51 protein-coding genes and 1 pseudogene (2 of these 52 cut by a window edge) are annotated in these 56,047 nt (G+C 67.1%); 22 read left to right on the top strand and 30 right to left on the bottom strand.

All coding sequences use genetic code 11. From position 1 onward, the window contains the following. Both ACFTSA_RS05550 and ACFTSA_RS05545 read right to left on the bottom strand, forming a co-directional pair. Nucleotides 1-185, bottom strand: partial view of a hypothetical protein gene (locus tag ACFTSA_RS05550; RefSeq protein WP_377950208.1) — the 5' portion only. It extends 64 nt beyond the left edge of the window; 185 of the gene's 249 nt are visible here — the first part of the coding sequence; its start codon is at nucleotides 183-185; its stop codon lies off the left edge, out of view. 57 nt (nucleotides 186-242) lie between these two features. Then, nucleotides 243-1,679 (bottom strand): flotillin family protein, encoded by a 1,437-nt coding sequence (locus ACFTSA_RS05545; protein ID WP_377950207.1) that lies wholly within the window; start codon nucleotides 1,677-1,679, stop codon nucleotides 243-245. Nucleotides 1,680-1,855: 176 nt separating this feature from the next. Between ACFTSA_RS05545 and ACFTSA_RS05540 the strand changes: the two are divergent. After that, nucleotides 1,856-1,958, top strand: a pseudogene (locus tag ACFTSA_RS05540) (DUF2945 domain-containing protein); the annotation flags it as partial. Nucleotides 1,959-2,053: 95 nt separating this feature from the next. Here the strand turns inward: ACFTSA_RS05540 and ACFTSA_RS05535 are convergent. From ACFTSA_RS05535 to ACFTSA_RS05525, 3 genes are read right to left on the bottom strand one after another with little or no spacing between them, the layout of a single operon-like run. Beyond that, the gene (locus ACFTSA_RS05535; protein ID WP_377948707.1) at nucleotides 2,054-2,695 is read right to left on the bottom strand and encodes a DUF3618 domain-containing protein; all 642 of its coding nucleotides are present in this window, start codon (nucleotides 2,693-2,695) and stop codon (nucleotides 2,054-2,056) included. After that, a complete protein-coding gene (locus ACFTSA_RS05530; protein ID WP_377950205.1) occupies nucleotides 2,692-3,123 on the bottom strand; it encodes a phage holin family protein in 432 nt (143 codons plus the stop codon). The genes ACFTSA_RS05535 and ACFTSA_RS05530 overlap by 4 nt, the downstream gene beginning before the upstream one ends. Continuing rightward, nucleotides 3,120-4,193, bottom strand: coding sequence for a hypothetical protein (locus ACFTSA_RS05525; RefSeq protein WP_377950204.1), 1,074 nt, complete (start codon nucleotides 4,191-4,193; stop codon nucleotides 3,120-3,122). Before ACFTSA_RS05525 ends, ACFTSA_RS05530 begins: the two co-directional genes overlap by 4 nt. Nucleotides 4,194-4,613: 420 nt before the next feature. On the opposite strand from ACFTSA_RS05525, the gene ACFTSA_RS05520 reads away from it, so the two are divergent. Beyond that, nucleotides 4,614-5,486, top strand: a complete 873-nt coding sequence (locus ACFTSA_RS05520) for a PRC and DUF2382 domain-containing protein (RefSeq protein ID WP_377950203.1) — start codon at nucleotides 4,614-4,616, stop codon at nucleotides 5,484-5,486. Between the two features lie 102 nt (nucleotides 5,487-5,588). Continuing rightward, nucleotides 5,589-6,359 (top strand): MarR family winged helix-turn-helix transcriptional regulator, encoded by a 771-nt coding sequence (locus ACFTSA_RS05515; protein WP_377950202.1) that lies wholly within the window; start codon nucleotides 5,589-5,591, stop codon nucleotides 6,357-6,359. 142 nt (nucleotides 6,360-6,501) lie between these two features. On the opposite strand, the gene ACFTSA_RS05510 is transcribed toward ACFTSA_RS05515, so the two are convergent. Beyond that, the gene (locus tag ACFTSA_RS05510; RefSeq protein WP_377950200.1) at nucleotides 6,502-6,678 is read right to left on the bottom strand and encodes a hypothetical protein; all 177 of its coding nucleotides are present in this window, start codon (nucleotides 6,676-6,678) and stop codon (nucleotides 6,502-6,504) included. A gap of 88 nt (nucleotides 6,679-6,766) precedes the next feature. Further along, the gene (locus tag ACFTSA_RS05505) at nucleotides 6,767-7,882 is read right to left on the bottom strand and encodes a hypothetical protein (RefSeq protein WP_377950199.1); all 1,116 of its coding nucleotides are present in this window, start codon (nucleotides 7,880-7,882) and stop codon (nucleotides 6,767-6,769) included. A gap of 141 nt (nucleotides 7,883-8,023) precedes the next feature. On the opposite strand from ACFTSA_RS05505, the gene ACFTSA_RS05500 reads away from it, so the two are divergent. Next, nucleotides 8,024-8,215, top strand: coding sequence for a hypothetical protein (locus ACFTSA_RS05500; protein ID WP_377950198.1), 192 nt, complete (start codon nucleotides 8,024-8,026; stop codon nucleotides 8,213-8,215). A gap of 158 nt (nucleotides 8,216-8,373) precedes the next feature. Here the strand turns inward: ACFTSA_RS05500 and ACFTSA_RS05495 are convergent, their stop codons facing one another. Next, a complete protein-coding gene (locus tag ACFTSA_RS05495) occupies nucleotides 8,374-8,835 on the bottom strand; it encodes a DUF4383 domain-containing protein (RefSeq protein ID WP_377950197.1) in 462 nt (153 codons plus the stop codon). A 175-nt stretch (nucleotides 8,836-9,010) separates the two neighbouring features. On the opposite strand from ACFTSA_RS05495, the gene ACFTSA_RS05490 reads away from it, so the two are divergent. Continuing rightward, nucleotides 9,011-10,330, top strand: a complete 1,320-nt coding sequence (locus ACFTSA_RS05490) for a DUF6350 family protein (protein WP_377950240.1) — start codon at nucleotides 9,011-9,013, stop codon at nucleotides 10,328-10,330. Nucleotides 10,331-10,352: 22 nt separating this feature from the next. Here the strand turns inward: ACFTSA_RS05490 and ACFTSA_RS05485 are convergent, their stop codons facing one another. Next, a complete protein-coding gene (locus ACFTSA_RS05485; RefSeq protein ID WP_377950196.1) occupies nucleotides 10,353-10,796 on the bottom strand; it encodes a hypothetical protein in 444 nt (147 codons plus the stop codon). Nucleotides 10,797-10,835: 39 nt separating this feature from the next. Between ACFTSA_RS05485 and purN the strand changes: the two genes are divergently transcribed. Beyond that, nucleotides 10,836-11,423, top strand: coding sequence for a phosphoribosylglycinamide formyltransferase (purN, locus tag ACFTSA_RS05480; RefSeq protein WP_377950195.1), 588 nt, complete (start codon nucleotides 10,836-10,838; stop codon nucleotides 11,421-11,423). A gap of 25 nt (nucleotides 11,424-11,448) precedes the next feature. Here the strand turns inward: purN and ACFTSA_RS05475 are convergent, their stop codons facing one another. After that, the gene (locus ACFTSA_RS05475) at nucleotides 11,449-12,801 is read right to left on the bottom strand and encodes an MFS transporter (protein WP_377950194.1); all 1,353 of its coding nucleotides are present in this window, start codon (nucleotides 12,799-12,801) and stop codon (nucleotides 11,449-11,451) included. A gap of 180 nt (nucleotides 12,802-12,981) precedes the next feature. Between ACFTSA_RS05475 and purH the strand changes: the two genes are divergently transcribed. Then, on the top strand, nucleotides 12,982-14,652 hold the full coding sequence (gene purH / locus ACFTSA_RS05470) for a bifunctional phosphoribosylaminoimidazolecarboxamide formyltransferase/IMP cyclohydrolase (RefSeq protein WP_377950192.1): 1,671 nt from the start codon (nucleotides 12,982-12,984) through the stop codon (nucleotides 14,650-14,652). A 76-nt stretch (nucleotides 14,653-14,728) separates the two neighbouring features. Here the strand turns inward: purH and ACFTSA_RS05465 are convergent, their stop codons facing one another. Next, on the bottom strand, nucleotides 14,729-14,911 hold the full coding sequence (locus ACFTSA_RS05465) for a hypothetical protein (protein WP_377950191.1): 183 nt from the start codon (nucleotides 14,909-14,911) through the stop codon (nucleotides 14,729-14,731). Further along, on the bottom strand, nucleotides 14,895-15,896 hold the full coding sequence (locus tag ACFTSA_RS05460) for a trypsin-like serine peptidase (protein ID WP_377950190.1): 1,002 nt from the start codon (nucleotides 15,894-15,896) through the stop codon (nucleotides 14,895-14,897). The genes ACFTSA_RS05465 and ACFTSA_RS05460 overlap by 17 nt, the downstream gene beginning before the upstream one ends. A gap of 377 nt (nucleotides 15,897-16,273) precedes the next feature. On the opposite strand from ACFTSA_RS05460, the gene ACFTSA_RS05455 reads away from it, so the two are divergent. Next, the gene (locus ACFTSA_RS05455) at nucleotides 16,274-18,493 is read left to right on the top strand and encodes an NADP-dependent isocitrate dehydrogenase (RefSeq protein WP_377950188.1); all 2,220 of its coding nucleotides are present in this window, start codon (nucleotides 16,274-16,276) and stop codon (nucleotides 18,491-18,493) included. A 183-nt stretch (nucleotides 18,494-18,676) separates the two neighbouring features. Here ACFTSA_RS05455 and ACFTSA_RS05450 read toward each other — a convergent pair whose 3' ends face one another. Beyond that, nucleotides 18,677-19,534, bottom strand: coding sequence for an SRPBCC family protein (locus tag ACFTSA_RS05450; protein WP_377950187.1), 858 nt, complete (start codon nucleotides 19,532-19,534; stop codon nucleotides 18,677-18,679). Between the two features lie 271 nt (nucleotides 19,535-19,805). Between ACFTSA_RS05450 and ACFTSA_RS05445 the strand changes: the two genes are divergently transcribed. Beyond that, a complete protein-coding gene (locus tag ACFTSA_RS05445) occupies nucleotides 19,806-22,022 on the top strand; it encodes a catalase (RefSeq protein WP_377950186.1) in 2,217 nt (738 codons plus the stop codon). 64 nt (nucleotides 22,023-22,086) lie between these two features. Here ACFTSA_RS05445 and ACFTSA_RS05440 read toward each other — a convergent pair whose 3' ends face one another. From ACFTSA_RS05440 to ACFTSA_RS05430, 3 genes are all read right to left on the bottom strand, one after another. Then, complete coding sequence (locus ACFTSA_RS05440) at nucleotides 22,087-22,605, bottom strand: mucin-associated surface protein (RefSeq protein WP_377950185.1); 519 nt, start codon at nucleotides 22,603-22,605, stop codon at nucleotides 22,087-22,089. Next, a complete protein-coding gene (locus ACFTSA_RS05435; protein WP_377950184.1) occupies nucleotides 22,602-23,837 on the bottom strand; it encodes a protein kinase in 1,236 nt (411 codons plus the stop codon). Before ACFTSA_RS05435 ends, ACFTSA_RS05440 begins: the two co-directional genes overlap by 4 nt. 252 nt (nucleotides 23,838-24,089) lie before the next feature. Further along, entirely contained in the window at nucleotides 24,090-25,535 is a 1,446-nt protein-coding gene (locus ACFTSA_RS05430) for a hypothetical protein (RefSeq protein ID WP_377950183.1), read from the bottom strand. Nucleotides 25,536-26,123: 588 nt separating this feature from the next. Between ACFTSA_RS05430 and ACFTSA_RS05425 the strand changes: the two genes are divergently transcribed. Then, a complete protein-coding gene (locus ACFTSA_RS05425; protein WP_377950181.1) occupies nucleotides 26,124-26,357 on the top strand; it encodes a hypothetical protein in 234 nt (77 codons plus the stop codon). 578 nt (nucleotides 26,358-26,935) lie between these two features. Here the strand turns inward: ACFTSA_RS05425 and ACFTSA_RS05420 are convergent. From ACFTSA_RS05420 to ACFTSA_RS05390, 7 genes are all read right to left on the bottom strand, one after another. Next, nucleotides 26,936-28,006 carry a Gfo/Idh/MocA family protein gene (locus ACFTSA_RS05420; RefSeq protein ID WP_377950180.1) on the bottom strand — a complete coding sequence of 357 codons (1,071 nt, stop codon included), beginning with the start codon at nucleotides 28,004-28,006 and terminating at the stop codon, nucleotides 26,936-26,938. A 174-nt stretch (nucleotides 28,007-28,180) separates the two neighbouring features. Further along, entirely contained in the window at nucleotides 28,181-28,903 is a 723-nt protein-coding gene (locus tag ACFTSA_RS05415) for an ABC transporter ATP-binding protein (RefSeq protein WP_377950179.1), read from the bottom strand. A 2-nt stretch (nucleotides 28,904-28,905) separates the two neighbouring features. Then, nucleotides 28,906-30,369 (bottom strand): ABC transporter permease, encoded by a 1,464-nt coding sequence (locus ACFTSA_RS05410; protein ID WP_377950178.1) that lies wholly within the window; start codon nucleotides 30,367-30,369, stop codon nucleotides 28,906-28,908. 280 nt (nucleotides 30,370-30,649) lie between these two features. Continuing rightward, on the bottom strand, nucleotides 30,650-31,750 hold the full coding sequence (locus ACFTSA_RS05405) for a sugar-binding protein (RefSeq protein WP_331571565.1): 1,101 nt from the start codon (nucleotides 31,748-31,750) through the stop codon (nucleotides 30,650-30,652). Between the two features lie 54 nt (nucleotides 31,751-31,804). Next, a complete protein-coding gene (gene mmsB / locus ACFTSA_RS05400) occupies nucleotides 31,805-33,082 on the bottom strand; it encodes a multiple monosaccharide ABC transporter permease (protein WP_377950176.1) in 1,278 nt (425 codons plus the stop codon). Continuing rightward, the gene (gene mmsA, locus ACFTSA_RS05395; RefSeq protein ID WP_377950175.1) at nucleotides 33,079-34,683 is read right to left on the bottom strand and encodes a multiple monosaccharide ABC transporter ATP-binding protein; all 1,605 of its coding nucleotides are present in this window, start codon (nucleotides 34,681-34,683) and stop codon (nucleotides 33,079-33,081) included. The genes mmsB and mmsA overlap by 4 nt, the downstream gene beginning before the upstream one ends. A 130-nt stretch (nucleotides 34,684-34,813) precedes the next feature. Continuing rightward, a complete protein-coding gene (locus ACFTSA_RS05390) occupies nucleotides 34,814-36,004 on the bottom strand; it encodes an ROK family transcriptional regulator (RefSeq protein ID WP_354262019.1) in 1,191 nt (396 codons plus the stop codon). Between the two features lie 224 nt (nucleotides 36,005-36,228). Here ACFTSA_RS05390 and ACFTSA_RS05385 point away from each other — a divergent pair, with 224 nt between their 5' ends. Beyond that, entirely contained in the window at nucleotides 36,229-37,020 is a 792-nt protein-coding gene (locus ACFTSA_RS05385) for a nitrilase-related carbon-nitrogen hydrolase (protein ID WP_377950238.1), read from the top strand. Here the strand turns inward: ACFTSA_RS05385 and ACFTSA_RS05380 are convergent. Next, nucleotides 37,017-38,636 carry a helix-turn-helix domain-containing protein gene (locus ACFTSA_RS05380; RefSeq protein ID WP_377950174.1) on the bottom strand — a complete coding sequence of 540 codons (1,620 nt, stop codon included), beginning with the start codon at nucleotides 38,634-38,636 and terminating at the stop codon, nucleotides 37,017-37,019. The two genes, ACFTSA_RS05385 and ACFTSA_RS05380, sit on opposite strands and share 4 nt — an antisense overlap. Nucleotides 38,637-38,674: 38 nt before the next feature. After that, on the bottom strand, nucleotides 38,675-39,859 hold the full coding sequence (alr, locus tag ACFTSA_RS05375) for an alanine racemase (protein WP_377950173.1): 1,185 nt from the start codon (nucleotides 39,857-39,859) through the stop codon (nucleotides 38,675-38,677). Nucleotides 39,860-39,961: 102 nt separating this feature from the next. On the opposite strand from alr, the gene ACFTSA_RS05370 reads away from it, so the two are divergent. Beyond that, nucleotides 39,962-41,500: an amino acid permease gene (locus tag ACFTSA_RS05370; protein ID WP_377950172.1), complete on the top strand. Its 1,539-nt coding sequence runs from the start codon at nucleotides 39,962-39,964 to the stop codon at nucleotides 41,498-41,500. 33 nt (nucleotides 41,501-41,533) lie between these two features. Next, complete coding sequence (locus ACFTSA_RS05365) at nucleotides 41,534-43,267, top strand: flavin monoamine oxidase family protein (RefSeq protein ID WP_377950170.1); 1,734 nt, start codon at nucleotides 41,534-41,536, stop codon at nucleotides 43,265-43,267. Nucleotides 43,268-43,384: 117 nt separating this feature from the next. Here the strand turns inward: ACFTSA_RS05365 and ACFTSA_RS05360 are convergent, their stop codons facing one another. From ACFTSA_RS05360 to ACFTSA_RS05350, 3 genes are all read right to left on the bottom strand, one after another. After that, nucleotides 43,385-43,912 carry a gamma carbonic anhydrase family protein gene (locus ACFTSA_RS05360; protein ID WP_377950169.1) on the bottom strand — a complete coding sequence of 176 codons (528 nt, stop codon included), beginning with the start codon at nucleotides 43,910-43,912 and terminating at the stop codon, nucleotides 43,385-43,387. A 145-nt stretch (nucleotides 43,913-44,057) separates the two neighbouring features. Beyond that, nucleotides 44,058-44,396 carry a DMT family transporter gene (locus ACFTSA_RS05355; RefSeq protein ID WP_377950168.1) on the bottom strand — a complete coding sequence of 113 codons (339 nt, stop codon included), beginning with the start codon at nucleotides 44,394-44,396 and terminating at the stop codon, nucleotides 44,058-44,060. A 149-nt stretch (nucleotides 44,397-44,545) separates the two neighbouring features. After that, on the bottom strand, nucleotides 44,546-45,958 hold the full coding sequence (locus ACFTSA_RS05350) for a PLP-dependent aminotransferase family protein (protein WP_377950167.1): 1,413 nt from the start codon (nucleotides 45,956-45,958) through the stop codon (nucleotides 44,546-44,548). Between ACFTSA_RS05350 and ACFTSA_RS05345 the strand changes: the two genes are divergently transcribed. After that, nucleotides 45,957-46,919: a DMT family transporter gene (locus ACFTSA_RS05345; RefSeq protein WP_377950166.1), complete on the top strand. Its 963-nt coding sequence runs from the start codon at nucleotides 45,957-45,959 to the stop codon at nucleotides 46,917-46,919. The two genes, ACFTSA_RS05350 and ACFTSA_RS05345, sit on opposite strands and share 2 nt — an antisense overlap. 24 nt (nucleotides 46,920-46,943) lie before the next feature. Here ACFTSA_RS05345 and ACFTSA_RS05340 read toward each other — a convergent pair whose 3' ends face one another. Both ACFTSA_RS05340 and purU read right to left on the bottom strand, forming a co-directional pair. Then, nucleotides 46,944-47,303, bottom strand: a complete 360-nt coding sequence (locus ACFTSA_RS05340; protein WP_377950165.1) for a class I SAM-dependent methyltransferase — start codon at nucleotides 47,301-47,303, stop codon at nucleotides 46,944-46,946. Between the two features lie 121 nt (nucleotides 47,304-47,424). Beyond that, the gene (gene purU / locus ACFTSA_RS05335) at nucleotides 47,425-48,285 is read right to left on the bottom strand and encodes a formyltetrahydrofolate deformylase (protein ID WP_377950163.1); all 861 of its coding nucleotides are present in this window, start codon (nucleotides 48,283-48,285) and stop codon (nucleotides 47,425-47,427) included. A gap of 302 nt (nucleotides 48,286-48,587) precedes the next feature. Between purU and glyA the strand changes: the two genes are divergently transcribed. From glyA to ACFTSA_RS05295, 8 genes are all read left to right on the top strand, one after another. Then, the gene (glyA, locus tag ACFTSA_RS05330; protein WP_377950162.1) at nucleotides 48,588-49,892 is read left to right on the top strand and encodes a serine hydroxymethyltransferase; all 1,305 of its coding nucleotides are present in this window, start codon (nucleotides 48,588-48,590) and stop codon (nucleotides 49,890-49,892) included. 3 nt (nucleotides 49,893-49,895) lie between these two features. Beyond that, nucleotides 49,896-50,795: a bifunctional methylenetetrahydrofolate dehydrogenase/methenyltetrahydrofolate cyclohydrolase gene (locus ACFTSA_RS05325; protein WP_377950160.1), complete on the top strand. Its 900-nt coding sequence runs from the start codon at nucleotides 49,896-49,898 to the stop codon at nucleotides 50,793-50,795. Between the two features lie 96 nt (nucleotides 50,796-50,891). Further along, nucleotides 50,892-52,073, top strand: a complete 1,182-nt coding sequence (locus tag ACFTSA_RS05320; protein ID WP_377950158.1) for a sensor histidine kinase — start codon at nucleotides 50,892-50,894, stop codon at nucleotides 52,071-52,073. Continuing rightward, on the top strand, nucleotides 52,070-52,735 hold the full coding sequence (locus ACFTSA_RS05315; protein ID WP_377950157.1) for a response regulator: 666 nt from the start codon (nucleotides 52,070-52,072) through the stop codon (nucleotides 52,733-52,735). The genes ACFTSA_RS05320 and ACFTSA_RS05315 overlap by 4 nt, the downstream gene beginning before the upstream one ends. A gap of 639 nt (nucleotides 52,736-53,374) precedes the next feature. Beyond that, the gene (locus tag ACFTSA_RS05310) at nucleotides 53,375-53,683 is read left to right on the top strand and encodes an SHOCT domain-containing protein (protein WP_377950155.1); all 309 of its coding nucleotides are present in this window, start codon (nucleotides 53,375-53,377) and stop codon (nucleotides 53,681-53,683) included. A gap of 188 nt (nucleotides 53,684-53,871) precedes the next feature. Beyond that, nucleotides 53,872-54,825 (top strand): ABC transporter ATP-binding protein, encoded by a 954-nt coding sequence (locus ACFTSA_RS05305; RefSeq protein ID WP_377950237.1) that lies wholly within the window; start codon nucleotides 53,872-53,874, stop codon nucleotides 54,823-54,825. Nucleotides 54,826-54,925: 100 nt separating this feature from the next. Further along, nucleotides 54,926-55,744, top strand: a complete 819-nt coding sequence (locus ACFTSA_RS05300; RefSeq protein WP_377950235.1) for an ABC transporter permease — start codon at nucleotides 54,926-54,928, stop codon at nucleotides 55,742-55,744. After that, nucleotides 55,741-56,047 carry the start of an ABC transporter permease gene (locus tag ACFTSA_RS05295; protein WP_377950154.1) on the top strand. It continues 527 nt past the right edge of the window, so 307 of the gene's 834 nt are visible here — the first part of the coding sequence; its start codon is at nucleotides 55,741-55,743; its stop codon lies off the right edge, out of view. Before ACFTSA_RS05300 ends, ACFTSA_RS05295 begins: the two co-directional genes overlap by 4 nt.

The raw sequence follows: 56,047 nt of genomic DNA, 5'->3' as shown, positions 1-56,047 counted from the left end.
AAATAGATGACCAGCACCTCCTCACCCACAGGAAAGACACTGACTTTGTCGAACGGGTAGGCGTGGAAGGCGCTGGTGCCGCCGCGGTACGCAAGCATTACCTCGCCCACGGTTCCGGGCCCAATCTTCCCGCTCACCCTGCCGATCTTCCCGGTCAGGCTCCGGTCAACGTTCCTGTGTGCCATGTCCCTAGGCTTCCCCCGGGCTTCCCTTGGTTCCTCGGCTTCCTTGGGGCACCGTTCCTAGGCGCTGGGCTGCTTGGGTGGCTGCTTTGCGTGGTTTTGCCCGTTTTTCAGTGCTGTTGACAGACGGGGCAGGAACGAGCCGGCCTGGGTGATGATCCCGCCCACCATGCTGTTGAGGCCGTCGGCGCCGTTCAGGACGGTGAGCTGGTCCACGTGGCCGAACGGTTCGGCCGCCGCTGCCACGATGGACGGCATGTTCTCCGCCAGTTGCTGGGCGATGACGGCGTCCTGGTTGCTTTCGAGTGCCTCGCCGCGGGCCTTGATGCCTTCCGCCTCGGCCAGCGCCTTCGCTTTGATGGCGGACGCCGCGGCATCGCCGCGCGCCTTCGTGGCTGCCGCTTCGGCTTCGCCCGTCACGCGGGTGGCGCCGGCAATTGCTGCCGCCGCGCTGGCGTTGGCCTGCGCCTCAACTTCCACCCGGCGGGCATTGGCCTGGGCTTCGAGTTCCGTCCGCTTGGCGCGTGCTTCGGCGGCGCTGATGTCCGCCGCCTTCTGAGCCTCCGCCTCGGTCCGCTGTGCATAGGCCTTGGCGTCAGCCGGCTTGCGGATGGTGGTCTGCAGCTTCTGTTCCTCGCGGTCTGCCTCGAGCTTGGCCACTTCTGTTTCCTGGACCACCACCTGCTGGCGGGCGGTGGCATCGGCCAGCGGGCCTGCCTGCGCTGCGTTTGCCTTCGCCCGTTCCGCGTTGGCCTGCGCGGCCGACTGCTTGATGGCGGAGACGCTCTGCGCATCGGCGATCTGTGCGGCGGCCTCGGCTTCCCGCTCCGCGGCCTCGCGGTTCCGGGTGGCCTCGGCGATGCGTGCCTCCATCTTGACCTGGGCGATGTGCGGCTTGGCGATGTTCTGGATGTAGCCGGTGGGGTCCTGGAGGTCCTTGATCTGCAGGGAATCCACCACCAGGCCCAGCTTCTCCATCTCGACGCCGCTCGCGCCGCGGACCTGGGACGCCAACTTGTCGCGCTCGCGGATGATTTCCTCCACGGTCATGCTGCCGATAATGGAACGCAGGTGGCCCTCGAAGACGTTGTACACCTGGCTTTCCATTTTCGGCTGCTGCCCAAGAAACCGTCGCGCGGCATTGGCAATAAAGGCGGGTGCGTCCCCGATCTTGTAGATGACAACGCCTTCCACGATCACCTGGATGCCCTGGGATGTAACGCAGGAGACCTTGAGTTCGGTCTCGTTCAGCGTCAGCGACAGCGTCCGGACGGTCTGCAGTCCGGGCACCACCAGTGCGCCCTTGCCGGTGACAATCTTGAAGTCCATGCCGTCGGTGCTTTCCAGGGTGCCGCGCGTCAGACCCGAAATGATGAGGGCCTCGTTCGGTTCGGCCACTTTCCACATCAGCTTGACGGCCAGCCAGACAATGAAAATGCCCAGCAGCACCGAGACAACGATGACAATCAGGGGCAGGATGGCTGCCAGGTTCTCCATGGCGGTGTCCTCTCAGTGCAATCAGAAAGCACGGGAACTGCGGTGCCGGAAATCCCTCGCGCGCCGAATTGCCAGCTTTTATACACAGTGTGGTGGTGCGCCGGGGCATAGTCCAGCAATTCTGGCGCTTTCGGAGAGCTGGCTCTCAGGCCCAACCGAATTCGGTTAAGGCCGGCGGCCACACCCACAGGGCCCGCGAGGACGAACCGCAGTACGTTGTGGAGTCCGCCAAGACGGGCCGCGCACAAGGCTCGTGCGCTGACGGAGAAGAAGGGCTAATCGCCGACCGCAAGTGCCCTGACCGCAGACAAAAGGCCGGCCCGCGCAGAGCGGGCCGGCCGTCGTCGTACTTTGACTCTTAGCTGTTGTCAGACCTACGTGTTTTGGACGTGGTCTTTGGCGTCGGTGGCGGTTGCTTTGACGTCCTGGGCGGCGGTTTGGCCTTCGTCCTTGACGTGTTGGGCGGCGTCGGTGGCGGTGGCTTTGACGTTTTCCACGGCTTCCTGGGCGGGTTCCTTCCAGCCCTGGGCCATGTCCTTGGCGGCTTCGGTGAGTTGGGTGGTGACCGGTTCGGCCGCGGTCTTGAGGGCGTCGGCGGCTTCGCGTTCCTTTTCGCTCGGGGGGATGAGGGAGGAGACGAGGAGCCCGGCGCCGAACGCGATCAGCCCGGCGGCGAGGGGGTTGCCCTGGGTTTTGGCGGCGACCTGGTGGGGTGCGTCGGCGATCGCTTCGCCGGCGTCGTGGAGGGCGTTGCCGGCGGCGTCGGTGGCCTGGTGCACTCCGCTGGTGGTGGAGTGGGCGGCGTGGTGGAGGCTGCCGGTGGCGTTGTGGGTGGTGTGCTCGGCGGTGCCCATGACTTTCTCCTTGACTCCGAAGACGGCGTCCTTCACTTTGCTGGTTTGGCGGTGGACGATGTTGGAGGGGGTGACTTTGTCGGCGACGGCGTCCACGTTGGTGCCGAGGCGGGCGCGGGTGGCTTCGATGTCGGCGCGGATGGCGTCCGGGTTCTCACTCATCGGTGGTCTCCGTTCGGTTTGAGGGTGGGCGGGATTTCCCGTGCTGTTTCGACGGTTTGGGGCATGCCCTGGATGGTTTTGAGTTCCTTGCGTCCGAGGGAGGCGAGGATCGCGGCGATGATGCCCCAGATGATGGCGACGACGACGGCGGACCAGCCCAGGCCCATGAGTTCGCCGAGGGCGTACCAGAGGGCGATGGAGAGGAACAGGAGCACGAAGTGCCCGGCGACGCCGGCGCCGGCGAGCATGCCGCCGCCTTTGCCGGCGCGGGTGCCGGATTGTTTGAGTTCGGCTTTGGCGAGTTCGATTTCCTGCCGGATCAGGGTGGACAGGTCCCGGGTGACCTCGCCCAGGAGGTCACCGAGGGAGGTGGTGTCGGCCTTGGTGTGCGCGGCCGTCTGCGGGGTATCGGGTATCTGGCTGCTCACAGGGGACGCCCCCCACCCTCGGTATCTTCAGTGGCCCGCCGCCTCGGTTCGCCGTATCCCGGTTCACCGGGGCCGGGCTCACCGACGCCTGGTTCACCGTATGTCTGTTCACCGTATGTCTGTTCGCCGTAGGCGGGTTGGCCGGTGGCGGGTTCGCCGTAGGCGGGCTGTTCCCCGTAGGTCTGTTCGCCGTAGGCGGGTTGGCCGGTGGCGGGTTCGCCGTAGGCGGGCTGTTCCCCATAGGTTTGTTCGCCATAAGCGGGCTGGCCGGTGGCGGGTTCTCCGTAGGTTGGCTCGCTGTAGGCCTGCTGGGTGTAGGCAGGTTCGCCGAGTTCGGCCTGGTCATAAAGCGGTGCGCCGACTCCGGCGCCCAGGCTGCCCTCCGTGGCAGGCGGCTGCACGGGATATGGAGGAACGGTGCCGCCGGTCGACCCGACGCCCGTTGAGGTCCGGGTTTCCGGGGCGCCGGCCTGCAGGCTGCGGCCAAGGCGTCCGGCGAGGAGGCCGGCGCCTGCGGCGAGGAGCAGGAAGGTGCCCGGGCGCTGGCGGGCGAAGGACTTGACCTCGTTCAGGAGTGAGCCCGGGTCCCGGTTGTCCAGCCAGGATGCGACAGATTCGGAGCGGTCGGCGGCCTGGCGGATGAGGTCCGCGGCCACGCCCTGCTGGTCCGGTGCGTCGGCCATGGTGCGCAGCTGTGAGGAGATGTTGCGGATGCCTTCGGCGGCCTTGGCCTGCTGGGTGCCGGCCTGGTCGGTGAGATCCGACTTCGCCTGGTGCAGCAGATCGCGGGCGCTGTTCTTGGCTTCATACGCCACGTTCTTTGCCTCGGTCTTGGCCGTCTCGGCCACGTTCTGGGCGGCACCTTTAGCTTCATCGGCGACGTTCGCGGCCTCTTCCTTCGCGACATCCTTCCTCGAGGACGCAGCGTCCTGGTAGCCCGGAGTGCCGGTGTAGCCAGTGGTGCCCGCTCCAGTTGCACTGTATCCGGTGGTGCCGGCGCCGTAACCCGTGTTCTGTGTGGCCGGGGGAGCGGTGAGGTTTTCGTCCTGCGGCCATTGGTTCTCAGTCATCTTCGCTCTCTCTTTCCGAAAGGGGCAGCTGCTGTACAGGAACCAGCGTTGCTGGCATGCAATGGTAAGCATGTTTACTAATAAATAGTAAGCACCCTTGCCATTTTTTCCCACCCTTACTTCTGCAACCTCCCGAGCGGCGCCGCAGTGAAGGCCGGCTGATGGCGGCATGTGGCGCTGACCACATGGGGTGATCACAAGAAAAAAGCTAAGCAGGCTTGCCAATCTGATAGTAAGCATGCTTAGGGTATAAGTGTGAGGTCGAACTATCGGTCTCGGCCGCGACGGCGAACAGCCCGGCAGTGTGCGCCAGTTGCCGCCTCAGGGTGGCGATAGTGCGCCGCAAACTGCCGCTGCGCCGTCGTCGGCCCCAGCGTGAACAGCCAATGTGAACACGAAGTCAAACTCCAAGGAGGCAGCATGCTCACCAAGGAACACATCGACGATCTGCTCAACAAGAACGGCAACATCCTCTCCGCGGACGGAGGCAAGATTGGCTCCCTCGGCCAGGTTTACGCCGATGATGACAACGGGCAGCCCACCTGGGTGACGGCACGGACCGGCCTTTTCGGAACGTCGGAGTCCTTCATTCCCCTTGAGGGAGCACGGCTCGAGGGATCCGACATTGTTGTCCCGTACACCAAGGACCAAGTCAAGGACGCTCCGCGCGTGGACGCTGAGGGTCACCTTGATCCATCAGAGGAAGACCGGCTGTACGAGCACTACCAGCTACAGGGCAACGTGACCTATACCGAAGCTGCGAGCGGACACCGCGCCGACTCGGGCCGGGCGGCCGAGCAGTCCGCTGCCCGCCATTCCGCCACCGAGCGTGATGCGGGGTTCGCCGCCGCAGGCGGCGGCGGAACCTACAGCGCGGCAGACGACAGGATCGCACGTGATGCGTCCCGACTGGCCGATGGTGACGCCATGACCCGTTCGGAGGAGCGCGTGAATGTTGGCACCGAAAGGCAGGCTACCGGCCGGGCCCGTCTGCGCAAATACGTGGTGACCGAAAACGTGACCCAGACAGGTCCCGTGCAACGCGAGGAAGTACGGCTGGAGCGCGAACCGATCACGGAAGGAAACCGGGACGACGCGCTGAGGGGCCCGGACTTGGGCGAGGCGGAACACGAAGTAGTGCTCCACGAGGAACGTCCCGTGGTGGACAAGGAGGCCGTGCCGGTTGAGCGGGTAAGGCTGGACACCGAGACGGTCACCGACGAGATGACGGTGGACGAACAGGTCCGCAAGGAGCGTATTGAGGCCGACGGCGTGGAGGACACCCGCCGTTGACGTGCCTAACGCCGGGGCCGGGTTTCCGGCCCCGGTGTTGCCGGCATTTTGGGCTGGCCGTGTTGCCAGCACGGGCTCAAAGGGGAAAGAAGGTCTATACCGATGGTCCCGGATCCTGACGCAGAGCAGTGGGGGCCGCACCAGTTGCTGTCCATGGCCGCCAGGCTTGTCCAGCGCCGGCAGGACCAGGCTTTGGCTGAGCTCGGCCTCACGCACGCCGCAGTCATCGCGCTGCAGGGCCTTCTCGAAGGCCCGCTGAACCAGGAAGAGTTGGCTGCCGACATCAAAGTCCGCAGCCAGTCCATTGGCCGTGTGCTTTCGCGGCTCGAGGGGGCCGGGCTTGTGGCGCGCGAGTCTAATTCGCTGGACCGGCGGCACAACCTCGTATCCATAACGGAAGCGGGCCGCCAGGCGCTCGAGGCGGCACGGAAAGCGGAGCAGGAGGCATTGCCCCCCGACGTGGTTCAGGGCACTGCCCTGGGCCGGGAGTTGGCGCGCGTCATCAGCTATTTTCCCGGCCGCCCTAAGCCTGGCTCGGCCAAGAACCACAACTCGGCAGCCGTCGTCGCCGAACCAAGCGCGGACGCCACCGCGGAACCGGGTTCGGCAGTAGCTGGTGCGACCTCGGAAGACGCGCCGGCTGGAGGCGCTTCGCCCACAGCGGCTACGTTCACAGAAAGCGCGCCCACGGAACGTGCGCAGCAGGCTCCGGGCGCGGACTCCACTGCAGACCCTGCGTTGCGGGCAGCGGCCACAGAAGCTGAGGCCGCCGAGGCAAACCAGGCTGAAGGGCAGGGCGCCACGCTGGCGGCGCAGGACCGCGCCGGCATAGTGGAGAAGCCAGCCGGGAGCGGTGACTCCGGCACTAAGTAAACCTGCTGCCAGCAGGGCGAGTTATTTGTGAGGACAAGTGTCGCCGCGCCGCGCGCGGCGACACTCTCCTGTTGGCGCTCCTGTTCGCGTCGGCGGGTCCGGGCTCAGGTCCGGACCGCGCTCCAGCTTTGCGGGGACATCTCTAGCTTCGCTGCTGCATCGGGTCCGGCCAGTTGCCGATGAGGGCGGACATGGGGTCGGGCCAGTTGCCGATCCGGCCGCGCATGGGGTCGGGCCAGTTGCCGATCCGGCAGCTGACGGCCCCGGACTGCGGGCGGGACGGGCGGGAGGCGGCAGACAGCGGGGCGTGCGTAGACATGACATATTCTCCTGACTGAACTGATGGTCCTTGCGCAGGGCTGCGCAGGTGGTCTTTTCTGCCCTGAAGGTGGGCAGAGCTGACCTGTTCAGTCGGGGGAACACCCCGGATCGAAGGCTGGGCTGGCGGGAAGGTTCTGAGCGGCATCGAACAGCCGGGCCCCGGCGAGCAGGGGCGTCCTGTCCCAGTCTCCCGCTGCATCGGCGGCCTGGGCTCCAGAACCTTCGGAGCCCGAGGAAGCGTTCCCAGACGTCCCCTCGCTTGCGGCGAAGGATGGAAGATGGCCGCCGGGCAGCGCATGAAGGTTCGTGTTGTTGTGCGTCGAATGGCTGGCGCCTGCCGGCTCTCGCCGCCCGGGTGTGGTCATCTGGAGCTCGGCCAGTGAGAGGCCCGTGCCCGCGAGCGGGACACCGTCGGCGGCAGCGGGGGTGACCGTGACTGCTGTCGCGGCCGGTGCTGCCGACCTGGCCCCGTCTGCGGCCCTTCGAGGGGTGGTCCCCCGCCCGGCATCCGAGGGCGAAACATCACCCGCAGGCGTGGCGAGATCTGGCGAGCTGTGCCCGGTGCCGGGAGCCGGCGTCGGCGCTGTGGCACCCGGTACGGGAACCGTGGGCAGTCCAGGCAGCGGCACTGAAGGCACCGGTACTGCAGGCACCGGCACAGACGGGACAGGGACCGGCGGAACCGGAACAGACGGCACGGGCACCGGAACAACAGGAACCGGGAGCGAAGGAATAGTGGGCACCGCAGGAGACACCGGCAGTTTCGGCACCGAAGAAACGATGTCTTCCGCGGCGGCAGCCAGGTTGTCCACTGTGTCCACCGCGGGCGCTGCCACGGTGGTCACCGTCGTCGATGCCCCATTGACCACGGCTCCGGCCGTGTCCGCCACGGTGCCGATGACGGTCGTCACAGGCCTGCTAACGGGAGCCGGGAGGCTGGGTGCCGGCGGCACTGCCGGAGTCGGCAGCAGCTTGGCGGCGGGGGCAACCCGGGAGGCAGCGGAAGCCAGGGGAGCGGAAACTGTCGACGGCGCGATGGCGGCGACGGGGGTTTTGACGAGGGACCCGCTTGCAGGCGAACCGGCCGTCACGGTGTCCGCGGGCGCTGCGTCGGCTGACGCCGCACCCCAAATAATCCACGCCAGGGCCAGGAGAACGGGCAACAGCAGGGCGCGCAGGACGGTTGCGTCCAGTAAACGCACCCTGTGGCCCATTCGATTCACCCCCCAGCGCGATGGGAGACCAGAATATGCCCGGCGCCCCGTTCCGTCCAGAGGAAAAATATTCGCGCAGGAGCGGGCGCGCTGAATCGCAATAAAATTGAAGCAGAAGGTGCTTGAGAGATGTCCGGATCCATCGTCGTCGTCCTTGTGCTGCTGGCCCTAGTCTCCGTCGTTGCCATTTCGGCAACGGTTCTGGCGGTCCTGCGTGACGGGCGCGGCGAAGTGCGGAACGAACCGTCCGAGGAGCCCTGGACTGCAGGGAACCTCCCCAGCGAGCCCTACGCCCAGATCCGTTTCAAGACCGGCTTTTGACGGAAGTCCTGCGAAGAATCGTTCACCAAAGTGTCCGCACAAAGTTGGTGCAGCCGCCCACGAATTCGCGTGGCCGCCTGCACCAACCGGTAGTACGAATACTCAGATTAGATATCTATTCATTCGCGGCTCCTAGTTCCCGGCGTTCGCGTTCCGGGCTATTTCCTGTCCTCGACCGAATGCCGTGAAAACATCCAGCCAGCGGCAATCATCAGCACGCCCAGCACCATGTGCGTCCAGTTGTCCAGCATGTTCAGCGACAGGAAGTTGGCCGCCGAATCCACTCCGACGCTGAGCCCGTAGATGCTAAGGACGAGGTACAGCGCGCCGGCTCCCATGAGGAACCTCCGAGCGCCCATCTCTCCGCGGGACATGGCCCAGCCGGTTGCGCCAATGACCAGCTGCACGATGTTGAGCAGCATGGATACCTGAAACAGGCCGAGGAACATGGCGTGCGAATCAGGCCCAAAGAACATCAGTTCGCCATACCGTGCGGTGATGCCCGGGATGAACCCCAGCACACCGACCACCATCAAGACAATACCTACACCCATGCCAGCGTTCTGGACGTCAGTCCTGCCAAAGTGGACGCCGTGTGCATGTGGGGATGCGGTAGTCATTTCTGCCTCCAACCACTGAATGCGGACAAGCTAATTTTACGTCGGGCCCCCGGAAAAAGCGCCCGCGGCCGGGCCTGTCGTGTACCGGCGCGGGCGCATGACCGTCCGACTTTCCCGCGCCGTTGAGCCTGTCGAAAACGGGTGAGCGGCGCCCCGCATGGCACGATGGGAGGCGATGAAACTGCGTGCTGACCAGACCGGAGACCGTGGCCTTCCCATGCCCCTGTGGCTGCAGGGCGGGCTCGAGTCCGCGCAGGCGGCCATCATCTCGGCGCTGGTGGTCATAGCCCCCATCGTTGCGGTGTGGGCCACCTCCGGCTTCGGCAGCGCCGGCCTCGACGCACTGGCCCGGCTCGCCGGACAGGCGTGGCTGATCATCCACGGGGTGCCCCTGTATCTCACCACCGTGGGGGAGGGCGCTGCCGCGAGGCCGGAGACCGGCACGCTGTCGCTGCTGCCGCTGGGCCTCACACTCATTCCCTTCCTGCTGGCCTGGCGGGCGGGCAGGCGCCTGGCGCGGGCGTCATACACGGACCAGCTGTGGCAGGCGCTGCTCGGCTCGTGGCTGGTCTATGCGGGATTTGGCATCGCCACCGGGTTCATCTGCCGGACCGAGGACGTTGGGGTTTTCCTCTGGTGGGCCGGACTGCTGCCACTGGTTCCGTTCGGCCTCGGGATGGTGATCGGCGCCCGGCGGGAAGCCGGTTCATGGAGCCGGCTGATCGGCGTCGACGCCGTCGACTGGATCGCCCGCACCAGCCAGCATTCGCGGTGGGCAGGGTCGTACCTCGCCTCGGCAGCCAAGGCGGGCTTCGTGGCCGTGACCGCGGCGCTCGCCATTTCCTCGGCGCTGCTGGCCGTGGACCTGTTCATCCACTGGAACCTTGTGGTGGCGGTCTATGAAGCGCTCGACGCCGGACCCGTCGGAGGCGCGGCGCTCACCGTTGCGCAGCTCGGCTTCCTCCCCAACCTCGCCGTCTTCGCGCTCGCCTGGCTGACCGGCTCCGGGTTCGCACTGGGCGCCGGCTCTCAGGTGGGACCGCTGGGGACCGCCGTGGGGCCGTTGCCCACCATTCCGGTTTTTGCCGCGATCCCTTCCGGCCCCCTCGATTTCGGCCCCGTGGCGCTGGTGGTTCCCGTGCTCGCCGGTGTCCTGGCCGGCTGGTGGTTCCTGCGGGAAGGTGAAAACCACTTCGATGAATGGCTGTCCATCAAGCTCCACGTCCGCTGGCTGACCGCCGCGGCGTCCACCCTCTTTCTGGCGCTGATCGTCGGCGGGGCGGCCGGCGTGCTGGCGGCCGCACTCGCCTGGCTGGCGCGCGGCTCGGCTGGCATCGGCCGCCTCAGGGACATAGGCCCGGACCCGCTGTGGACGGCAGTCTGGCTCGCAGCGGAAGTGGGCATCGGCGTCGTCATTGGACACGTGGCGGGACCGTGGCTGGAACGCCGGCAGCTCCGGGACGCCGAGCTGGGGACTGCCCCGAGCAGCAAGTAGCCTTCGGGTTGCTGGGCAGGCTTTAGCGCACGGGTTGCTTCAGTGGTCCGGGCAGCGAGTTCTCCAGGTTGGCCCGGCACTCCGTGCTTGCCTTGCTGGTCAGCGCCTGGCGTGAGCACTGCTGGAAGTCGCGGATCTGGTTGAAGAAGAGCGCAGAGGTCAGGACCAGGAGAACCATGACCGCCGAAACCACCAGGCCGGAGATGGTGCCGAACAGGACGAGTTTGGATTCCTTGAGCCGGATGGCCCTGATGAGCACCATGATCCCCAGGACGATGCCCGCCGCCGTCAATATGGCCGTGAGCCAGAGGTAGGCGAGGTCCAGCTGGAAGACGAAGAACGCGCCCAGCACGGCAACAATGAACATGCGGAACAGCGTGTGCGTCTTCTGGAGTGAGGCTTTGGCCTCCTCGCTGAGCGGACGCGCGGTCCGCTGCGGCCCCTGCGGGCCCGGAGTGGGGTTCATGTTTTCCAGCCTACGCGAGCGTCCGCCTAAGCTTGAGCAATGCGCATAGTAGTCCTCGTCTCCGGAACCGGTTCCAATCTTCAGGCCGTCATCGACGCCGTTCAGGCCGGGGACCTGGGTGTCGAGATCGCCGCGGTGGGCGCGGACCGCCCGGGAACTTACGGCGTGGAACGTTCGGCTGCGGCCGGGATCGACACGTTCGTGGTGGACTTCAAGGCCTACCCGGACCGCGCGGAGTGGAACGCCGCCCTGACGGATGCCGTTGCCGCGTACCAGCCGGACGTGGTGGTGTCCTCTGGCTTCATGCGGATCGTGAGCCCCGAGTTCATCGACGCGTTCGACGGAAAATACCTCAACACGCACCCCGCCCTGCTGCCCTCCTTCCCCGGCGCCCACGGAGTCCGCGACGCGATGGCCTACGGCGTGAAGGTCACTGGCTGCACCGTGCACTGGGCCGACGCCGGCGTGGACACGGGCCCCATCATCGCGCAGGAAGCCGTGGCCATCGAGGACGCCGACACCGAGGAAACCCTGCACGAGCGGATCAAGGTGGTGGAGCGCCGGCTCCTGGTCTCCACGCTGGCATCACTAGCCGCCGAGTACGCCGCGGCGAACACCCCCAACTAAGCCCGCGGTTGTTGGGGCGGCGGCGCTACTCGAGGCGCCGCTGGCGGGTCTCGGGAGAGAAGAACGCCATCCACAGCACGGACAGGACCACGAGGCCGCCGGCGAGGGCAAATGAGGTGGCGAGGCCCAGCTGCGGCCAGAAGTAGTTCGCGAAGATGAGCGGGCCGAAGCCAGCACCCAGCCGGGAGAACGTCGACGCCCAGCCGAAGCCACTGCCGCGCAGCTCCGTCGGGTACAGCTCGGAAACGTACGCGTAGAGCACCGGAATGGCCACCTGCACCACGAACCCGAACACCAGCAGCCAGAACACCGCTGCCGTGGGAACATCCACAACGAATGCCACCACCACGAGGATCAGCGCGGACAGCGGTCCCGTGACGGCCAGCAGCCACTTGCGGCCCACGCGCTCCACGAGCAGCGCTGCCGCGATCACGCCCAGGAGCCCGACGGCGGCCATCCCCGCCGTCGTCAGGAACGCCTTGTATTCGGCGAAGCCGGCGCCGATCAGGATCCGTGGCATCCACGTGAGGGACAGGTAGTAGACCAGCAGGATGCTCATGAACAGTGCCCAGGCGGCGGCCGTGATCTTCCAGTTGAACTGCCAGACCCCGCGCAACTGCTGCCACGCGCTGCCGGCCGAAAGCCGCGGCACGGCCAGCGGCTCGGGCAGGCTGTAGGCCCGGGGCTCGGCTCCGGTGGCCTCGACAAGACCGTCAATCACCCGGGCGGCTTCGTCGCGGCGGCCCTTGCGGATCAGGAACAGCGGTGACTCGGGAACGCTTCGCCGCACCCAGAACACGAGCAGGGCAGGCAGCACCATGACGAGCATGGTCAGGCGCCAGTCGGCAAAGGTTGCCACCAGCCAGGCGGACACGAACCCGCAAAGCGCCGCACCCACAGGCCACCATCCGTCCATGGCGGTGAGGACCCGGCCGCGCTGCCTGCGCGGCGTGAACTCACCCACCAACGCGTAGTCCACCGGAATGCAGCCGCCCAGGCCGAACCCTGCCATGAAGCGGAAGACACAGAACCAGAGGAAGTCAGGGGAGAAGGCGCCAAGCACCGTGAAGACCGAGAAGATCAGCAGCGTGGCCGTGAAGGCCTTCCTGCGACCGATGGTGTCAGCGATGGTGCCCCAGATAAAGGCCCCGAGGGCCATGCCGATCAGGTTGGCCGTGCCGATCCATCCGGCCTCGCCCGCGGTGAGGCTCCAGTGTGAGGACAGCAGCGGAATGAGAATGCCGTTAAGGGTGACGTCCCAGGCGTCGAACATGAATCCCAGGCCGCCGATCACGAAGATCCTGCCCTGCACTTTCCAGCGCCACGGCAGTTCCTGGACTACCTGCTCGCCACTGGGCACAGCGGTATAAATATTCATCTCGGCCTCCTGCTTAAACCTTACGTTGCGGAACGCCGCCCAGGGCCGGACCATTACGCCACGAACAGTCCAGTCTTCACACTGGGCCTGCCAGCAGGAAGGGGTCCGCCGACACGATAAACTGGGCCGTATCCCCACCAACCGCGGCACATCAACCGCGAGATAAAGACGGAGACTTTTGTGAGCTTGACGCAGCTTGACCGTGTTCCCATCCGCCGGGCCCTGATCTCGGTATACGACAAGACCGGTCTGGAGGAGCTCGCCAAGGGCCTGCACGCAGCTGGCGTCAAGATTGTTTCCACCGGCTCGACCGCCAAGAAGATCGCCGCGGCCGGCATCCCGGTCCAGGAGGTCGAAGAAGTCACCGGTTCGCCGGAAATGCTCGACGGCCGGGTTAAGACCCTCCACCCGCGCGTCCACGGCGGCATCCTCGCCGACCGCCGCGTCCCGGCCCACATGGAGACCCTCGCCAAGATGGAGATTGAGGCCTTCGACCTCGTCGTGGTGAACCTCTACCCGTTCGTGGAGACGGTCAAGTCCGGGGCCGCACAGGACGACGTCGTGGAGCAGATCGACATCGGAGGCCCCGCCATGGTGCGCTCCGCCGCGAAGAACCACGCCGCCGTCGCCATTGTGGTTGACCCGACGTTCTACGGCGACGTGGTCCACGCCGCCGCCGAGGGCGGCTTCGACCTCAAGACGCGCCGCCGGCTCGCCGCCAAGGCGTTCGCGCACACCGCCACCTACGACACGGCCGTGGCCACCTGGACCGCCAGCCAGTTCCTCGACGAGGACGGCGACGGCGTCATCGACTGGCCTGCCTACGCCGGCCTCGCGCTGGAACGCTCCGAGGTGCTGCGCTACGGCGAGAACCCGCACCAGCAGGCAGCACTGTACGTGGACAAGGCAGCCCCGGCAGGCATCGCCCAGGCAGACCAGATCCACGGCAAGGCCATGAGCTACAACAACTTCGTGGACGCGGACGCGGCTCTCCGGGCCGCCTTCGACTTCGCCGAGCCCGCCGTCGCCATCATCAAGCACGCCAACCCCTGCGGTGTGGCCGTCGCGTCCGCCGACGCCGCCGACCCGATCGCGGACGCCCACGCCAAGGCCCATGCCTGCGACCCCGTCTCCGCGTTCGGCGGCGTCATCGCGGCCAACCGCACGGTTACCGCCGGCATGGCCAACACCGTCAAGGACATCTTCACCGAGGTGGTCATCGCCCCCGGCTTCGAGCCCGGGGCCGTGGAAATCCTCTCCAAGAAGAAGAACATCCGCCTGCTGTCCCTCCCCGAGGGCTACGGCCGCTACCCGACCGAGATCCGCCAGGTTTCCGGCGGCGTGCTGGTGCAGGTCGCCGACAAGGTCAACGCCGACGGCGACAACCCCGCCAACTGGACGCTCGCCGCCGGTGAAGCCGCCGACGACGCCACGCTCGCCGACCTGGCCTTCGCCTGGACCGCCTGCCGCGCCGCCAAGTCCAACGCCATCCTGCTCGCCTCTAACGGCGCCGCAGTCGGCATCGGCATGGGCCAGGTCAACCGCCTGGACTCCTGCAAGCTCGCCGTCGAGCGGGCCAACACTCTGGGCGTCCAGGTTGAGTCCGACGTCGACGGTGCCGGCGGCGCCTCCAACGCCGGCGCAGCAGGCGCCCCCGCCCGTGCCCGGGGCGCCGTTGCTGCCTCCGACGCGTTCTTCCCGTTCGCCGACGGCCTGCAGATCCTGATCGACGCCGGCGTGCGGGCTGTGGTGCAGCCCGGCGGCTCGGTCCGGGACGAGGAAGTCGTCGCGGCGGCCAACGCTGCCGGCATCACCATGTACTTCACCGGCGCCCGCCACTTCTTCCACTAATTCTCCCCGCAAGCAAGTAAAGCCCGACGGCGGCTGCCCCCTTAAGGGGACGGCCGCCGTCGGGCTTTAACTTGCTTTACTTTCCTTCGGACCTGGGGCCGCTGTCCTCCGCGGCCGGCAACCGGATGTCCCGGGGAACGGCTTCGGCCATCCGTTCCGGGGTCCAGTAGGCCAGGACATCCTCGGGCGGCTGGTTGACGCTGTGGCTTACCGCGGCGCCGCCAGCGGCGTCGGTATCGTCATCATTTCCGCTGTGCACTGTCGTAGACCTTCATGGTGGTGGAGCCCCAGAACGGCCCGAACATGGTGGTGGAACTCGTTCCGTATCCGTAGCTGTTAACGGAGTTTTGGAAGCCATCCGCCCCGCTGACGGCATTCGTGTCTCCTTGGGCAAACCACGGTCCGCCCGAGGAACCGCCCGTCATGTCGCACGAAATGCCCTGGGAGTTGAACTGCGGGTTGATGGCGTCATCGTGAGCGGTGCCCGTGCAGCTGATCAGCTTCTGGCCGGTGAACGGGGCCGCGGCCGGGTAGCCGTAGGACTTGTACCTCATGCCGCGGGGCTGGTTGAACTCCACGCCCGACGCCCCCACCACGTCGGCCAGGGACCTGCCGCCCACCCTGGCGACCACCGCGAAGCCGGTGTCGTACCGGATGTCGCCGCCGGAGGTCCAGTTCTGTGCGGCGTGCAGCGACCGGGCGGGCCACTTCCCATAGGGCGCCCTGCCGTCGACGTATCCCGGCACGAAAATCCAGTTGGTGGCGAAGGCGCCGGGCCCCTCATTGACGCAGTGGCCAGCCGTGGCCACGAGGCTCTTGTTCTGCGCGGCGATCGAATTGCCGGAGCAGACGTAGTTGTTACCGGCGAGTGTGAAGAAGACCTTGCCGATGTGTGCCACCGGAAATTCGTTCGCGTGCAGGGCCGTGGATGCCGTGGTCTGCGGGGCGGTGCCGGCGAACCTGGTGACCGCTCCCGTCTCAACGGCAGCCGCGGACGCGGGCCCCTCGTTGTCCTGGCGGGCCACGGCCTTGGCGGCAAGCACATCGCCGGGAACAGCGGCGCGCATGCGCTCGGGTGTCCAGTATCCTTGCGGGCTGGACACGGGGGTGCTTGCGACCTGTAGCTGGGTCAAGTCCTGCGACGTTGCGGAAGAGGCTGATGCGCCGCCGAGGGCGCTCACGGCCAGCAGCAGACCTGTGGAGAGGCTAAGAAGGCTGCCGGCCAGAGTCTTTTTGCTCGTCATTGCGGTCCTACCTATCAGGTGGGGCGGGCCCCGGGAGGCACGCCGGGTGACTGATTTGACCTACCCGGGGGATGACAAGCTCGGTTTAGTGACGATTCAAGTTTTGTTTTGCCAGGTAGGGGTGTGCTGATCTGCCCCTGCCGCAAGGGGTTCCAACTGGGTTCAGCCGCCGAAGCGGTATTCGTTTATGAGAGAAAGATTAGGACTCCTTGGCTCCGGGGACAATGGATAGTGTGGCGGAAGCCACAGGAACGGGGTCATTCAAGGGCATCCGGCCGTCCGGGTAAGGTCCATCCGGTTCACCTCGGGTAAGTTAAAGGTTGGTGAAATAGACCGGAATACCAGATACAAGCCGACCTTCAGGGAGACGCCCGAGCATGGCCAAAATTATCTATACCCACACCGACGAAGCGCCGATGCTGGCTACTTATTCGTTCCTGCCGATCATCGAGGCGTTCGCGTCGACGGCAGGTGTGCAGGTGGAGACCCGCGACATTTCGCTGGCCGGCCGCATCATCGCCGTCTTCGGCGACTACCTCACTGAAGAGCAGCAGATCGGTGACGCCCTGGCCGAACTGGGCGAACTGGCGAAGAAGCCGGAAGCCAACATCATCAAGCTGCCCAACATCAGCGCATCCGTGCCGCAGCTGAAGGCCGCCATCGCCGAGCTTCAGTCCCAGGGCTACAAGCTGCCGGACTACCCGGACAACCCCACGTCCGACGAAGAGACCGCCATCCGCTCCCGTTACGACAAGATCAAGGGCTCCGCCGTGAACCCTGTCCTGCGCGAAGGCAACTCGGACCGCCGCGCGCCCCTGTCGGTCAAGAACTACGCGCGCCAGAACCCGCACTCCATGGGTGCCTGGACCCCTGAGTCCAAGACCAACGTGGCACACATGGACGCCAACGACTTCCGCTCCAATGAGAAGTCTGTGGTGATTCCGGCCGACGGCACCATCGAAATCCAGCTGGTCCGCGAGGACGGCACGGTCAAGGTCCTGAAGAAGGCCTTCCCGGTTCTCGCCGGTGAAGTCATCGACGGCACGGTGATGCGCGCCGCCGCCCTGGACGAATTCCTGGCAGCCCAGGTAGCCCGCGCCAAGGAAGAGGGCGTGCTCTTCTCGGCACACCTGAAGGCCACCATGATGAAGGTCTCCGACCCCATCATCTTCGGCCACGTAGTGAAGGCTTACTTCTCCGAGCTGTTCGACACCTACGGCAAGCAGCTCGCCGCCGCCGGCCTGAGCCCCAACAACGGCCTCGCCTCCATCCTCAACGGACTGGACGAGCTGCCCGAGGACGTCCGCGACGGCGTCCAGGCGGCCATCAAGAAGGGCCTCGAAGAAGGCCCCGCGATCGCCATGGTCGACTCCGACAAGGGCATCACCAACCTGCACGTCCCCAGTGATGTCATCGTTGACGCCTCCATGCCCGCCATGATCCGCTCCTCGGGCCACATGTGGGGGCCGGACGGCAAGGAAGCCGACACCCTGGCAGTTCTGCCGGACAGCTCCTACGCCGGCATCTACCAGGTTGTTATCGACGACTGCCGCGCGAACGGCGCCTTCGACCCCACCACCATGGGCACCGTCCCGAACGTCGGCCTCATGGCCCAGGCCGCCGAGGAATACGGCAGCCACGACAAGACCTTCGAGGCCCAGGTCCCCGGCAAGATCCAGGTGGTCGACGGCTCGGGCAACGTCCTGATCGAACACGAAGTTGCCCCGGGCGACATCTGGCGCGCCTGCCAGACCAAGGACCTGCCCATCCGCGACTGGGTGAAGCTGGCCGTGAACCGCGCCCGCGCCTCCCAGACCCCCGCGGTGTTCTGGCTCGACGAGACCCGCGCACACGACGCCAAGCTCATCGAGAAGGTCCGCGAATACCTGCAGGAGCACGACACCGAGGGCCTGCAGATCGAGATCCTGTCCCCGGTGAAGGCCACCGCCTTCACCCTGGAGCGCCTCCGCAAGGGCCAGGACACCATCTCCGTCACCGGCAACGTGCTCCGCGACTACCTGACGGACCTGTTCCCGATCCTGGAACTGGGCACCAGCGCCAAGATGCTGTCCATCGTTCCGCTGATCAATGGCGGCGGCCTCTTCGAGACCGGTGCCGGCGGCTCCGCCCCGAAGCACGTTCAGCAGCTGCTGAAGGAAAACCACCTGCGCTGGGACAGCCTGGGTGAATTCCTGGCGCTGGCCGTCAGCTTCGAGCACCTGGCCAACACCACGGACAACGCCCGCGCCCAGGTCCTGGCCGACACCCTGGACCGCGCCACCGGCACGTTCCTGCTGGAGAACAAGTCCCCGAGCCGCAAGGCCGGCGAGATCGACAACCGCGGCAGCCACTACTACCTGGCCCAGTACTGGGCACAGGAACTGGCCAAGCAGACCGAGGACGCCGAACTGGCAGCCTCCTTCGCGCCGGTTGCCGACGCGCTGAGCTCCAACGAGGAAGCCATCGTCTCCGAATTGCTGGGCGTACAGGGCCAGCCCGTCGACATCGGCGGCTACTACCGCCCCGACGCCGAGAAGGCTGCCGCCGTTATGCGGCCGTCCGCAACGCTCAACAAGATCGTCGCCAGCCTCAGCTAGGTCTCCGACCCGCGCCTCGGCAGCCGGGCTGAGCAAGTCCAGCTGAGCAAGCCCGGTTGCGCAATCCCGGCTGAGCAACAGAAGCGCCCCGCCACTCCTGCGAGTGGCGGGGCGCTTCTGTGTGTTTTGGCGCGTGCTGCCGGGAATCCGGCCTGGCTTCTGAGTTACCGGCCGGACGTTGAACTACCGGTCGGGGATGTCGTCGCGGCGGGTGTCCGTGTGCCGGGTTTCGTTCCGCGGCTCACCTGTTTCATCGTCCCCGTAGGGGGCGTCAACCGCCATGTCCGGGTCCGCGTCCACCGGCCGCTCCGTCGCGGCGGCGTCGTAGGCGTCACCGGATTCATAGCTGCGGCCCGGGACCGCGTCCATCCCGGCGCCCTCCGAGTAGCCGGTGCTTGCACCCGGGTCACCGTTGCCGCCCGCTGCTGTAGCTCCCATCCCGGCGCCGGCCGCTCCGGTTCCAGCGCCTGCGCCGGTCGTTCCGCCGCCGGCCGTTCCAACGCCCGTCGTACCGGCGCCGGCACCCATCCCGACGCCGGTGCCGGTTCCTGTACCCGCCGCCGTCGTTCCCGCGTCACCTTCCACCTCGCCGCCGCTCACGCTTTCCCGCCAGGCGCCGGTTTCCGTGTCCCGGTGCTCGATGAACTTCTTGAATTTTCTCAGGTCCGCGGCGACCTGCCGGGAATCAAGACCGGTGGCTGCGCCCAGCTTCTCCATCGCGGATTCGGGCTCCCAGGTCAGCTCGACGTTCACCTTGGTTTCGTTGTCGCCCACGGACTCAAACCAGACCGTGCCTGAGTTCCGCGGCTCGTTCAGGCTCTCCCAGGTGACGCGCTGGTCCGGCTCCTGCACGGTGATCTGGGCGTCGTACTCGCGCTTCACACCCGCAATGCTGGTTTCGAAATGAACAGTGGTGTCATCGAGTTGGCGGACGGCGTCCACGCCGCTCATGAAATTGGGGAAATCCTCAAACTGGGTCCATTGGTTGTAGGCCTGGCGTACGGGGACATCGACAGTGATCGATTCCTGAACAGTTGCCATGCTTGGTTCACTCCTTCAGCGTACGGGCGGGTTGGCCCGTGGTTCTGTGCCTTGTCCGGATGGAACACCTCCAAGGTAACGGGAAGCGGTTTGCATTTGAAGAGAGAAACTAAGGCTGCTGATTATGAAGCCCGGAACGGCGAAATGTCGGCCCGCGGTTGTGAGGATACCGCCGGTTTTCGTAGGGTACTAAGCAGGCTTATCTTTTGGTCGCGCGCCCGGCGCCACGGCCGAGTCCGGTTAGGCCCCCGCTTCGGAAAGGATCATCTCTGTGCCTGAAGAATCAGCAATCAACATTCCGGGAGCCCCGGCAGGCGAGCAGCCCGCCGTCGACGAACCCACCAACCCAAGGGAACCGTTGCCGCCCAAGCCGGACCAGCAGGGGCCGGAAGCGGTGTCCCCGACAGGCAGCCCCACGGGCGCTCCGGAACACTCCCGGGCGCAGTCCGGCCAGTACCTGACCACCGCGCAGGGCACCCGGCTGCCGGACACCGACCATTCGCTGAAGGCCGGGCCGCGGGGGCCGATCCTGCTGCAGGACCACCACCTGCGCGAGAAGATCACCCACTTCGACCACGAGAGAATTCCCGAGCGCGTGGTTCATGCACGCGGTGCCGGTGCCCACGGCGTGTTCCGTTCCTATGGCACGGCCGCCAACATCACCCGCGCTGGTTTCCTCGCCAAGGACGTGGAAACACCGGTGTTTGTCAGGTTCTCCACGGTCCTCGGCTCGCGCGGCTCCGCCGACACCGTCCGGGACACCCGCGGGTTCTCCACCAAGTTCTACACCGACGAGGGAACGTACGACCTGGTGGGCAACAACATCCCGGTGTTCTTCATCCAGGACGGGATCAAGTTCCCGGACGTCGTGCACGCCGCCAAGCCGCACCCGGACCGCGAAATTCCGCAGGCCCAGAGCGCCCACGACACGTTCTGGGACTTCGTATCCCTGCACACCGAGGCGCAGGCGCACACCATGTGGAACATGTCCGACCGGGGCATCCCGCGTTCGTACCGGACCATGGAGGGCTTTGGCGTCCACACCTTTCGCTTGGTCGATGCTGAGGGTGCCACCACGCTGGTCAAGTTCCACTGGAAGCCGAAGCAGGGCGTGCACTCCCTGGTCTGGGAGGAGGCCCAGATCATCAACGGCATGGATCCGGACTTCCACCGTCGGGACCTCGCCGACGCGATCGAGGCCGGCGCCTACCCGGAATGGGAGCTGGGCATCCAGACCTTCCCGGACACTGAGGACCAGATGTTCGAAGGGATCGATCTGCTGGATCCAACGAAGTTCGTGCCGGAGGAGCTGGCCCCGGTCCAGCCGATCGGGCTGATGACCCTCAACGCCAACCCGGTCAACTACTTCGCGGAAACGGAACAGGTGGCCTTCCACCCCGGGCACCTCGTGCCGGGCATCGACGTCACCAACGATCCGCTGCTGCAGGTCAGGCTGTTCTCCTACCTGGACACGCAGATCTCGCGACTGGGCGGGCCGAACTTCGCGCAGATACCCATCAACCGTCCGCAGGCTCCGGTGAACGACATGCTGCGCGACGGCATGCACCAGACCGCCGTCCACGCCGGGGTGGCGCCTTACCGGCCCAATTCGCTCGACGGCGGCTGCCCGTTCAAGGCCGGGGCTGACGTTGGGGCCTTCGTCGATGTTCCGGAAGAGGTGGCGGCGGCCATCAAGCAGCGGAAGAATCCGGCGTCCTTCGACGACCACTACAGCCAGCCCCGGTTGTTCTTCCGGAGCCTCACGCCGGTGGAGCAGGACCACGTGATCCAGGCCTACACGTTTGAGCTCGGCAAGTGCTACGAGAAGCCGGTCCGGGAGCGCCAGCTGCTCGCCCTGGCCAACATCGATGCCTCGCTGTGTGCCGCCGTGGCCCGGGGACTGGGGATGCCCGCACCCGAGGCCACCGAGGATGTGCCGGATGCCCAGCCCAGCCCCGCCGTGTCCCAGCTGGGGAGGACCTGGCCGGTCGCGGGCCGCGTCGTGGGTATCGTGGCGGATGAGTCCAGCGACCTCGAGGCCATCCGGGACGCCCGCAAGGCGCTCGACGACGCCGGCATCGTGCCGCTGGTGATCGCCCCGTCCGGCGGGACGCTCGGGGGAGAGGACGACGGCGGGATCCCAGTTCAGCGGACCTACCTCACCGCCCGCTCCACCGAGTTCGACGCCGTCATCGTGGCAGGCTCCTCGGCGCCTGCTGACGACGCCGATCAGGGGCTGGACGCGAAAGCCGGTGTACCCGGCGTTTCGTTGGATCCGCGTGTGGGACTGCTGCTGTCGGAGGCTTTCCGTCACGCCAAGGCCATCGGGGCGTGGGGCTCTGGCTCCGCCGGCGTGGATGCAGCCAGCATCCCGACTGATGCGCCAGGCGTGGTTCTGGGCGACAACGCCGGGCAGGTGGTTCCGCAGATTCAGGACCTGCTGGCAGCCCACCGTGCGTGGGAGCGTTTCCCGGCAGCAACTGCCTGACGGGCGAAATTAGGACGAAAGACGCCCTGACGGTCGTAGAACAAGGGCTGGTCCCCGGCGGGGGCTAGCCCTTGTTCTTGCCCGAATGCCTGTCCTTGTTTGCCTCCCGGCCGCTCTTGCCTGAACTGGCCTGCTTTCCGACTTTGGCGGGAGCCGGCGCGGGGGCGGGCGCCGGGACCACCACAGCAGGTGCAGTCGTCGGTGAGGGCTTCGGGGCTGGCGTGGCCTTCACTGCGGCAGCCTTGGCAGCAGCGTTCTTGGCTGCCTGGGCTGCCGTGAGGTCGGCCCGCACGGAGTTGATGGCCGCCGTAATGCTTCGGTGTCGCTTGAAGGAAACCTGCCCGGCGGCCGCCGCGGCATCCAGCGCGGAGGACAGGCTGGCCAGGGATTTCAGGGCGGCGGCGGGGTTGCTTTCCGCGGCAGACTTGGTGACCTCGAGGACCCGCTGCTGAAGCTTCGCAGCTGCGTCAGCCTCGAGGTCCGGGGCGGCGCCGGCGCAGCCGGCCAGTGCCGCTGCCAATGCGTACCCGGTCAGGACGGCGGCACCCCGGCGCCACACGGCCGGTGTCCGGCGTGGGCTCATGGTTCGACGCTCCTTTGTAGCTCCACGAGATGGTCACCCAAGGTGCCGCTCACGCTGGGGTAAGGGACGACGTCGGGCTTTTCGGGTGAGTTCGCGGCGATGGTGACGGCGGCAGCTCCGCCCAGCAGTACGGCCGTCGCAAGGGCTGCGCCGATCCGGAGGCGCCTGCGCCTCTTCGTCGCGGCGGGCCGGCCGTCCGGGCGTGCCGGCATTTTCTGCCCCGGCGTTTTGGCTGTCGTCTTGGCGGTTGAATGCGTCCCAGAAGGCTCGGGAGTCTCGGAAAGTGTCTCGGAAAGCCCGGCAGGAAGTATCGACGGCGGCCGGGCCGGCAGCGCGGGGAGTACGCGGGTGTGCTCCTCGGCAAGGTCTCCGGGGGCGGACTCCGGCGACACGAGGGCGCGCCGGAGAGCCACTTCCAGGTCTGCAGCGGAGGGTCGTTCGAACGGCTCGAGGGCGGTCATGGACGCCAGCAGGTGCTGCCATTCCGTGGGCAGGTCGTCAGGGATTTCCGGGGCCCGGTGCAGCCGCGCAACCGCCGATTCCACGGCGCTGCCCGGGTACTCAACGGTGCCCTTGATGCATTCCAGCAGCACGAGGCCCAGCGAATAGATGTCGGACGCGGGGGAAAGCGGCGAGCCCATGGCCTGTTCCGGGCTCAGGTACGCTGCCGTGCCTACCATGGTGCCGGTGGCGGTGAGCCGGGTGCCGTCCACGATCCGCGCAATGCCGAAGTCTGTCAGTTTGGGCCGCACCGGCTCGCCGGGACGAACCTGGACCAGGAGAATGTTGGCCGGCTTGATGTCGCGGTGAATGATGCCCAGCCCGTGGACATAGGCAAGGGCGTCGGCGACCCCGGCGCCGATGACGGACAGTTCATCGAGCGGAACGCGGCTGTGCCGGATGCGGCTGCGCAGATCCTGGCCCTCCACGAGTTCCATGGTCAGGAAGGGCCTGGGCTGGTCCGGCACACGGGTATCCACGCCGGCGTCGAATAGGGTTACGAGGCTGGGGTGGTTCAGGGTGGCCAAGAGCCTGATCTCGGCTTCCTGCCGTTTGAGTTCATCCGCATCTGCGGCCTGCGGGGCGAACAATTTCAGGGCCACGTCCCGCCCCAAGTTCTGGTCTTTGGCCGTGTAGACGCACGACATGCCGCCGCGGCCGATCACCTCTCCCAGCCGGTAGCGTCCGCCCAGTACATCCGTCGTCACCCCGCTGGGCGATTCTTCTAACACGTTGCCGTCCTTATCAGCTCGGGCTCGGTGTTAAGGATAATACGTGTGCTTAGTAATTGAGTTCGCCGGCTGATTCCTGGGAGCCTGACCGGCTGATGCCTGACCGGTTGACGCCTGACCGGTTGCGGTGCGGCGGAGGGCGCTCCTGCGGGCACGCCTTCGCCGGCGGCCCGGCATAGGAAGTCTCGAGGACTGCCGTGTTGCGGACCGCCGACGGTGGCGGTTATTACTGTCCGGATTCGATCCGGACTGTTACGCCTTCTTCCTCCGGATCACCAGCAGTGCACCGATGGCGAGCAGAACCAGGGCCAGGGGCAGCAGTCCAGCGTCGGCGCCGGTGTTGGCGAGCGTCTGCTGTGCGGTGGCCACGTTTCCGTTGCCCATGGTTGCCGTGCTCTCGGCTGCGGAGACGCTAGTGGTCACCGAGCCGGCGGGCAGGATAGCGGCACCCGTCGTGGTCTCGGTGCCGGCGCCCGTAGCGGCTCCGCCCGTGGTGTCGGAGCCGGATCCGTTGCCGTCGGTTCCGGTGGTGCCGGTGCCGTCGGTGCCGTCGGTGCCCGTTCCGGTGCCGTCGGTTCCGGTGGTGCCGGTGCCGTCGGTGCCCGTTCCGGTACCGTCGCTACCCGTTCCGTCACCCGGATCGGAGCCGTTGCCGGTTCCATCACCCGGGTCAGTTGCGGGAGGCGTCGTCACAGTTCCTGTGCCAAGGCCGATGCCCAAGTCGATACCCAGGTCCACCGATGCATCAGTTCCCGTGCCGAGCCCGAGGTCGACGGTGCCTTCAGCGCCGGTTCCCAGGGAACCCGTGTTGCCGAGGTTCACGTCGACCGCGGCTGCTACGTCGGTGGCGGGAACGGTGGTGTCTGTTCCCGTGACTGCGGTGTTGCCGAGGTTGACGTCGAGGGCGGCTGCTACGTCGGTGGCGGGAACGGTGGTGTCTGTTCCCGTGACTGCGGTGTTGCCGAGGTTGACGTCGAGGGCGGCTGCAACGTCTGCGGCCGGCGCGATGCTACCCGTTCCGGTCGTGTTGCCGAGGTTGACGTCTGCAACAGCGGCCACGTTGGCGGCGGGAACGGTGGTGTTAGTTCCCGTGACTGCGGTGTTGCCGAGGTTGACGTCGAGGGCCGCTGCAACGTCGGCGGCCGGAACCGTGGTGTTGGTTCCCGTGACTGCGGTGTTGCCGAGGTTGACGTCTGCAACAGCGGCCACGTTGGCGGCGGGAACGGTGGTGTCTGTTCCCGTGACTGCGGTGTTGCCGAGGTTGACGTCCACCGCGGCTGCCACAGCCGCTGCGGGAGCAGCCGGGGCGGTACCCGCCGCGTTGCCGAGGTTTACGTCCACCACAGCGGTTGCGTCAGCCGCGGGGGTGGCCGCTCCTGTCCCGGTTCCGGTGCTGCCGAGGTTTACGTCGACCAGGGCCGTCGAGGCCGGTGCTACACCGGCAATGCTGCCGTTCGAGGTGCCGCCGTTGAGGTCGAGGTCGGCATTAACGCTGACCGCGGAAGAATTCGACGGCGCTGGGCCACCCAGCAGACCCAGCGACGTCGAAGCATTAAGGTCCGCCGAAGCGGTTTCAGACGCGACGTTGACCGCGCCCGTAGCAGTGGTGTCCGCGGCGCTCGCCGCGGTCGCGCCGAGGGCAAGTAACCCTCCGGCAAAAAGGGTGCCTAGTAGGCCCCTGCGAATTGTCTGGTGCATTGTGATGTCTCCTGAAAAGTTGTTGTCAGGTGCTCATGGCAACCTGATTGGCCGTGTGTCTGCCGCAGGGAGGCAGAAAGGGCCCAACTAGTCAGGAGAGGAGCCGGGGTCGATGGCCACCGGCGAAGGAACGTGCTGAAGGGGTCCGCTGACGGGGACAAAGCCCATGAGCGGCAGGTATTCAAAGGGGCTGTTCAGCCAGGCGGCAGAAGCGGAAGGGCCGGCAGAGGACGTGCCGCTGCCCGAGCCCGAAGCTGGCGATGGAAGAAGTGCCTCGGGCGACGGTGTGTTGTCTCCACGCGAAGGGGAGTCTCCGCCGGCAGGAATCTGCTGAGCAGACCCCCCGCGGTTAACTGCGGCAGCTGTCGGCGCAAGGGCGTGGCTGAAACGGGTCGAGCCACTGGCTGGCTGCGCAGGGCCGGCGGACATCACCGAGGGCCTGCCGACAAAGCCAAGCGGCGCCGCTGGACTTGTGGAAGGTCGCCCCGTGTCGGCTAGGCCAACTGCAGGTAGCCCTTCCGGAACCGCGACAGTGCCCGCCACGACGTCGGCGACAGGCGCCACAATCGGAGCGGTCAGAGGAGGTGTTTGCGTGAGTACATCGGTGACCGGCCCAACGGGAAGCTCAACAGGCAGAGCCTCGGCCACCGGGCTCACGGCGTCCGCTACTGGTTTTACGAACTCGGCAACGGGCTTAGCAACCTCGGCCACCGGCGTAACGACGGCTTCGGCCGTGTCTGTCAGTACTCCATCAGCCACGGAGGCGACGGGATCGGTAACCCCGGCCGCGGTGTCGTCGGGAAGCGCCCCTCCAACGGGTAGTCCGCCGAGGGCCCCGTCAACGGGCTCCACAACGTCCGCCACAACCGGGGCAACGACGGCCACAGGCGTGGTCGCCGCCGGCGTGGAAGGGACAGCAGTCACCGGTGGAGCCGCAATAACGGAAGGCTGTGGGGCCGGCGCGACTGTCGCCGGCAAGGCCGCCGGATCAACGGCTGGAAGAGGCAGGGGTGCTATGGCGGGTGCGGGCTGAGCATCGGCCTGGGCTTCATGGGCCTTGGAGGAGACCAGCGCACCAACGCTCCCCGCCACGCGGTCAGCATTGCCTTCGACGGACGAGACAGCCGAGGAAATACTCCCGCCAAGCGGGTCAGACTGATGGGAATCGGCGTCGGCGGCCGGGGCAGCAACAGCCAGCCAGGCCACAGCAGCGGCGCCTGCCAACAGAACCGGGCGCAGAGGGCGCAGGGCAGACCACGACAAGGCCGCAATGGTCATGCTTAACACCCCCCAGCTCACCGAATCAATCGACGATCGTCTACAGCCTAAGCCTGCCCCAAAGTGAGAGTCCAGACCCGGGGGAATAATTCTTCCGATTCGATGAAGCCCCGAAGAGGTGCTCAGTGCGCATCGTTGGGGTACGCGACACCGAGCTGGGCGCGCACGCCGTCGAACAGCCGCATTGTATTGAGTGAGTCCTCGAGGGGCATGACGGGACTCTCGGTCAGGCCCTGCTGGATGCACCGGGTTACCTCACGAAGTTCGTACGTATAACCCCGTCCCGTCACCTCAAAGTGTTCCGTCCGCGGCGTTTCCTGCCCGATCCCCACCACCAGCTTTTTAGGGTTGTTGATGGAGCCGAGGGTCTGCAGGTACCCCAGGCTGCCGGCAACCGTTGCGGTGCGGGGGCCGTGGGCCAGCAGGGACGAGGTGAGCTGTGCCTGCGCGCCGCGGTGGTAGCCCAGCGTGAGAGCATTCTGGGCGTCCACGCCGTCGTCGTTCAAAGTGCCCATGGCACTGACCGTCTGCGGGAAACCCAGGGTGCCGAGGGCCCACAGCAGCGGGTAGACGGTGATGTCCAGAAGCGCGCCGCCGCCGTCCTGGACGGCCCACAGCCTGGCGGTGGGGGAGTACGGCGCCGGAAAGCCAAGGTCCGCCGTGACCCACTGAACGGTTCCCAGTTCGCCGGAATGTGCGATGTCGAAGGCCCGTTGCATGCTGGGCAGGAAGCGGCTCCAGACGGCCTCCATGAGGAACAGCTTCTTTTCGCGGGCTACGTCGATCAGCTCGGCAGCCTCACGGGCGTTGATGGTGAATGCCTTTTCGCAGAGCACATGCTTGCCTGCCCGGAGCGCAGCCAGCACCACCCGGTGGTGCTGTGCGTGGGGCGTGGACACGTAGACCACGTCCACCGAATCATCGGCGAGGAGCCGCTCATAGCCGTGCTGGCCGCCGTCGTCCCCGTACGCCACTCCAAAGCCGAACTCACCCGCAAAGCCCTCTGCGGTGTGCTGTGCGCGGGAACTCACGGCATATAGTTCGGCGTCTTCCAGAAGCGCCAGGTCCTGCGCCACCAGGGAGGCGATGCGTCCGGTGGCGATGACGCCCCACCGCAGCGGGCGGCCTGTGGCGGCAAGGGGATCCTGGTTGGACTGGCTGAAGAGCCACGGCTTGGCGATCGGTGACGTCATGACGCCATCCTCTCATCCGGGTGGGGAAGCGCTCGATCAAAAGCTGTGAAAAAGGTGAGGGCGCGTTTCGCTCAAAACCTGCGGGAAGTGATAGAGCGTCGGGTTGAAACGTGCGGAAGGTGGGGGAGGGTTTCGCCCAGCCCGCACCTTCCGTGCAAACTACACCGCCGCCGGCTACACCGACGCTGCCTGCGCCGCCGCCGGCTCTCCGGCGCGGCCGTGGACGGGTTCCTCCGTGAGCTTGCCCTGCTGGAGCCGGAAGCGCCTGTCGGTCTTGTTGGCGAGTGAGCGGTCGTGGGTGACCACGAGGATGGTGGTGTTGTGGTTTCGGCTGAGGGAGCTGAGCAGTTCGATGATGTGCTCGCCCGTCTGCTCGTCGAGGTTGCCCGTGGGCTCGTCGGCGAGGATCAGCTTGGGTTCGTTGGCGAGGGCGCGGGCGATGGCCACGCGCTGCTGCTCGCCGCCGGAGAGCCGGTTGATGTGACGGCCGTGCTTGTCCGGGTCGAGCTGCACCTGCTCCAGCAGCGCCCGTGCCCGCTCGGTGCGGACAGACTTCCGCACTCCGGCGAATTCCATGGGCAGCATGACGTTGTCCAGCGCGGAGAGGTTGGGGACCAGGTTGAACTGCTGGAACACGAAGCCGATGTCCCGGCGCCGGTACTCGGTCAGCTTGCCGTCCGGCATGCCCGCCAGGCTCACGCCGTTGACGACGACGTCTCCGCTGGTGGGCTTGTCCAGCGCGCCCAGGAGGGAGAGCAGCGTGCTTTTGCCGCTGCCGCTCTTGCCGACGATGGAGGCCAGCGTGCCCTGATCCAGCTCGAAGGTGACGCCGTTGACCGGCTTGATGGTGCGGTCGCCGGACTTGAACGTGCGGACCAGATCCTTGACTTCAATCATGGCTATTCTCCTCGGAGGACTTCGATGGGGCGGATGCGGGCGGTGAGCAGGGCTGGAACCAGGGCGCCGATGGTGGCGACGCCGAACACTGCCGCGATGCCGGCGGCAAGGATTTCGGGGGACACACTGGCGGTGACGGAGGTCAGCAGCTGGGAGGCGCCGCCGAACGGCCCGCCCTGGCCTCCGGGGAATCCGCCGGCACCGCCGGCGAACCCGCCGCCGCGCCCGGCGGGGGCCGCCGTCGTGCTTGTGCTGGAGCTGACCAGTGCGGAGGCGATGCCCCCGCTGGCGAAGGAGGCGATGACGGCGCCCACAACGCTGCCGAGGGCCACCAGGACCAGGGCCTCGAGCACGAATTGCAGGCCGATGGTGCGGTTTGGTGCACCGATGGCCTTGAGGACACCGATTTCACGGCGGCGCTCGCGGACCAGCATGACCATGATCAGCAGGATGATCAGGCCTGCGGTGCCCAGTGCCGCGATGAACGCCACCAGGGAGATGTTCTTGACGCTGTCCAGGGAGGTGACGGCTGTTTCGAGGTTGCGCTGGCCCTGCGTGACGTCGGCCTTGTCGGTGCCGAGCGCGTTCTGCAGTGCCGTCTTGGCGGCGTCGACGTGCTCCATGCCGTCCACCGTGACGATCATCGTGGACAGTTCGCCGGGCAATTCGGCCAGGGTCTGGGCCGTGGGGAGCGTGAGGTAGAGTGCGTTGTTGCCGAACGCGGTGCCGGCGTCGAACAGCCCGGCGACGGTGAAGGTCCTGCTGTTGATGGTGAAGCTGGAGCCCACCTTAAGGTTGTTCTTTTCGGCGAGGGTGGTGCCCAGCAACGCCTTGGTGGACTCCTTTGTGTAGTCACCCAGGCCGGTGCCCGAGGTCAAGGTCAGTGCCTTGCCGGTGCTGTCCACCTCTGCACCCGTTCCGGTGGCGGTGATGGGAAGGGAACGCGCCGGCTGCGTGGTCCCGGTGGTGCCAATGGTTCCGGTTGTGCCGGTGCTTCCCGTGGTTCCGGTGCTGTCCTGGTTGCGCGCGCCGAGCGTTCCGGCGTCGACGGCCGCGGTGAGGCTGGTGGTCAGCGTGGTGGTGGTCTGGCCGCCGGGGCCGCCCTGCCCGCCGCCGGGGCCGGTCTGGGTGCCGGCTGCCGCCTGCGCGGCGGCTTCGGCCGCGTTGCGCAGCCGCAGTGCTTTGGTTCCGACGACGGCGGTCACGTTCGGTACGCCCGCTGCGGTCGCCGCCTGGTCGGCAGTGAGCGGCTCGCCGCCGCCTTCGAAGCCCTGGCCGCCGGCCGGATTCACCGTCAGCACCGTCCCCACCGAAGCGTTCAGCTCCCGGACTTTGGCCCCGACGGCCTGATTGGCCACCAGCATGGCCAAGGCCAGTCCGATGGCGACCGCCAGCACGGCCACAACCGCGGCGGTTCGGACTTTGTTTCTAAACGCATTGCCTACACTTCGGGCGAGGACGCTCACTGCACTCCTTGGGATCACATGCCGGGGGATTTGGCCGGCCTCGGATCCCACACTGGTGCCCGCTGCTGTGCAGGAAACGGGCCGAACCTATGTTTCCGCTGTGAGGCTTGGATACACGAAAAGTGATAGAGCGTGGGGGCAGGAGTTGCAGGGAGTGAGAGAGCGTGGGGGAAGGAGTTGCAGGGAGTGGGAGAGCGTGGGGTGGCAACGGAAGAGCCCCGGCCCTCCCCGGTGAACTGGTCACTTGCGGGAGGGCCGGGGCCCTGCGGCGTCTGCGGCGTTACTTGGTGATCGGGCCGAGAACCGGATCGTCCACGTAGGCCGTCTTGACGTTGTCCTTGGTCACGATGACCGGCTCCAGCAGGTAGGCGGGAACGGTCTTGACCTTGTTGTTGTAGGACTTGTCGTCGTTGATCTCAGGCGTCTTGCCTGCCTGGATGTCCTTGACCATGACGATCGCGTGCTCAACGAGCTTGCGGGTGTCCTTGTTGATGGTGGAGTACTGCTCGCCGGCCATGATGGACTTGACCGATTCAACCTCGGAGTCCTGCCCGGTAACCACCGGAAGCGGCTTGCCGGCACCCTTCACCGACGTCAGGATGGCGCGGGCCAGGGTGTCGTTGGGGGAGAGGACACCATCGATCGCGGCGCTGGTGTAGGTGCCTGCGAGCAGGGTATCCATGCGCTTCTGGGCGTTCTCTGCCTTCCAGCCCTGGGTCACGGCCTGCTCGAAGGTCTTCTGGCCGGAGAGCACCTTGAGGGTGCCGTCGTCGATCTTCGGCTGCAGGACGCTCATGGCGCCGTCGAAGAAGACCTTGGCGTTGGCATCGTCAGGGGAACCGGCGAAGAGCTCAACGTTGTACGGGCCATTCGGCTTCTTGGCCTTCATGCCGTCCAGCAGCGCCTTGCCCTGCAGCTCGCCTACCTTGAAGTTGTCGTAGGCCACGTAGTAGTCCACGTTCGGGGTGTTCAGCAGCAGCCGGTCGTAGGCGATGATGGTGGCGCCGGCGTCCTTGGCCTGCTTCAGCTGGGTGCCGAGCTGCGCGCCGTCGATCGCGCCGACGATGATGACCTTGTCACCCTTGGTAATCATGGCGCTGATCTGGTTCTGCTGCTCCGAGACGCCGCCATTGGCGAACTGGACGTCCGGCTTGAACCCCGCCTGGCTGAGTCCGTCGTTGAACAGCTTCTCGGCAAGCACCCAGTTCTCGCTGGTCTTCTGCGGAAGCGCGACGCCGATGGCTGAGTCCTTGGGGAAGGCCTCGCCGCCGGAACTGCCGCCGCTCGTTGTGCCGCTGTCTGAACGGCCGCAGGCTGTCAGCGCCAGTGCCGCAATGGCAGCGATTGCTGCCGCCTTTCCTGCCTTACCAATCATTCGCATGTGCTCGATTCACTTTCTATAGGGGTGGGAAATGCATCCGGGGAGCAGCGGTGCTCAGGCTTCCCGGGAGATGGTTTCCTTCGTGGAGGTCACTTCGTCCGGCTGGAGTGCGGTGCCCCCGCTGGGGCGGTTGAAGCTTTGGGTCAGCATGCCGATGATGGAGCGCTTGCCCTGGCTCTTGTTGTAGACGTCGAAGGCGACGGCGACCAGCAGGACCAGGCCCTTGATGATCTGGGTCAGGTCGGCGCCGACGCCCAGGAGCTGCAGGCCGTTGTTGAGCACAGCCATGACCAGGCCACCGACGATCGAGCCGATCACGGTGCCCACGCCGCCGGTGACCGCTGCGCCGCCGATGAACACGGCCGCGATGGCGTCGAGTTCCCAGCCCACGCCGTCGAACGGACCGGACGCGGTGGAGCGGCCGACGAAGATCATGCCGGCGAGGCCGGCCAGGATGGACATGTTCATCATCACCAGGAAGTTGACCTTCTTCGACTGGACGCCGGAGAGCTCGGCCGCGTGGCGGTTGCCGCCCACGGCGTAGATGTGGCGGCCGACGACGGTCTTGGAGGCGATGAAGCCGTAGATGAGCACCAGGACGGCCAGGATCAGGCCCGGGATGGGGAAGGACGTGCCCGGCCGGCCGGTGGCGAACAGGTACGTCGCGTAAAGAATGGCACCGCAGACCAGCACCAGTTTGGTGATCATCACCCAGCCTTCGGGGACTTCGGCGCCGAGGGCCTTGGCGGTGCGGCGCGCGCGGAGCTCGCCGAAGATCACGAACGCGACGGCCAGGAGGCCGAGCAGCAGGGTCAGGTTGTTGTAGCCGGTGCTGGGGCCCACCTCGGGCAGGTAGCCGGATCCGATGTACTGGAAGTCCGCCGGGACGGGGATGGTGTTGGACTTGCCGACGAACTGGTTGAAGCCGCGGAACAGGAGCATGCCGGCCAGCGTCACGATGAACGCGGGGATGCCCACATAGGCGGTCCAGAACCCTTGCCAGGCCCCGATCAGGGCACCCAAGACGAGGCCCAGCAGAATGCCGGCGTACCAGGGAACGTTCCAGTCCTGCATGATCAGGGCCACCGTGACGCCGACGAAAGCAGCCACGGATCCGACCGACAGGTCGATGTGGCCGGCGATGATCACGAGCACCATGCCGATGGCCAGGATCAGGATGTAGGAGTTGCCATTGAAGAGGTTGATCACGTTTCCGGGCGTCAGCGTGCGGCCCGCCGTGGCGAATTGGAAGAAAATGATCAGGGCGACCAGGGCGAAGATCATGCCGAATTGGCGGGTATTGCCGCCAAACAGCTTCTTGAGCGCGTTCATTTTGTCAGTCCTTGTTCTGGAAGGTTCTGGAGTGTTTCCAGAGGGTCAGGCGTTTTTCGGGCGGAAGTCATGAGTTTCATGAGGCTTTCCTGGCTGGCGTCGTCTTTGTCCAGGACTCCGGTGATGGCGCCCTCAAAGATGGTGTAGATCCGGTCAGAGAGGCCGAGCAGTTCGGGCAGCTCGGAGGAGATCACGATGACGCCCTTGCCCTGGTTGGCCAGTTGCTGGATGATCCCGTAGATCTCATACTTGGCGCCGACGTCAATGCCGCGGGTGGGTTCGTCCAGGATCAGCAGGTCCGGGTCCGTGAACATCCACTTCGCCAGGACCACCTTCTGCTGGTTCCCGCCCGACAGCTTGGCCACGCCCTCCTCCACGGACGGCGTCTTGGTCCGCAGGGACTTGCGGTACTGCTCAGCCACGGTGAATTCCTTGTTGGCATCCACGACGAAGCGCTTGCTGATCTTGTGCAGCGCGGCCGAGACGGTGGTGGTCTTGATGTCATCCAGCAGGTTCAGGCCGAGGGATTTCCTGTCCTCCGTGACGTAGCCCAGGCCGGCGTCGATGGCCTGCTTGACGTTCTTCAGCTGGAGTTCCTTGCCGTCCTTGTAGATATGGCCGCTGATGAAGCGGCCATAGGAACGGCCGAACACCGACCGTGCCAGTTCGGTGCGGCCGGCGCCCATCAGCCCGGCGAAGCCGACGATCTCGCCGCGCCGGACAAAGAAGTTGGAGCCCTTGCAGACCAGCCGGTCCTGGACCTGCGGGTGCCCGACGGTCCAGCCCTTGACCTCGAACAGCACGTCGCCGATCTTGGGTTCGTGGTCTGGGAACCGTGACTCCAGGGTGCGGCCCACCATGCCCTTGATGATGCGGTCCTCGTCGACGCCGTCGGCCTTCACATTGAGCGTCTCGATCGACTTGCCGTCGCGGATGATGGTGATGGAGTCCGCGATCTGCTCGATCTCATTGAGCTTGTGGGAAATGATGATGGACGTGATGCCGCGGCCCTTCAGGCCCAGGATCAGGTCCAGCAGGTGCTGGGAGTCGGACTCGTTCAGCGCGGCGGTGGGCTCGTCCAGGATGAGGAGCTTCACGGACTTGTTCAGCGCCTTGGCGATCTCCACCAGCTGCTGCTTGCCGACGCCGATTTCCTTGACGGGAGTGTCAGGGTCCTCCCGCAAACCCACCCGGGCAAGCAGCTCGCGGGTCCGGGTGCGGGCCTCGGCCCAGTCGATCACACCGCGTTTGACCGGTTCGTTGCCCAGGAAGATGTTCTCCGTGATGGAGAGCTCCGGGATGAGCGCCAGCTCCTGGTGGATGATCACGATGCCCGCGTGTTCGCTGGCACGGATGTCCTTGAACTGCTGAACCTCGTTCTGGTACACGATGTCGCCGTTGTAGCTGCCGAAGGGGTACACGCCGGAGAGGACCTTCATGAGCGTGGACTTACCGGCGCCGTTTTCGCCGCAGATCGCGTGGATTTCCCCGGCCTTCACCACCAGGCTCACATCGGACAACGCTTTAACGCCGGGAAATTCCTTGGTGATGGAGCGCATCTCCAGGAGAATCGGCTCGCTCTGCGTGTTGAGGGACGTCATATGCCCTTACGCCTCCAATGTATTGACTTCGTTGTCTTCCCTGCAAACCACAGGGCCGTCTGATGAAAAAAGTAGATGGAGCATGCCATTGTCGTCAAGTCTTTAACGCAACGGCGGGATAACGAAACGCTTACGTGCGCCGGATTCCGGCATGCTGGAAGACCAGTGACGCGGCCCCGAGGGCCTCCGCGCGGTCGTTCAGCGAGGACATTGTCAGGGTGGTGGTCTCACCGATGACGGGCACGGCGTGGCGCACCAGTCCGCGCCGGATGGGATCCAGCAGGATGTCGCCCAGCCCCGCCAGCGGGCCGCCCACCACGATGACTTCGGGGTTGATCAGGTTGGCTACATTTCCCAGCGCCCGGCCCACTGCGAGGCCCGCGTCATCCACCACGCGCAGGGTGGCCGCATCCCTTGCCAGGGCCTTGCGGACGATGTCTTCGGGCGTAAGCGGACGCTCCTCGCCGCGGCTCAGCAGCTCGATCATGGTGGTGGTGGAGGCGATGGTTTCCAGGCACCCCCTGTTGCCGCAGCGGCAGATCAGGCCGTGTTCGTGGATGGTCGCGTGGCCGATTTCCCCGGTGATCCCGACGTTGCCGTAGTACGGGTTGCCATTGAGGATCAGGCCCGCGCCAATACCGGAGCCGATCTTCATAAAAAGCAGGTTGCTGATGCCGCTGTGCGGTCCCCAGGTGACCTCGGACAGGGCGCCCAGATTCGAGTCATTGTCAATGAATATGGGGAACTGGAACGCCTCTTCGAGGCGTTCCTGGATGTCGATGCCCACCCACTCGGGGAGAATCGCCCCCTGTGCCACGGTGCTGGTCCGGCGATCGATGGGGCCGGGGATTCCGACGCCGGCACCCACCACTGCGGTGCGCTCCACCCCGCTGTCCGCCAGCAGTTTGTCGAGCAGGGCGACGGCCGCCTGGATGCCCTGCTCGGCCTGGTGGCCGAGGGGCAGGAGCACGGATTCCTCGGCGATGATGTGGTAACTGAGCGAGGCCAGAACCACCCGCAGGTGCCGTCGGCCGAAGTCGATGCCCACCGCCACGGCGCCGTTGCTGTTGAGCCGGACGTTGAGTGCGCGCCGCCCGGAACTGGTGGTCGGCTCGGTGGAGGCCAGGCCCGAATCCTGCATGATCTTGACGATGTTGGACACTGTCGCGGTGGACAGCCCCGTCTGCCGAGCCAGCTCCGCCTGGGTCGACGGGCCGTTGAGCAGGCATTCAATGATCCGCTGCTGGTTCAGGTGCCGGAGGGCTGATTGCGACCCGGGGTTTTTGGTTCGGCTCCTCGTTGAGCGCGATGGTGAGGGCATGAAATGAACATTGCACCATCGGCGGCCTTGTAGTCAAGAAGTTAACACAAGCTCGCGGCATGCGGAAGGGCGAAGGTGCCGGGCAATCTGTCCCGGGGGCGGCGCGGGGCGGTGCAAATGGACCGGTTCGGACGCCGCCGCCACGGATACGCTGAGTGAAACGGCGTCCGGTGTTGGGCGGACGTCCACGAAGACTTGAGGTGATCACGGTGAAGCTGGCGCTGATGCAGGCGAACTCCAGTGTTTTGGACATTGAACGGAACTGCGCAGCCATCGACCGCGCGGCTCAAACCGCCGCGGAGGCAGGCGCCGCGGTGCTCCTGACCCCCGAGCTTTTCCCGGTGGGCTACGCCCCGCTCCGGGTCAGGGCGGAGCTGGACCCTCAGGCGCTGCCCGGCATCCGGCGCACCCTTGCCGGCATCGCGGCCACGCATCGGGTCGCCCTGGTCTACAGCCTGCCCGCCGTTACGGCCGAGGGGCAGTGGCAGATCACCGCGACGCTCCTGGACAACGGCGGAGACGAACTGCTGACCTACGCCAAGGTCCACCTCTTTGGCCCGGAGGAGCGCAAGGCGTTCAGCCCCGCGGAAGCAGCTCCCGCCGTCGTCGATCTGGGCGGCGTCAAAACCTCGTTGGCCATTTGCTACGACGTGGAATTTCCCGAAACCGTGCGCGCCGCCGCCACGGCCGGGGCCGACCTGCTCCTGGTTCCCACGGCGCTGGCCCACGGCTTCGAATCGGTGCCGCAGGTGCTGCTGCGGGCCCGCGCACTGGAGAGCCAGCTGACCGTGGCCTACGCCAACCACTCCGGGGACGAGGACGGCTGCACCTTCCTCGGCGGAAGCGTCATTGCCGGCCCCGACGGCGAACTGCTCGCCGCCGCGGGTCCAGGCCCGGAACTGCTGTTCGCCGAGGTCAGCGCCGAGGCCGCCCGGCTGGCGAGGGACGCGGTGCCCTACCTGCGCGAACGCCGGCCGGATGTTTACCGCGCCTGGGACGGGACCGGACGGCCTTAGTCGGGGCCGGCCGGCAGCTCGTCCACGTACTGCAGCGCAATCCAGAGTTCGGCCCGGACCTGCGCCTGGTTCAGGTCGCTGTCCAAGAGTTCGGCCACGGCATTGATCTGCCGCCGGACGCTGTTGCGGTGCAGTCCCAGCGCCTTGGCGGTTGCATCCCAGTTCCCGTTCTCGCCAAGCCACGCCCTCAGTACGGACAAATATGCGGTCCGGCGGTCGCTGTCCTGGCTGAGCAGCGGCTCCAACAACCGGCCGGCCAGCATGGTTCCGGCTTCCTGGCCCAGCAGTCCTGCGACCGTCCATGTCACTTCACCCACCCGGGCGCTCTTGCCGGTGCTCTGGACTCTTTGCCGCAGGGCCGTCACCCGCTGGTAGGCGCTGCTCAGGTCGGTGAGCTCGCTGGGGTCGCCGATGACCAGCCGCCAGCCGAGCTTCTCCACGTCAGCCAGCAGTGTGTCGTCCACCTTGAGCCGGGTGATGGCGGCGAAACCGTAGTCAGTGAGCTCCACGAGCTTGGTGTCGAACAGGCGGCGCCATTGCAGCAGCTCCCGCACCGGGCTTTCCGCGGTCCGTCCGGCTGTCTGCCCCACCCTTGTTCCCTGCACGACGCGCAAGGGGCCGGAGCGCGTGGAGGAAGTGCTTTGGGCCAGCAGGTCCCTGAGCCCGTTGATGTGCCGCGCCCCGCCGGCGGCGAGACTGTCCGGGTGAAGCAGCAGGGACGTCGCCAGCTGGCTCGGTGCCAGGGAGCCGCTGGTCCGTTGCCGGACCAGCAGCTCAAGGAGTCCGACCGCGGAGGAGACCACGCTGTTTTGCGCCGGAGTCAGAGGCGCACCAGTGCCCAGCACCAGCGCGCCAAGGTTGGCGTCGCGGGTGCTGCGCAGCGGGTGGCCGAAGACGAGCGCTGATCCAGGCACATTGAACGTATCCATCTCCACCCGCGGCCCGCTGCCACCCAGCAGCCTGTCCAGCAGCGGCTGCAGGGTGGCGGCCTCCACGCCGGAGCCAGCCCGGGCGCGCACCCGCCCGTCCGCGCCGACCAGCATTGCCCAGACGGGGACCCGCTGGACCAGCGCGGCCAGGAGCTCATGTTCGGGCCGGGCGGACAGGACGGCGCGCATCAGCTGCCGGTTCGTGTCCGCGAGGTGGCGGAACACCTTCGCGTTCTCCGACTCCAGGAGCTGGGAGAACTCGAGCCCGATGGCAGCGAACGGGACCGTGCTGGGCACTTTCACCAGGGTCAGGTTGTGGCGGACACAGGCTTCCACCACAGTGTCCGGCACCGCGCTGAAGTACGGTTCCAGGCCAAAGCCCAGGGCCCCCACCCGGGCGTTCACCAGGCGCCCCACGTAGGCGTCAACCCGGGAGGCATCACCCGCGTCGCCAACGAAGGGCAAACCTGCCGTGAGGAGGAATTCGCCGTCGAGCAGGTACGGTGTGGGGTCCTCCAGTTCGCTCGGCTCAACCCACCGCAGCAGTCCCGAACCGTTGCCGCCGTCGTGAAGAACGGTGAGCTCCGGCGGCAGCTTCGCCAGGAACTGTTCCAGGGTGACGACGCTCAGCCGCTCCGCCGCCGCACTGGCTCCCGGGACCGTCCGCGTCCCCGCCTCAGGCGACATCCGGCGCCCCGTCCCCCGGCTCCTCGTAATCCGGGCACTCATTGTGCCTGCGGCAGGCGGTAGGCCCGGGGCAGGCGCGGTGCGATCCTGTTGATGATCTCGTCGCCGTGGCTTCCGATCGCGGCACCCCACTCATCGGCGCTCGCGGCCCCGCTCCGGGGATCGCCGAACAGGACGGCCGTGTCACCAACGCTGACGCCGCCGGGCTCCGGACCCAGATCCACCATGAACTGGTCCATGCAAACCTTGCCGATCACGGGCACCCGTCTACCGCCCAGCTGCACCACGCTCCGGCCGGAAATGCCTTTCGGGATGCCGTCGGCGTAGCCCAGCGGGATCAGCGCGAGGGACCTCGGCTCGTGGGTGATGGCCTGGTGCTCATAGCTGACGCCGGTGCCGGCGGGAACTTTCTTCACCAGCACCACGGGGGCGGTCACCGACAGGGCGGGCCGGAGCCCGTAATCGGCAGGATCCAGGTGGTCCGCCGGGGCGAGGCCATAGATGGCCAGGCCCGCCCGCACCATGTCGAAGGCAAATTCCGGCCGGTCCAGGATGTTCGCCGAACTCGAAACGTGGCGCAGTTGGGGGTCAAGTCCTGCCTCGCGCGCCTGGCCGACGGCCGCCTCGAACGCATCTACCGCGGCCGCGTTTCCCGGGTGGGCGGGAACGTCGGCCCATGCCAGGTGGGTCCAGATGCCGCGCACCACCAGGTGCCCTGCGAGTTCCGCCTCCCGCGCCGCCGCCACCAGACCGGCCCAGTCCTCGGCCCGCGCGCCGCCACGGCTCAGGCCGCTGTCCAGTTCGAGGTGGACGGCCGCGGGCTGCCCCAGGGATCGCGCGATGCCCGCCACGATATCCAGTTGCGTGACGCTGCCCAGGGAGATGTCGACCTCGTGGCTGACTGCCTCGCGGATCGTTTCGCTTGACGCGGTGGCGAGGTACAGCCACGACAGCACCGGTGCAGTGATGCCGGCCTGGCGCAGCGCAAGGGCCTCGGTGAGCTGCGCGGTTCCCAGCCAGTCGGCGCCGGCGGCGAGGGCTGCCCGGGCCACGTCGATCAGGCCGTGGCCGTAACCGTTTCCCTTCACCACGGCCATGAAATGCGGCGCCGGCGTGAGTGCCCGGAGGGCCCGGACGTTGTCTGAAATGGCGGACAGATCAACGCTGACCTGCCCGGAAAGCACCGCTTGGGGGGTGCCTGTCTGTTGTGCATTACGTCTCATGCCAGAACACTATAGGTCATTTTGCACAACGGTGAGATCCGGCTCACACGCCTAGGCTGGAGTCACGGAAAGCCCCCAACTACCCACGAACGGACGTCAACGATGACTGTGCCCACCCAAGCAGGAGAGCGGCCACCGCTGCAGGCCGGCCGGCCCGGACTGGCAGCCCAGCTGCTTCGCCGCAAGCCGATCGGACAGATGGTCCAGGAAGCCGAATCGGGCCATGGCGGAACCCGCCTGGTCCGCAGCTTCGGGGTCGTGCAACTGACGATGATCAGCGTGGGTGCCACCCTCGGCACCGGCATCCTGGTGATCCTGGGTGAGTCAGTGCCGCTGGCCGGACCGGCCATCTGGATCTCGTTCGCCATCGCCGGCCTGGCCGCGCTGCTCTCCGCCGTGTCTTACGCCGAAATGGCCGGACTGGTGCCTGCAGCTGGCTCCAGCTACTCCTACACTTACGCCACCATGGGCGAGGGCATGGCCTGGATCTGCGGCTGGTGCCTGGTACTCGAATACGCGGTTTCCGTCGCGGCGGTGGCGGTGGGCGCCGGCCAGTACGTCAACGAAACGCTGGGCGTCTTCGGACTGGCCCTGCCGGACGGGGTGTCGCAGCCCCCGGGCGACGGCGGCCTGGTCAACGTCCCGGCCATGGCGATCGTGGTGCTTGCCATGGTCCTGCTGGTCCGCGGCGCCAAGGAAAGCGCGTGGATCAACACCGCGATCGTGCTCATCAAGGTGGGCATCCTGGTCTTCTTCTGCGCCGTGGCCTTCACCGCGTTCAACGGTGGCCACTTCGAGCCGCTCCTGCCGATGGGGGCCGCGGGCGTTTCGGCAGCGGCCTCCCGGGTGTTCTTCTCGTACATTGGCTTCGACGCTGCCTCCACCGCGGGCGAGGAAGCCCGCAATCCCAAGCGCGACCTTCCCCGGGCCATCATGCTGTCCATGCTGATCGTCACCACCATTTACGTGCTCGTCTCGGTCGCAGCAATCGGCGCCCGCCCGTGGGGCTGGTTCGACGGCACCGAGGCTGCACTGGTGAAGATCCTGGAGGAAATCACCGGCCAGCCGTGGATCGCGCTGGTGTTCGCCGTCGGCGCTGTGCTCGCCATCGCCAGCATCGTGCTGACCGTCCTCTACGGGCAGACCCGCATCCTGCTGTCCATGTCCCGCGACGGGCTGGTTCCCCGCATCTTTGGCCGCGTCTCCGGCCGCACCGGCACGCCGATGGCCGGAACGCTGATCGTGGGGACCGCCGTCGCCCTCACCGCCGGGCTGGTCCCGCTGGGCGCGCTCGCGGACGCCACCAGCATCGGCACCCTCTTCGCCTTCGCCCTGGTGAACCTGGCGGTCATCCATCTCCGCCGCACCCGGCCCGAGCTCAGGCGGACCTTCCGGGTTCCGCTCTTCCCGCTGACACCGATCCTGGGCGCGCTGATGTGCGTCTACCTGATGGCCAACCTGAGCGCCGAAACGTGGGTGACCTTCGGGATCTGGATGCTCGTGGGAGTGGCCGCGTACTTCGGCTACGGCCGGCGGCACTCGCGGGTGGCCGCATTGGGGCAGGAGGAATACCGTGAACTATCCGGCCGCAACTTTTCCCATGCTCCCGCATCCGCTGAACAGACCATCCCCCACCAGTAAGACAACACACGAGACCACGGAGACAGACCTTCCATGACAACCGCTACCGAACTGCCCGCATCAGACCCGTCCAGCGCCGTCGCCACCGCGCCCGGCCCTGCCGGGGCAGGCGCGCCGGACCAGGCCCCGGTGACCATGCTGAACCCGGACTTCCCGTTCAGCTATGACCACTACCTGTCCCACCCGGACGGACTGGGTACGGTCCCGCCGGAACTGCACGGCACCGAAGTCGCCGTGGTGGGCGCAGGGCTGTCCGGGCTGGTGACGGCCTACGAACTGATGAAGCTCGGGCTGCGTCCGGTGCTCTACGAGGCTGACCAGCTCGGCGGGCGGCTGCGCACAGCCAGCTTCCCCGCGGCCCCGGATGTGGTGGCGGATCTGGGCGGCATGCGGTTCCCGGTTTCCGGCAAGGCGTTCTACCACTATGTGGACCTGCTGGGGCTGGAGACGCAGGACTTCCCCAACCCGCTCGCCCCGGCCACCTCCAGCACCGTGATCGAGCTGGCGGGGCAGAAGCATTACGCCGCCACGTCGGCGGACCTGCCGCCGTTCTTCCGCGAAGTGGCCGACGCCTGGAAAGCGGCCGTGAACGACGGCGCGCAGTTCACCCAGATGCAGGAGGCTATCCGGGCGCGGGACACCGCCCGGATCAAGGAGCTGTGGAACGAGCTTCTGCCCGAGCTCGACGAGGAGACGTTTTACGGCTTCATCGCCGGCAGCCAGGCGTTCCGGAAGGCGGGCTTCGCGCACCGCGAGGCGTTCGGCCAGGTCGGCTTCGGCACCGGCGGCTGGGACACCGACTTCCCCAACTCCATCCTGGAAATCCTCCGCGTCGTCTACACCGACGCCGACGACCAGCACCGGCTCATCGCCGGGGGAGCGCAAAGGCTCCCGGAGGCACTCTGGCGCCACGCGCCGTCGGGCATGGTGCACTGGCCGGACGGGACGTCCCTGGCGTCCCTGCACTCCGGTTCCCCGCGCGGAGCCGTGGAACGGATCAGCCGGGACGGCGACGGCAACCTCCGGATCCGGGAGCGCTGGGGGAGGGAAGCCTCCTACCCGGCCGTGGTCACCACCTGCCAGTCGTGGCTGCTGTCCACCCGGATCCACACCGAGGAGGCGCTGTTCCCGGCGGAGCTGTGGACTGCGATCGAGCGCTCGCACTACATGCAGTCGTCAAAGACGTTCGTGATGGTGGACCGGCCGTTCTGGAAGGACATCGATCCGGAAACCGGCAGGGACGTGCTGTCCATGACGCTCACGGACCGGCTCAACCGCGCCACCTACCTGCTGGACAACGGGCCGGACCAGCCCGCCGTGATCCTGCTGTCCTACACCTGGAACGACGACGCGCTGAAGTGGCTGGCGCTCGACGCCGACGAACGCGTGGAGCTGATGCTGCACTCCCTTGAGCAGATCTACCCCGGCGTGGACATCGCCAGCCACATCGTGGGCCAGCCGATCACCGTTTCCTGGGAGGCCGACCCCAACTTCATGGGCGCCTTCAAGGCGAACCTGCCCGGCCACTACCGCTACCAGCAGCGGCTGTTCACCCACTTCAAGCAGGACAAGCTGCCGGCGGACCAGCGCGGCATCTTCCTCGCCGGCGACGACGTGTCCTTCACCGCCGGCTGGGCCGAGGGCGCCGTGACCACCGGCTTGAACGCAGTATGGGGCGTGGTGAACCACCTCGGCGGCTCATCGGTACCCGGCAACCCGGGCCCGGGAGACCTGCTGGACGAGTTGGGCCCGATCAGCCTGGACTGAGCCGGGCTGGCCGGCGACGTCGGAACGGTGCTGGGACACGCCAACGGTCCGGGGACACCCGACTTCGCGTGTCCCCGGACCGTCTTGGCGTCCTGGCGCCGGATGCGGGTCCTCAGCTCAGCGGTTGTGCCAGTGGAGTTCGCGGTGGGCCCGGGCAAGCTCGCGGTAGCGCGCAGCGTTGCCCTTCACGCCGTCAAACTCCTCATCGGTGAGTTCGCGGCGGACCTTGGCCGGGACCCCGGCCACCAGCGAGCGGGGCGGGACTACCGTCCCTTCCAGCACGACGGCGCCGGCCGCCACGAGCGAGCCGGCGCCGATCACCGCTCCATTGAGGATGGTGGCGCCCATGCCGATGAGGCAGTCGTCCTCGACGGTGCAGCCATGGACGACGGCGCTGTGCCCGACGCTGACGCGCGCCCCGACACTGCAGGGGAAGCCGGGGTCGGCGTGCAGGACCACGTTGTCCTGCAGGTTGCTGCCGGTGCCCACGGTGATGGCGGCGGTATCGGCACGCACGGAGACGCCGTAGAACGCACTGGCGTCCTCGGCGAGAGTGGCGCGGCCGATGACCGACGCCGTCGGCGCAACGAAAACGGAGGGGTGGATGTCCGGCGTGTCACCGGCGAACGGGTAAATGGGAGCCATGCCACAAGCCTAGGACACCGCGGCCCGCTGCCCCGTCGTCAGCAGCTGCTCCCTCCCTTGGAGTTTTTGTCCAGTTGTCACGACTTAAAGAGCCTTTTAGTCGCGACAAGTGAGTGCCGTCATGGCGTCCCGTCTCGGACGTCCGTCAGTGTGCTCCGCCGACGTTCAACACGACGACGCCGGCGACCACCAGCGCGATCCCGAGGACCTTCATCAGGTTCAGTTCCTCGCCGAGGAAGACGGCGCCGATGGCCACGATCGCGACCGTTCCGAGGCCTGACCACAGGGCATACGCCACCCCGACCGGCACGCTCTTGATCACCTGCGACAGGAGTGCGAAGGCGACGCCGTAGGACGCCAGGCACCAGACGCTGGGCCAGAGCCGGCTGAATCCCTCTGTCGATTTCAGGTGGCTGGTGCCCAGGACCTCCGCGGCGATCGCCAGTGCCAGATACACGTAGCCCAAGAAGCTGTCCTTTCCCATTGCGGTGGCCTGGCCTGGCCGGCGTGCTGCCGGCGCTGTGCACCAAAAAACGCGGTGCGCCAAGACCCGGCGCAACCAAAGACCCGGCGCAACCAAAGACGTTGTGCACCCAGACCACTCCCATTCTAGGTGCCCGGAGAACCGTGAAATTACCCGGGAGTCCGCGCGAGCTCCTGGCCGAGGATCCGGGCGCCCTCAGCGAAAGCGCCCGGGTTGGGGCCGGCGTAGTTGAGCCGGATGAACGGCCCCGCCGGCTCGGCGGGGAACCACTCCGTTCCGGCGGCGATGATGACGCCGGCGCGTTCGCAGTTCCGGGCCAGCTGTTCGACGTCAGTCCCGTCGGGAAGGCGTGCCCAGAGGTTCAGCCCGCCCTTGGGGACATTCTCGATGTGGGCCTGCGGTGCGTGCTGGATCAGGCTTGTGAGCAGGAGGTCGCGGCGGGACTGGAGCTGGTGCCGGAGGCTTCGCAGGTGGGTCTGCCAGGCCGGCTGCGTGACCACGTCGAGAGCAGCGGCCTGGAGCAGGCCGCTGACATACATTGACTCGGCTGCCCGGTCCGCCAGGATGCGGTCGCGCGCGGGGCCGCGGGCGATGACGGCGGCCACCCGGACAGCGGGGGAGACGCTCTTGGTCAGGGACCGGAGATACACGACGTGGCCGGAATCATCGCGGGCCGCCACGGGCTGGGGTGTGGTGGTGATACCGAAGTCGTGGGCCCAGTCGTCCTCGAGCAGGAAGGCGCCGTTCTTGCGGACGACGTCCAGCACCGCTTCCGCGCGCCGGCCGTCCCACTGCGCGCCGGTGGGGTTCGCGTAGTTCGGCTGGGCGTAGATCATCCGTGCCCCCGTCTCCTCGAAGGCGCGGGCCAGCTCGTCCGGCTCCGGCCCGCCGGCGCCGCTGGGCACGGGAATGACCCGGACGCCTGCCTGGGCCGCGGCCAGGATGGCCCCCCAGTAAGTCGGGGACTCCACGAGCAGCGGCTGCCCGTGGCCGACGAGCGCCCTGAAGATGGAGCTCAGTCCGCTTTGGCTGCCGGGAAGAACGACGACGTCGCTCGGGGTTGGCGGGGCAACGCCGGCCGGGGTGGAGCTTCCGAGCTCGTGGGCGAACCAGGACTGCAGTTCGGGCAGCCCCGCCGCCGGGGGCCGCGACAGCGCTGCCTCGCCCCGGGCCGCCCGAGTGAGCGCCGCGCGGACCAGCCGCTCGGGCAGGAGCTCGCGGTCCGGGTAGCCCGAATGGAACGCAATGACATCGTTCGGTGCGGTGCGCATTGCAGCGGAGCCTGGCCGAAGCGGCGCCTGCGGTGACCGCAGAGCCGCCGTCTGCCAGCCGTAGTCCGACGGCCGCGCGGTCCGGACGGCGCGCACGAACGTCCCCACGCCTGGCCGGCTCTCGATGACACCCTCCCTCGTCAAGGTCTGCAAGGCCTTCTGAACGGTCACCGGGCTGGCCTGGTACTCCGCGACGAGCGAGCGCGTCGACGGCAGCCTCGACCCGGCCGCCGCGGTGGCGGCCCATTGCCTCAGCCCCGACGCAATCCGGGAACTGCTATCGTGGTTCATGAGAGACAATAGTAGCGCTACTGCTCAAGTGCGCCCAGTGATATCGTCACCGCCCGGATCACCACCGGTTTTACCGGCCCGTAATAACGCAGGAATCTGGTGGGGCCTCGTGGGAGTTGCGGCCTTCTCGTTCACCGTTCCCTTGACCCGCCTGGCGGTCGGGGGGCTGTCGCCGCTGTTTATCGGCTCGGCCCGGGCGGTTGTGGCTGCGGTCCTTGCCGCCGCGGCCCTCATGCTGACGCGGCAGCGCCTGCCCCGCGGCGCGCAGTGGCTGCGCCTGACGGTGGTCGCCGGAGGCGTCGTCGTCGGGTTCCCGATGCTCACGTCCTTCGCACTCACCGCCGCACCGGCCAGCCATGGGGCGGTGGTGATCGCACTGCTCCCGGCGGCAACGGCGACCATGGCGGTGCTCCGCGGCCGTGAGCGTCCGCGAGTAGGGTTTTGGATCGCGACCGGAGCGGGGGCGGTTGCTGCCGTTGCCTTCGCCCTTGCACAGCCCGGCGGCTTCGGCCAGCTGCAGCGGACGGATCTGTTGTTCTTCGGTGCCGTGCTGGCCGCCGCCGTGGGGTACGCCGAAGGCGGTCTGCTGGCCCGCGAGCTTGGCGCGTGGCAGACCATATCCTGGGCCCTCGTCCTGGCCGGGCCCGTGATGGTGCTTCTTGTGGCTGTCTCCGTGTCCCAGCAGCCGCCCGCGGGCACGCCGGTGCAGTGGGCCGCCTTCGCCTACCTCGGCGTCGTCAGCATGTTTCTGGGGTTCTTCGCCTGGTACCACGGCCTTGCCATCGGGCCGATGGCGCAGGTGAGCCAGGTACAGCTCGCCCAGCCGGTGATGAGCATCTGCTGGGCTGCGCTGCTGCTCGGCGAGCAGCTGACGTCGGCCACCGTCGCCGGCGGACTCGCGGTCGTACTCTGCGCCGGCGCCGCCGTCCGCGTCCGGCTCAACCGGCCGCCGGCATCCTAAAGGAGACGGCCGGCCAGGCGGCAGTCAGGGAAGAACGACGGCGATCGGCGCACCCGGTTCTGCCACCCGCTCAAGCTCGCGCACGACGTCGTCCGCCTGGTCTGCCGTCAGCCCCTCCAGTGACTGGACCGCCCAAACCGCCGGGAACGTGTTCGCTGCGAAGGGCAGGCGAGTGGGCGCAGCCACGGACACGCTCAGGCGGCGGGCCATGGCGTACCGGACGTTGCCGTCAGACGGATCCACGCCCGTGTAGTGGATGCCAGCCTGGACGAACCGCAGGCCGTCGTCACCAGGGCCGCAGCACACGTCCAGCACGGCATGCCTGCCCTGGGCCTTGAGCAGGGCGATGAAAGGTTCCAGCGAGGTTTCGGTCAGCAGCGTCATCGTGTTAACCAGTGTTGGTTAAAACCCGCCGCGTGTGAACCGGTTCCCGGGAACCCAAGCCCCCGCGGGCGCATTACCCGCGGCGGCGATGGTCGGCCACCGTAAGCCAGCTAAACAGCGGTCAGTTAAAGACGACCGTCCGGTTGCCGTCCAGCAGCACCCGGTGTTCGGCGTGCCACTGCACGGCCTGGGCGAGGGTGCGGCCCTCCACGTCCCGGCCCATCTGCACGAACTGCTCCGGCGTGCGCGCGTGGTCGACGCGGATGACTTCCTGCTCGATGATCGGGCCCTCATCCAGCGCGGCGGTGACGTAGTGGGCCGTGGCGCCGATTAGCTTCACGCCGCGGGCATGGGCCTGGTGGTAGGGCTTGGCGCCCTTGAAGGACGGCAGGAAGGAGTGGTGGATGTTGATGGCCTTGCCGGTGAGCTCCGTGCACAGGTCGTCGGAGATGATCTGCATGTAGCGGGCCAGCACGGTCAGTTCGACGCCTTCCTCGGCGATGATCTTGCGCAGCTGGTCCTCTGCCTGTTCCTTGGTGTCGGGGGCCACCGGGATGTAGTGGAACGGAATGCCGTAGAACTCGGCCAGGCCTGCCAGGTCCCGGTGGTTGGAGACGATGGCGGGGATCTCGATGGGCAGGGTGCCCGAGCGCTGCAGGAACAGGAGGTCGTTCAGGCAGTGGGCGGATTTGCTGGCCATCAGCAGGGTGCGCACCTTGCGGCCGACGGGGTTCAGGTTCCACTGCATGCCGAAGGCTTCAGCCACCGGCTCCAGGGCCGCAACCACTTCGCTCTGGGATGCGATGGTGGTGGCTTCCACGCGCATGAAGAAGGTGCCGGTGGACTCGCTGCCGTACTGCTGTGAGTCCGTAATATTGCAGCCCGCCACGAGCAGGGCGCCGGCAACGGCGTGCACGATTCCGGGGCGGTCGGGGCAGGACAGGGTTACTACGTACGCTTTGGCGAGCTGGTCTTCATTCACGAAGAACAGCCTACCCGCGCGTCGGTCCCGGTTTTGATAGTGTGGTGGCGTCGCAACTGGCGTTTGGGTGGCTAACCACCAGGGAGCGGCACTCACGAAGACCACGGATCGTACGCCTGGGCCGAGGGTCATGTTTTGCCGGTAGCGCTGCGCTTCTCGAAGAGCAGCCACCCAGTGCGCTGCGGCGCCCTTAGAGACCTGTGCCCGGAAGGGTTTCCGGATGATGGTCATCGACGGGCGGAGCAACGTTCCAGCCGGTAGCCTGACCTTTAGCAGTGCCCATCCCTAGCCAGGAGTTCTTCGTGACAACTTCACCGACTTCCGTTAGCACCTCCTCCGTCAGCAACCAGCCGCTGGCTGAACTCGATCCCGAGATCGCCGCAGTACTGGACCAGGAACTCGGCCGCCAGCGCGGCACCCTGGAAATGATCGCGTCCGAAAACTTTGCGCCCCGCGCGGTCATGGAAGCCCAGGGCTCCGTTCTCACCAACAAGTACGCCGAGGGCTACCCGGGCCGCCGCTACTACGGCGGCTGCGAGTACGTGGACGTCGCCGAGCAGCTGGCGATCGACCGGGTCAAGGACCTCTTCGACGCCGAATACGCCAACGTCCAGCCGCACTCGGGCGCACAGGCCAACGCGGCCGCGCTGCATGCCATGATTACCCCGGGCGACAAGATCCTGGGCCTCTCCCTGGCCCACGGCGGCCACCTCACGCACGGCATGAAGCTGAACTTCTCCGGCAAGCTCTATGAAGTTGCCGCCTACCAGGTCGAGGAAGACAACTTCCGCATCGACATGGACAAGCTGCGCGAGCAGGCCATCGCCGAAAAGCCGCAGGTCATCATCGCCGGCTGGTCCGCGTACCCGCGCCACCTCGACTTCGCTGCGTTCCGCTCCATCGCCGATGAGGTTGGCGCGCTGCTCTGGACCGACATGGCGCACTTCGCCGGCCTGGTCGCCGCCGGACTGCACCCGAGCCCGGTGCCGCACTCCGACGTCGTCACTTCCACCGTGCACAAGACGCTGTCCGGCCCCCGCTCCGGCGTCATCCTGGCCAAGCAGGAGTGGGCCAAGAAGCTCAACTCCGCCGTCTTCCCGGGCCAGCAGGGCGGCCCGCTCATGCACGTCATCGCCGCCAAGGCGGTGGCCTTCAAGATCGCCGGCACCGCCGAATTCAAGGAGCGCCAGGAGCGCGTCCTGGAAGGCGCGAAGATCATCGCCGACCGCCTCAACCAGTCCGATGTTGCCGAGGCCGGCGTCTCCGTCCTCACCGGCGGCACCGACGTCCACCTGGTGCTGGTGGACCTGCGCAACTCGCAGCTGGACGGCCAGCAGGCCGAGGACCTCCTGCACTCCGTGGGCATCACCGTCAACCGCAACGCCGTCCCGTTCGACCCGCGCCCGCCGATGGTCACCTCCGGCCTGCGCCTTGGCACCCCGGCCCTGGCCACCCGCGGCTTCGGCGCCGCCGAATTCACCGAGGTGGCCGAGATCATCGCCACCGCGCTGAAGTCCGGCTCCGCCACCGACGTCGAGGCGCTGCAGGCCCGCGTGGACAAGCTCGCAGCCGACTTCCCGCTGTACCCGCAGCACGAGCAGTGGTGATCCGTGACTGAAACCGCAAAAACCGCGCAGATCCTTGACGGCAAGGCTACCGCCGCTGCCATCAAGGCCGAGCTGACCGAACGCGTGGCCGCACTCAAGGCCAGGGGCGTCACTCCGGGACTGGGCACCATTCTGGTGGGGTCCGACCCCGGCAGCACCTGGTACGTGGGCGGCAAGCACAAGGACTGCGCCGAGGTGGGCATCAACTCCATCCGCCGCGACCTGCCCGAGGAAACCACGCAGGACGAGCTCCTGGCCGTGGTCCGCGAGCTGAACCAGAACCCGGACTGCACCGGCTACATCGTCCAGCTGCCCCTGCCCAAGCACATCGACCAGGACGTCATCCTGGAGGCCATGGATCCGGACAAGGACGCCGACGGCCTGCACCCGATGAACCTGGGCCGGCTCGTGGCCAACATCAGCGGCCCCATGAAGTCCCCACTACCCTGCACCCCCAAGGGCTGCGTGGAACTGCTCAGCCGCCATGGCATTGACCTGAAGGGCAAGCGCGTCCTGGTGGTCGGCCGCGGTGTCACCATCGGCCGGCCCGTAGGCCTGCTGCTGACTCGCAAGGACGTCAACGCCACGGTCGTGCTGGCGCACACCGGCACCGCCGACCTGCCCGCTGAACTCCGGCAGGCCGACGTCGTGATCGCCGCGGCCGGCGTGCCCCACCTGGTCAAGGCGGAGGACCTGAAGCCGGGCGCGATTGTGCTCGACGTCGGCGTGAGCCGTGTTGACGACGGCACCGGCAAGGCGGTGGTCACCGGAGACGTGCACCCCGACGCCGCCGACGTCGCCGCCTGGCTGTCCCCGAACCCGGGCGGCGTGGGTCCGATGACCCGCGCCATGCTCCTGGCCAACGTGGTGGAAACCGCGGAACGCCAAGCGGGCATCGCGTAACCAGCGGACCGTGTAGGGCGCTTACTCCCCCGGGAGTAGGCGCCCTACCCCGTTAAGCCGACGACGCGTGCGGCCTTCCCGGCTAGGCTCGGACCTATGCAGCGCCGATTCCGGGGACCGCCCACAGCAGCCATCGTGGTTGCCGTGGCCATCTTCGAGGTGGTGGGCACCGTCTTCGCCTCCGCCCGGCAACCGGACCACCGGCCGCTGGATGCTCTAGCATTCGTTCTCTTGCTGGCAGGACCGGCCGCCCTGTCGCTGCGGCGCCGCGCCCCGCTGGTGATGCTTCCGGCCGCCGCGGCGTCCGTGGGGGCGTACCTGGCCCTTGGCTATGCGTGGGGTCCGGTGTTCCTGGCGCTGGCGCTGGCCTTCGTGCTCTCCGCCGCGGCCGGGAAGCGCTGGCAGACCTGGGCAGTGGCCAGCGCATGTGCGGCCGTCCTGGTGGCCGGTGCGGCAGCCGGCGGCGGCGAGTTCGCCCTGGTCCGGGCTTTCGCCGGCACCTCGTGGCTGGCCATTCTCGTGCTGATGGGGGAGGGCATCCGGCTGCGCACCGAACGCGTTGCAGAACGGCACCGCCAGCGCGAGGCGCGGGAACAGGCTGCCCGCGATGAGTACCGGCTGGCACTGGCCCGGGACATCCACGACGTCGTTGCGCATTCCCTGTCGCTCATCAACGTCCGCGCCTCCGTGGCGCTGCACCTCGGGGACAAGGACCCTGACCAGTTCCGGCCCGCGCTGGAGGCCATCAAGGCGGCGAGCAAGGATTCGCTGGCTGAGATCCGCCAGCTCCTTGGGGTGCTCCGCGAGGAAGCCCCGCTGAGCCCCGCGCCCCCGCCGCGGCTGGACAGGATTCCGGGGCTCGCCGACGATGCCCGCCGCGCGGGGCTCGAGGTCAGTTTGAGCCAGCCGGACGCGGCTGCTGTGCAGCAGCTTGCGGACGCCGTCCAGGAAGCGGCCTACCGGATCGTCCAGGAGGCCCTGACCAACGTGGTGCGGCATTCCGGCGCCCGGAAGGCCGCCGTCGTCCTTGCCCTCGAGGGCACGACGGCGGCGGGGAAACCCGGAAAGCAGCTCACCGTGACCGTTGACGACGACGGCGCCGGGGCTGCCGGAGTGCCGGAAGGCAACGGCGTGACGGGGATGCGGGAGAGGGCGGCCGCCGTGGGCGGTTCGCTGCACCTTACTCCGCTGCGTCCGGGCTGGCGGGTGCGGGCAGTGATACCGGTGGCCGGCCGGCCGGCCGGACCTTTCCCCGGAACAGAAGGGGAGGGAGCATGATCCGGATCCTGCTGGCCGACGACCAGACCCTCATCCGCGCCGGCTTCCGTGCCCTCCTGAGCGCCGAACCGGACATGGAGGTGGTGGCCGAGTGCGGAACCGGCCGCGACGCTGTCCGCCTCGCGGCCCGGGAGCATCCCGACGTCGTGCTGATGGACATCCGGATGCCCGGGACGGACGGTCTGGAGGCCACTCGGAAAATCATGGCGGACCAGGGCCTCGCCGGCACACGCATCATCATCCTCACCACCTTCGAACTGGATGAATACATCGCCGAGGCGGTGCGCGCCGGGGCGGCAGGGTTCCTGGTGAAGGACACCGAGCCGGAGGAGTTGCTCCGCGCCGTCCGGGTGGTCCACGACGGCGACGCCCTGCTCTCGCCGTCGGTCACCAGGCGCATCATGGCCCAGCTCGCCCTGCAGTCCCGGGCGATGGCGGCTCCGGTGTCGCTGGAGAACATCACCGAGCGTGAGCGTGAAGTCCTGCGGCTCGTGGGCGAGGGCCTGAACAACGCGGAGATCGCCCAGCGGCTCGTCATCACGCCACTCACGGCCAAGACGCACGTCTCACGCATCATGACCAAGCTGCTGGTCCGCGACCGCGCCCAGCTGGTGGTGCTGGCCTACGAATCGGGCCTCGTCCGGCCGGGCTGGGCCGGCTAGGGCTGCAGATCCGGCCGAGGCGGCAGAGCCGCTCTTTCGCAGACGCTCTATCACCTCCTGCACGTTTCCCGACCACCCTCTCTCACTACCTGCAGCCCAACCACCGGCGCTCTATCACCTCCTGCACGTTTCCCGACAACGCTCCCTCACTTCCTGTGGGCTTCCTGAGGACGATCTCTCGCCAGGAACGCCCGGAAGGAGGCTTCAAAGGCGGGTACGGAGTGAGAGGGGGTCCGTTTGAAACCGGTAGGGAGTGAGAGGGGGTCCGTTTGAATCCGGTAGGGAGTGAGAGGGGGTCCGTTTGAATCCGGTAGGGAGTGAGAGGGGGTCCGTTTGAATCCGGTAGGGAGTGAGAGGTGGTCCGTTTGAAACCGGTAGGGAGTGAGAGGTGGTCCGTTTGAATCCGGTAGGGAGTGAGAGGGGGTCCGTTTGAAACCGGTAGGGAGTGAGAGAGGGTCCGTTTGAAACCGGTAGGGAGTGAGAGAGGGTCCGTTGGCCGAGGCAGCAGGGGCGGGACTCCCGGCGGAGTACGAGGGGCACCCAAGGTGACTCCCGGCGTCGGACGACCCGCCGCCGTCGGACGGCCAGACTCGAATCAGAGCCGAAAGACGGCCCTGACCGAGATTTTGGGAGCATGACATGACTTCTTCCCTAGCCACCGCGTTCGCGGTCCAGTCCGCGCAGCTGCTGGCCGACCCCGTCACCCACGGCCCGTGGGCCGGCGGATTCTCGCCATGGTTCCTGTTCTTCCCGCTGTTCTGGATCCTGGTGATTGGACTGTTCATCTTTTTCGCCCGGCGGACCTGGCGGCGGAACCACGAGTGGGCCACTGCCCGCGGCGGCGAAAGCGTCCTGCGTGAGCGCTACGCACGCGGCGAAATCGACGAGACCGAATACCGGCAGCGGCTGGAGGTCCTGCGGGGGGACTCCAGGGGAAACCGCCGGTAACGCCAACAGCTACCGCGAACCGCAACGCGAGGCCAGATACCGCCCAATAATGCGCCAACATTGGGCGGAAGCGACCCCGCGTTGCTGTTCGGGTTTTTTGAGATTTAGCTATTCCTTTGGCCAACGCCGCGTACTAGCGTAATGGGGTGCCCGAACTCCATTCCGCCGAAGGAACGTCCAAGAAACCTGTGCCCCAAGAAGACGCACGGCCCGCCGCGCCGCGGTACGTGATCACCGCCGAGAACCTGACCAAGACCTACGGCGACGTCACCGCCGTCGACGGCATTTCCTTCAGCGTTCCGGCGGGGGAGTCCTTCGGGCTGCTTGGCCCCAACGGCGCGGGGAAGTCCACCACCATGAAAATGATCGGCGGTGTGTCCCAGCGGACCTCCGGAACCCTGACCATCATGGGCCTGGACCCCGAGCGGAACGGCCCCGAGGTGCGCGCACACCTGGGCGTGGTGCCGCAGCAGGACAACCTGGACGAGGAACTCAAGGTCCGCGACAACCTGCTGGTCTACGGCCGCTACTTCGGATTGCCCATGAGCTACCTCAGGCCCAAGGCGGACGAGTTGCTCGAATTCGCGCAGCTGACCGACAAGGCCAAGTCCAAGGTGGACGCCCTGTCCGGCGGCATGAAGCGCCGCCTCACCATCGCGCGCTCGCTTATCAATGAGCCCCGCATCCTGCTGCTCGACGAGCCCACCACGGGCCTGGACCCGCAGGCGCGCCACATCCTCTGGGACCGGCTGTTCCGGCTGAAGGAGCAGGGCGTCACGCTGATCCTCACCACCCACTACATGGACGAGGCCGAGCAGCTGTGCGACCGGCTCATCGTGGTGGACAAGGGCCGGATCATGGCAGAGGGCTCGCCGGCGTCGCTCATCCGGGACTACTCCACCCGCGAGGTCCTGGAGCTGCGGTTCGGGTCGGAGCGCAATGCCAGCATCGGTGCGGAGCTCGAGGGCATCGGCGAACGGCTGGAAACGCTCCCGGACCGGGTCCTGATTTACACGCACGACGGCGAGGCGGCGCTGGAGGAAGTCTCCGCGCGCGGGCTGCGGCCGCTGACGTCCCTTGTGCGCAGGTCCTCGCTGGAGGACGTGTTCCTCCGGCTCACGGGCAGGAGCCTCGTTGACTGAGCCGTCGCCTGCCGTGCCCGCCAGCGGACGCGCCACCGGGGCTGCTCCCGGGCGCGCCGCCGTCGGGAATTCGCCGGAAGGCCCGACGGCGGGACGCACCCTGCGTGCCCACCCTCCGGAGGTGTCGGCCGCCAAGGCGCGGCGCTGGGGCGCCTTCTACTACGCCGAGCAGGTCCTGCGGGTCATGAAGGGCTACGGCTGGTCCATTTTCCTGTACAGCGTGGGCCAGCCGGCGGCGTACCTGTTCGCGATGGGGGTCGGCCTGGCCACGCTGGTGGACACCAACAGCGCCACCGCGTTCGGCGGGGTCAGCTACATTGCCTTCATCGCCCCGGCGCTGCTGGTCTCCGCCGCGGTCATGACGGCAGCCAACGAATTCACGTTCCCGGTGATGGACGGCTTCAAATGGCGCCGCGTCTACTATGGGCCGCACGCATCCCCGCTGACCCCGGAACAGATCGCGGCAGGGCAGATCATCGCGGTGACCCTGCGGTTCCTGCTGCAGTCGGTCATCTACTTCGTCATCGTGGCCATGTTCGGCGCATCGCCCAGCGGCTGGGGCTGGGGCTCCGTGCTGGTGGCAACCCTGGCCGGGCTCTCCTTCGGCCTGCCGCTCATGGCCTACGCGGCGTCCATCAAGGAGGACAAGGGCCAGTTCGCCATGGTGATGCGGTTCATCGTCATGCCCCTGTTCCTGTTCTCCGGCACGTTCTTCCCGCTGGACACGCTGCCGGTGCTGGTCCGCTGGGTCGGCTGGATCTCGCCCATCTGGCACGGCACGGAGCTTGGCAGGGTGATGACCTTCGGCTACGAGGAATCCCCGGTGCTGACCATCATCCACGTCGTGTTCCTGCTGGCCCTGGCCTGGTTCGGCTGGGTCCTCACCAAGCGCCAATTCGCCAGGAGGATGGGGCAGTGACAGTCCTGACCCAGGGCCACACAGTCACGGAGGAAGCCCGGAACCGGCGCTTCGGCCCGCTGTACTCACGCAACGCCCGTGCGGTGATCGGGCGCGGGCTGATGGCCACCAAGAGCAGCAACTGGCTGGTCATGCTGTCCGGGTTCTTCGAGCCGGTGCTGTTCCTGATTTCCATGGGCGTCGGGATGGGTGCCGTGGTGGGCTCCGTTGCCGGGCCGGGCGGCCAGGAGATCAGTTACGCGGCGTACATCGCACCGGCTCTGCTGGCGGTCTCGGCCATGAACGGGGCGGTGTACGACTCCA

Source organism: Arthrobacter sp. NPDC057013 (genome assembly GCF_042674585.1).
Taxonomy (GTDB): domain Bacteria; phylum Actinomycetota; class Actinomycetes; order Actinomycetales; family Micrococcaceae; genus Arthrobacter.
This window is presented reverse-complemented; position numbering and strand designations above follow the sequence as displayed.

Excerpts from the sequence above, each read along its gene's own strand:
- ACFTSA_RS05545 (WP_377950207.1), bottom strand. The coding sequence starts at position 1,679 with ATGGAGAACCTGGCAGCCATCCTGCCCCTGATTGTCATCGTTGTCTCG.
- ACFTSA_RS05535 (WP_377948707.1), bottom strand. The coding sequence starts at position 2,695 with ATGAGTGAGAACCCGGACGCCATCCGCGCCGACATCGAAGCCACCCGC.
- ACFTSA_RS05525 (WP_377950204.1), bottom strand. The coding sequence starts at position 4,193 with ATGACTGAGAACCAATGGCCGCAGGACGAAAACCTCACCGCTCCCCCG.
- ACFTSA_RS05520 (WP_377950203.1), top strand. The coding sequence starts at position 4,614 with ATGCTCACCAAGGAACACATCGACGATCTGCTCAACAAGAACGGCAAC.
- ACFTSA_RS05515 (WP_377950202.1), top strand. The coding sequence starts at position 5,589 with ATGGTCCCGGATCCTGACGCAGAGCAGTGGGGGCCGCACCAGTTGCTG.
- ACFTSA_RS05510 (WP_377950200.1), bottom strand. The coding sequence starts at position 6,678 with ATGTCTACGCACGCCCCGCTGTCTGCCGCCTCCCGCCCGTCCCGCCCG.
- ACFTSA_RS05500 (WP_377950198.1), top strand. The coding sequence starts at position 8,024 with ATGTCCGGATCCATCGTCGTCGTCCTTGTGCTGCTGGCCCTAGTCTCC.
- ACFTSA_RS05495 (WP_377950197.1), bottom strand. The coding sequence starts at position 8,835 with ATGACTACCGCATCCCCACATGCACACGGCGTCCACTTTGGCAGGACT.
- ACFTSA_RS05490 (WP_377950240.1), top strand. The coding sequence starts at position 9,011 with ATGAAACTGCGTGCTGACCAGACCGGAGACCGTGGCCTTCCCATGCCC.
- ACFTSA_RS05485 (WP_377950196.1), bottom strand. The coding sequence starts at position 10,796 with ATGAACCCCACTCCGGGCCCGCAGGGGCCGCAGCGGACCGCGCGTCCG.
- purN (WP_377950195.1), top strand. The coding sequence starts at position 10,836 with ATGCGCATAGTAGTCCTCGTCTCCGGAACCGGTTCCAATCTTCAGGCC.
- ACFTSA_RS05475 (WP_377950194.1), bottom strand. The coding sequence starts at position 12,801 with ATGAATATTTATACCGCTGTGCCCAGTGGCGAGCAGGTAGTCCAGGAA.
- ACFTSA_RS05460 (WP_377950190.1), bottom strand. The coding sequence starts at position 15,896 with ATGACGAGCAAAAAGACTCTGGCCGGCAGCCTTCTTAGCCTCTCCACA.
- ACFTSA_RS05455 (WP_377950188.1), top strand. The coding sequence starts at position 16,274 with ATGGCCAAAATTATCTATACCCACACCGACGAAGCGCCGATGCTGGCT.
- ACFTSA_RS05450 (WP_377950187.1), bottom strand. The coding sequence starts at position 19,534 with ATGGCAACTGTTCAGGAATCGATCACTGTCGATGTCCCCGTACGCCAG.
- ACFTSA_RS05440 (WP_377950185.1), bottom strand. The coding sequence starts at position 22,605 with ATGAGCCCACGCCGGACACCGGCCGTGTGGCGCCGGGGTGCCGCCGTC.
- ACFTSA_RS05430 (WP_377950183.1), bottom strand. The coding sequence starts at position 25,535 with ATGCACCAGACAATTCGCAGGGGCCTACTAGGCACCCTTTTTGCCGGA.
- ACFTSA_RS05420 (WP_377950180.1), bottom strand. The coding sequence starts at position 28,006 with ATGACGTCACCGATCGCCAAGCCGTGGCTCTTCAGCCAGTCCAACCAG.
- ACFTSA_RS05415 (WP_377950179.1), bottom strand. The coding sequence starts at position 28,903 with ATGATTGAAGTCAAGGATCTGGTCCGCACGTTCAAGTCCGGCGACCGC.
- ACFTSA_RS05405 (WP_331571565.1), bottom strand. The coding sequence starts at position 31,750 with ATGCGAATGATTGGTAAGGCAGGAAAGGCGGCAGCAATCGCTGCCATT.
- mmsB (WP_377950176.1), bottom strand. The coding sequence starts at position 33,082 with ATGAACGCGCTCAAGAAGCTGTTTGGCGGCAATACCCGCCAATTCGGC.
- mmsA (WP_377950175.1), bottom strand. The coding sequence starts at position 34,683 with ATGACGTCCCTCAACACGCAGAGCGAGCCGATTCTCCTGGAGATGCGC.
- ACFTSA_RS05390 (WP_354262019.1), bottom strand. The coding sequence starts at position 36,004 with ATGCCCTCACCATCGCGCTCAACGAGGAGCCGAACCAAAAACCCCGGG.
- ACFTSA_RS05385 (WP_377950238.1), top strand. The coding sequence starts at position 36,229 with ATGCAGGCGAACTCCAGTGTTTTGGACATTGAACGGAACTGCGCAGCC.
- ACFTSA_RS05380 (WP_377950174.1), bottom strand. The coding sequence starts at position 38,636 with ATGTCGCCTGAGGCGGGGACGCGGACGGTCCCGGGAGCCAGTGCGGCG.
- alr (WP_377950173.1), bottom strand. The coding sequence starts at position 39,859 with ATGAGACGTAATGCACAACAGACAGGCACCCCCCAAGCGGTGCTTTCC.
- ACFTSA_RS05370 (WP_377950172.1), top strand. The coding sequence starts at position 39,962 with ATGACTGTGCCCACCCAAGCAGGAGAGCGGCCACCGCTGCAGGCCGGC.
- ACFTSA_RS05365 (WP_377950170.1), top strand. The coding sequence starts at position 41,534 with ATGACAACCGCTACCGAACTGCCCGCATCAGACCCGTCCAGCGCCGTC.
- ACFTSA_RS05360 (WP_377950169.1), bottom strand. The coding sequence starts at position 43,912 with ATGGCTCCCATTTACCCGTTCGCCGGTGACACGCCGGACATCCACCCC.
- ACFTSA_RS05355 (WP_377950168.1), bottom strand. The coding sequence starts at position 44,396 with ATGGGAAAGGACAGCTTCTTGGGCTACGTGTATCTGGCACTGGCGATC.
- ACFTSA_RS05345 (WP_377950166.1), top strand. The coding sequence starts at position 45,957 with ATGAGAGACAATAGTAGCGCTACTGCTCAAGTGCGCCCAGTGATATCG.
- ACFTSA_RS05350 (WP_377950167.1), bottom strand. The coding sequence starts at position 45,958 with ATGAACCACGATAGCAGTTCCCGGATTGCGTCGGGGCTGAGGCAATGG.
- ACFTSA_RS05340 (WP_377950165.1), bottom strand. The coding sequence starts at position 47,303 with ATGACGCTGCTGACCGAAACCTCGCTGGAACCTTTCATCGCCCTGCTC.
- ACFTSA_RS05320 (WP_377950158.1), top strand. The coding sequence starts at position 50,892 with ATGCAGCGCCGATTCCGGGGACCGCCCACAGCAGCCATCGTGGTTGCC.
- ACFTSA_RS05315 (WP_377950157.1), top strand. The coding sequence starts at position 52,070 with ATGATCCGGATCCTGCTGGCCGACGACCAGACCCTCATCCGCGCCGGC.
- ACFTSA_RS05310 (WP_377950155.1), top strand. The coding sequence starts at position 53,375 with ATGACTTCTTCCCTAGCCACCGCGTTCGCGGTCCAGTCCGCGCAGCTG.